The organism is uncultured Bacteroides sp. (assembly GCF_949298305.1).
Lineage (GTDB): Bacteria > Bacteroidota > Bacteroidia > Bacteroidales > Bacteroidaceae > Bacteroides.
Genome location: NZ_CASFWU010000015.1, coordinates 1 through 57,671, shown reverse-complemented (window position 1 = coordinate 57,671; position 57,671 = coordinate 1). Strand labels below are relative to the sequence as shown.

41 protein-coding genes are annotated in these 57,671 nt (G+C 56.6%); 16 read left to right on the top strand and 25 right to left on the bottom strand.

Features of this window, described 5'->3' with window-relative positions; all coding sequences use genetic code 11:
• Nucleotides 1-120: 120 nt before the first annotated feature.
• Complete coding sequence (locus tag Q1Y74_RS03505) at nt 121-1,272, bottom strand: alpha/beta hydrolase family protein (RefSeq protein ID WP_300812350.1); 1,152 nt, start codon at nt 1,270-1,272, stop codon at nt 121-123.
• Nucleotides 1,273-1,446: 174 nt separating this feature from the next.
• Here Q1Y74_RS03505 and Q1Y74_RS03500 point away from each other — a divergent pair, with 174 nt between their 5' ends.
• The gene (locus Q1Y74_RS03500; protein ID WP_300812349.1) at nt 1,447-5,907 is read left to right on the top strand and encodes a two-component regulator propeller domain-containing protein; all 4,461 of its coding nucleotides are present in this window, start codon (nt 1,447-1,449) and stop codon (nt 5,905-5,907) included.
• Between the two features lie 61 nt (nt 5,908-5,968).
• Here the strand turns inward: Q1Y74_RS03500 and Q1Y74_RS03495 are convergent, their stop codons facing one another.
• From Q1Y74_RS03495 to Q1Y74_RS03475, 5 genes are all read right to left on the bottom strand, one after another.
• Nucleotides 5,969-7,300, bottom strand: coding sequence for a TolC family protein (locus tag Q1Y74_RS03495; RefSeq protein ID WP_300812348.1), 1,332 nt, complete (start codon nt 7,298-7,300; stop codon nt 5,969-5,971).
• 16 nt (nt 7,301-7,316) lie between these two features.
• A complete protein-coding gene (locus tag Q1Y74_RS03490) occupies nt 7,317-8,423 on the bottom strand; it encodes an efflux RND transporter periplasmic adaptor subunit (RefSeq protein ID WP_300812347.1) in 1,107 nt (368 codons plus the stop codon).
• A gap of 144 nt (nt 8,424-8,567) precedes the next feature.
• Nucleotides 8,568-9,809, bottom strand: coding sequence for an ABC transporter permease (locus tag Q1Y74_RS03485; RefSeq protein WP_300812346.1), 1,242 nt, complete (start codon nt 9,807-9,809; stop codon nt 8,568-8,570).
• A 170-nt stretch (nt 9,810-9,979) separates the two neighbouring features.
• Nucleotides 9,980-11,239, bottom strand: coding sequence for an ABC transporter permease (locus tag Q1Y74_RS03480; RefSeq protein WP_300812345.1), 1,260 nt, complete (start codon nt 11,237-11,239; stop codon nt 9,980-9,982).
• 205 nt (nt 11,240-11,444) lie between these two features.
• Nucleotides 11,445-12,161 (bottom strand): ABC transporter ATP-binding protein, encoded by a 717-nt coding sequence (locus Q1Y74_RS03475; RefSeq protein WP_300812344.1) that lies wholly within the window; start codon nt 12,159-12,161, stop codon nt 11,445-11,447.
• A 174-nt stretch (nt 12,162-12,335) separates the two neighbouring features.
• On the opposite strand from Q1Y74_RS03475, the gene Q1Y74_RS03470 reads away from it, so the two are divergent.
• The gene (locus tag Q1Y74_RS03470) at nt 12,336-13,316 is read left to right on the top strand and encodes an ROK family protein (protein ID WP_300812343.1); all 981 of its coding nucleotides are present in this window, start codon (nt 12,336-12,338) and stop codon (nt 13,314-13,316) included.
• An 86-nt stretch (nt 13,317-13,402) separates the two neighbouring features.
• On the opposite strand, the gene Q1Y74_RS03465 is transcribed toward Q1Y74_RS03470, so the two are convergent.
• The 7 genes from Q1Y74_RS03465 to aroB form a co-directional block, all read right to left on the bottom strand.
• Nucleotides 13,403-14,842, bottom strand: coding sequence for an efflux transporter outer membrane subunit (locus Q1Y74_RS03465; RefSeq protein ID WP_300812342.1), 1,440 nt, complete (start codon nt 14,840-14,842; stop codon nt 13,403-13,405).
• Complete coding sequence (locus Q1Y74_RS03460; protein WP_300812341.1) at nt 14,832-17,972, bottom strand: efflux RND transporter permease subunit; 3,141 nt, start codon at nt 17,970-17,972, stop codon at nt 14,832-14,834. The genes Q1Y74_RS03465 and Q1Y74_RS03460 overlap by 11 nt, the downstream gene beginning before the upstream one ends.
• Before the next feature lie 18 nt (nt 17,973-17,990).
• A complete protein-coding gene (locus Q1Y74_RS03455) occupies nt 17,991-19,139 on the bottom strand; it encodes an efflux RND transporter periplasmic adaptor subunit (protein ID WP_300812340.1) in 1,149 nt (382 codons plus the stop codon).
• A gap of 233 nt (nt 19,140-19,372) precedes the next feature.
• Nucleotides 19,373-19,720: a hypothetical protein gene (locus Q1Y74_RS03450; RefSeq protein ID WP_300812339.1), complete on the bottom strand. Its 348-nt coding sequence runs from the start codon at nt 19,718-19,720 to the stop codon at nt 19,373-19,375.
• Nucleotides 19,721-19,919: 199 nt separating this feature from the next.
• The gene (gene rplS, locus Q1Y74_RS03445) at nt 19,920-20,273 is read right to left on the bottom strand and encodes a 50S ribosomal protein L19 (protein WP_300812338.1); all 354 of its coding nucleotides are present in this window, start codon (nt 20,271-20,273) and stop codon (nt 19,920-19,922) included.
• Between the two features lie 985 nt (nt 20,274-21,258).
• Nucleotides 21,259-21,657, bottom strand: a complete 399-nt coding sequence (locus tag Q1Y74_RS03440; RefSeq protein WP_300812337.1) for an FKBP-type peptidyl-prolyl cis-trans isomerase — start codon at nt 21,655-21,657, stop codon at nt 21,259-21,261.
• A gap of 286 nt (nt 21,658-21,943) precedes the next feature.
• Nucleotides 21,944-23,005 carry a 3-dehydroquinate synthase gene (gene aroB, locus Q1Y74_RS03435; RefSeq protein ID WP_300812336.1) on the bottom strand — a complete coding sequence of 354 codons (1,062 nt, stop codon included), beginning with the start codon at nt 23,003-23,005 and terminating at the stop codon, nt 21,944-21,946.
• Nucleotides 23,006-23,183: 178 nt separating this feature from the next.
• Between aroB and Q1Y74_RS03430 the strand changes: the two genes are divergently transcribed.
• From Q1Y74_RS03430 to cls, 3 genes are all read left to right on the top strand, one after another.
• Nucleotides 23,184-23,597, top strand: a complete 414-nt coding sequence (locus tag Q1Y74_RS03430) for a hypothetical protein (RefSeq protein WP_300812335.1) — start codon at nt 23,184-23,186, stop codon at nt 23,595-23,597.
• A 102-nt stretch (nt 23,598-23,699) separates the two neighbouring features.
• Nucleotides 23,700-26,642, top strand: a complete 2,943-nt coding sequence (locus tag Q1Y74_RS03425) for a TonB-dependent receptor (protein ID WP_300812334.1) — start codon at nt 23,700-23,702, stop codon at nt 26,640-26,642.
• A gap of 304 nt (nt 26,643-26,946) precedes the next feature.
• Nucleotides 26,947-28,386, top strand: a complete 1,440-nt coding sequence (gene cls / locus Q1Y74_RS03420; RefSeq protein ID WP_300812333.1) for a cardiolipin synthase — start codon at nt 26,947-26,949, stop codon at nt 28,384-28,386.
• On the opposite strand, the gene Q1Y74_RS03415 is transcribed toward cls, so the two are convergent.
• From Q1Y74_RS03415 to Q1Y74_RS03405, 3 genes are all read right to left on the bottom strand, one after another.
• Nucleotides 28,358-28,918 carry an RsmD family RNA methyltransferase gene (locus tag Q1Y74_RS03415; protein ID WP_300812332.1) on the bottom strand — a complete coding sequence of 187 codons (561 nt, stop codon included), beginning with the start codon at nt 28,916-28,918 and terminating at the stop codon, nt 28,358-28,360. The genes cls and Q1Y74_RS03415 overlap by 29 nt on opposite strands.
• Nucleotides 28,909-29,688 carry a DUF3822 family protein gene (locus Q1Y74_RS03410; RefSeq protein WP_300812330.1) on the bottom strand — a complete coding sequence of 260 codons (780 nt, stop codon included), beginning with the start codon at nt 29,686-29,688 and terminating at the stop codon, nt 28,909-28,911. The genes Q1Y74_RS03415 and Q1Y74_RS03410 overlap by 10 nt, the downstream gene beginning before the upstream one ends.
• Before the next feature lie 107 nt (nt 29,689-29,795).
• Nucleotides 29,796-30,482 carry a hypothetical protein gene (locus Q1Y74_RS03405; protein WP_300812329.1) on the bottom strand — a complete coding sequence of 229 codons (687 nt, stop codon included), beginning with the start codon at nt 30,480-30,482 and terminating at the stop codon, nt 29,796-29,798.
• 95 nt (nt 30,483-30,577) lie between these two features.
• Here Q1Y74_RS03405 and Q1Y74_RS03400 point away from each other — a divergent pair, with 95 nt between their 5' ends.
• Nucleotides 30,578-32,002 carry an AAA family ATPase gene (locus Q1Y74_RS03400; protein ID WP_300812328.1) on the top strand — a complete coding sequence of 475 codons (1,425 nt, stop codon included), beginning with the start codon at nt 30,578-30,580 and terminating at the stop codon, nt 32,000-32,002.
• Between the two features lie 295 nt (nt 32,003-32,297).
• Here the strand turns inward: Q1Y74_RS03400 and Q1Y74_RS03395 are convergent, their stop codons facing one another.
• From Q1Y74_RS03395 to thrA, 4 genes are all read right to left on the bottom strand, one after another.
• A complete protein-coding gene (locus tag Q1Y74_RS03395; RefSeq protein WP_300812327.1) occupies nt 32,298-33,167 on the bottom strand; it encodes a mechanosensitive ion channel domain-containing protein in 870 nt (289 codons plus the stop codon).
• A 247-nt stretch (nt 33,168-33,414) separates the two neighbouring features.
• Nucleotides 33,415-34,716, bottom strand: coding sequence for a threonine synthase (gene thrC / locus Q1Y74_RS03390; protein WP_300812326.1), 1,302 nt, complete (start codon nt 34,714-34,716; stop codon nt 33,415-33,417).
• Between the two features lie 22 nt (nt 34,717-34,738).
• Nucleotides 34,739-35,992 carry a cofactor-independent phosphoglycerate mutase gene (locus Q1Y74_RS03385; protein WP_300812325.1) on the bottom strand — a complete coding sequence of 418 codons (1,254 nt, stop codon included), beginning with the start codon at nt 35,990-35,992 and terminating at the stop codon, nt 34,739-34,741.
• A gap of 84 nt (nt 35,993-36,076) precedes the next feature.
• Nucleotides 36,077-38,509 (bottom strand): bifunctional aspartate kinase/homoserine dehydrogenase I, encoded by a 2,433-nt coding sequence (thrA, locus tag Q1Y74_RS03380; RefSeq protein ID WP_300812324.1) that lies wholly within the window; start codon nt 38,507-38,509, stop codon nt 36,077-36,079.
• Between the two features lie 501 nt (nt 38,510-39,010).
• Here thrA and Q1Y74_RS03375 point away from each other — a divergent pair.
• Nucleotides 39,011-40,048, top strand: a complete 1,038-nt coding sequence (locus Q1Y74_RS03375; protein ID WP_300812323.1) for an asparaginase — start codon at nt 39,011-39,013, stop codon at nt 40,046-40,048.
• A gap of 147 nt (nt 40,049-40,195) precedes the next feature.
• Here Q1Y74_RS03375 and Q1Y74_RS03370 read toward each other — a convergent pair whose 3' ends face one another.
• Nucleotides 40,196-40,738, bottom strand: coding sequence for a carbonic anhydrase (locus Q1Y74_RS03370; protein WP_300812322.1), 543 nt, complete (start codon nt 40,736-40,738; stop codon nt 40,196-40,198).
• Between the two features lie 160 nt (nt 40,739-40,898).
• Here Q1Y74_RS03370 and radA point away from each other — a divergent pair, with 160 nt between their 5' ends.
• From radA to Q1Y74_RS03355, 3 genes are read left to right on the top strand one after another with little or no spacing between them, the layout of a single operon-like run.
• Nucleotides 40,899-42,266 (top strand): DNA repair protein RadA, encoded by a 1,368-nt coding sequence (gene radA / locus Q1Y74_RS03365; RefSeq protein WP_300812321.1) that lies wholly within the window; start codon nt 40,899-40,901, stop codon nt 42,264-42,266.
• Between the two features lie 48 nt (nt 42,267-42,314).
• Nucleotides 42,315-42,689, top strand: a complete 375-nt coding sequence (locus Q1Y74_RS03360; protein WP_300812320.1) for a GxxExxY protein — start codon at nt 42,315-42,317, stop codon at nt 42,687-42,689.
• Between the two features lie 44 nt (nt 42,690-42,733).
• Nucleotides 42,734-44,332, top strand: coding sequence for an FAD-dependent protein (locus Q1Y74_RS03355; protein WP_300812319.1), 1,599 nt, complete (start codon nt 42,734-42,736; stop codon nt 44,330-44,332).
• A gap of 815 nt (nt 44,333-45,147) precedes the next feature.
• Here Q1Y74_RS03355 and Q1Y74_RS03350 read toward each other — a convergent pair.
• Nucleotides 45,148-45,636, bottom strand: coding sequence for a DUF805 domain-containing protein (locus Q1Y74_RS03350; protein ID WP_300812318.1), 489 nt, complete (start codon nt 45,634-45,636; stop codon nt 45,148-45,150).
• Between the two features lie 252 nt (nt 45,637-45,888).
• On the opposite strand from Q1Y74_RS03350, the gene Q1Y74_RS03345 reads away from it, so the two are divergent.
• The 4 genes from Q1Y74_RS03345 (at nt 45,889) to Q1Y74_RS03330 (ending at nt 49,596) form a co-directional block, all read left to right on the top strand.
• The gene (locus tag Q1Y74_RS03345; RefSeq protein WP_300812316.1) at nt 45,889-46,464 is read left to right on the top strand and encodes a helix-turn-helix transcriptional regulator; all 576 of its coding nucleotides are present in this window, start codon (nt 45,889-45,891) and stop codon (nt 46,462-46,464) included.
• A 98-nt stretch (nt 46,465-46,562) separates the two neighbouring features.
• Nucleotides 46,563-46,805: a hypothetical protein gene (locus Q1Y74_RS03340; protein ID WP_300812315.1), complete on the top strand. Its 243-nt coding sequence runs from the start codon at nt 46,563-46,565 to the stop codon at nt 46,803-46,805.
• On the top strand, nt 46,799-47,107 hold the full coding sequence (locus tag Q1Y74_RS03335; RefSeq protein ID WP_300812314.1) for a type II toxin-antitoxin system RelE/ParE family toxin: 309 nt from the start codon (nt 46,799-46,801) through the stop codon (nt 47,105-47,107). Before Q1Y74_RS03340 ends, Q1Y74_RS03335 begins: the two co-directional genes overlap by 7 nt.
• A gap of 119 nt (nt 47,108-47,226) precedes the next feature.
• Entirely contained in the window at nt 47,227-49,596 is a 2,370-nt protein-coding gene (locus Q1Y74_RS03330) for a TonB-dependent receptor (protein ID WP_300812313.1), read from the top strand.
• Between the two features lie 418 nt (nt 49,597-50,014).
• Here the strand turns inward: Q1Y74_RS03330 and Q1Y74_RS03325 are convergent, their stop codons facing one another.
• From Q1Y74_RS03325 to metA, 3 genes are all read right to left on the bottom strand, one after another.
• Entirely contained in the window at nt 50,015-51,079 is a 1,065-nt protein-coding gene (locus Q1Y74_RS03325; RefSeq protein WP_300812312.1) for a hypothetical protein, read from the bottom strand.
• A gap of 3 nt (nt 51,080-51,082) precedes the next feature.
• Nucleotides 51,083-52,930 carry a U32 family peptidase gene (locus Q1Y74_RS03320; protein WP_300812311.1) on the bottom strand — a complete coding sequence of 616 codons (1,848 nt, stop codon included), beginning with the start codon at nt 52,928-52,930 and terminating at the stop codon, nt 51,083-51,085.
• Between the two features lie 153 nt (nt 52,931-53,083).
• Nucleotides 53,084-54,001, bottom strand: a complete 918-nt coding sequence (metA, locus tag Q1Y74_RS03315; RefSeq protein WP_300812310.1) for a homoserine O-succinyltransferase — start codon at nt 53,999-54,001, stop codon at nt 53,084-53,086.
• 157 nt (nt 54,002-54,158) lie between these two features.
• Between metA and hflX the strand changes: the two genes are divergently transcribed.
• The gene (gene hflX / locus Q1Y74_RS03310; RefSeq protein WP_300812309.1) at nt 54,159-55,406 is read left to right on the top strand and encodes a GTPase HflX; all 1,248 of its coding nucleotides are present in this window, start codon (nt 54,159-54,161) and stop codon (nt 55,404-55,406) included.
• A 78-nt stretch (nt 55,407-55,484) separates the two neighbouring features.
• The gene (locus Q1Y74_RS03305; protein WP_300812308.1) at nt 55,485-57,476 is read left to right on the top strand and encodes a DUF4954 family protein; all 1,992 of its coding nucleotides are present in this window, start codon (nt 55,485-55,487) and stop codon (nt 57,474-57,476) included.
• Nucleotides 57,477-57,671 lie beyond the last annotated feature (195 nt).

The following is a 57,671-nucleotide window of genomic DNA, read 5'->3' as shown; positions in this document are numbered from 1 at the left end:
CTAAGGCGGGAATGCTCTGTGCCGGGGGCATGAAGATGCGGCACCCCCGTGCGGTTTTCCGTAGCACTCCTGTCTTGTCCGTTATCTTCGGCGGCTTGGAATTTCAGAATGTCCGGCAGGCTATTCCAACCATTTCCCGAAGAACTCCAGCACCTGCTGCTGCATCTGGCGGTTGAAGAAGTGCTTCTCGTCCCAGAGGCGGGTCACCAGCCTCTCGCCGGCTCCCTGGCTTTGCCAGACGTCCCTCATCTCGCGGTAGGCATCCTCCACACCCTCTACGGGGAAGAGTTTGTCGTGCGTGCCGTTGAAGAACAGTGTCGGCTTGGGGCAGGCGATGGAGGCCGTGTGCGGATAGTCCAGGTAGCGGCGCAGGCCGGGGACTATCATGGAGAAGGCCGAGCCGCCCTTGTTCTGGTTGTTGGTCAGCGTCATCAGCTGTTCGGTGGTGTTCATCCAGCAGACCGAGGCCGAGGCCCGGACGGCATCGCTCAGCGCGGCCAGCATCCACGAGCGGTAGGCGCCCATCGAGAAGCCCAGGCACCCCACGCGCCCCTTGTCCACAAAGGGCAGCGAGGCCAGAAACTCGGCGCTGCGCAGGTCGTCGGCATGGATGAACGAGGCCCACGAACTGCCCATTTGCAGGAAGTTGGACGCCAGTGCCTGCTGCCCGTCGTAGTCCACGCCCTCCTTGCGTCCCCGTTCGCCCCAGTAGAGGGCGTCGATGGCCAGCACCACATAGCCGTTGCGGGCCAGCAGGTCGCCCACAAACTGCCCGTCGTAGCACTGGGCTGCCCAGCGTTCGGCATCCGCCCTCACCGAGTCTGCCACGTGGAAGGGGCGTACCATCTTCTCCTTGCCGATGCTGAAGTGCGCGCCGTGGTCGTGCAGCAGGACGATGGCAGGGAAGGGACCCTTGCCGTCGGGCACCAGCAGATAGGCGGGGATGCGGCACCAGGCCGAGACATTGAAGTGTATTTTGCGTGCCTCGTAGCCCTCGCGCCGTTCGCAGTCGGTGGTCTCGGGGGCATAGTCCTGCGGTGCGGGCGGCAGGTTCTGCAGGCATTCCGTCAGCACCCCTCGGGCCTCCGTCCGCCATGTATCAAAGTCCCTGTAGGAAGAGCGGCCCCAGGCCAGCGGGTAGTTGAGCTGTTGTTTCAGCTGTTCGTAGAAGGTGGGCATGTTTTTGACCACGCCGTAGGCGGTGTCTGTCTGTGCGGTGGCTTCCGGCAGGAGCAGCGCGAGCAGAAGCAGGAAGAGGACGATGTGTTTCATGACTGTACGTTTGGTCAGACAAAAGTAGCCCTATTTTGCCGGAAGTCAAAGCCGGGAGCGGCTATTTTGTCAGGACTTTGGCAGAGGTGTCTTTCTTTCCCTGCTAATTTTCCCTTTCGGAAGGGGTGTTATTTCAACGAAATCAGTATCTTTACCGCATTGAATAGACTGGTTATGAAAAGAATCTTATACCTGATAGGCACATTATGGGTGGCTGTGTCGGCCTTGGGACAACCTTGCTGCCGCTTCACTCACTACTCGTCCGAGGACGGACTTTCCCAGAATACCATTATGAGCATGTTGCAGGACCGGAAGGGGAACCTGTGGTTCTCCACCTGGGACGGCATCAACAAGTTTGACGGCTATACGTTCAAGACCTATAAGGCACGGCCTGACAACCGCATTGCATTGACAAACAACCGGGTGGACAACCTGTGCGAAGATTGCTACGGCTTCATCTGGCTGCAGACTTACGATAACCGTGCTTTCCGGTTCAATCCGCGTACCGAGGTGTTTGAACGTGTTCCCGTGGAGGCTGACAACGGAGGCACAGCATCGGTATCCGCCGTCAGGGTGCTGCAAGGGGGAGGCGTGTGGCTGCTGACGGAGCACGACGGCGTGATAGCCGTGTCCACCGACCCGGAGACGTTAGAGCTGTCCACGCGCTGGTATTCCGAAAAATCGGGCACCTTTACTTCCGGCCGCATCTTCGATGTGTTCGAGGACCGTTCGGGCAGTGTCTGGCTGCTGTCGGATAACGGCCTGGGCCGCGTGGCGCCGGGCGAGGTGGAGCCGGTCACCTATTTCACGGAGTCCGAGCGTGGAAAATCTTCGCACGGGCAGCTTTTCTTCTGCGGCGAAGAACTGGACGAGGAAATCTTCTGGGGCTCCAACCAGGGCCGAGTGTGGCGTTACCGCAAGGCCGACGGAACTTTTCGTCTGCTTCAGCTGCCCGTAGTGGCGGACGTAGTTTCCATACACAGGCTGGAGGGGCAGGAGGTGCTGCTGGCCACGGATACTGCCGGCTTCTTCGTCTACAACCTGCTGACCGGAGAATCGGAGCATTACGGAGCATCAAACCTGCCTGCCGCCCCCGTCGTCTCCACTTATGTGGACAGCGGAAAGGAAGTCTGGTTCGAGCAAGAGGTGGAGGGAACCGTGGCCCACTTCAATCCTTATACCCGTCGGCTCAAGATAGAGGTGGTCAGCGTGGAGCCAACGACTACCGATCGCTCGCGCCCTGCCTTCCACATCCACGAGGACATTCACGGCACGGTGTGGGTACATCCCTACGGCGGTGGCTTTTCGCGCTTCGACCGCGAGGCTAATTGCCTGCGCCCCTTTTACAACAGCCTGACGGACGGCCGGTGGCGCTTCTCCAACAAGATACATTCCGCCTTCTCCGACCGTCAGGGCAACCTCTGGCTCTGTACCCACTCCAAAGGGCTGGAGAAGGTGGCCTTCAGGCAGATGCAGTTTGCCATGATGACACCCGAACCCCATCCTTACGAGTCGTTGAGCAACGAGGTGCGTGCCCTTTGTGAGGACAAAGACCGTAACTTATGGGTTGGCTTGAAGGACGGCAAAGTGAGGGTGTACGGCCCTGATTACAAGGAACGTGGCTACTTGACGGAAGACGGTGTGGTGGCCCGCACGGGGATACCTCTGCGCGGAAGTGCCTATTTTATCTTGCAGGACAGCCGGGACAATCTCTGGATTGCCACCAAGGGCGATGGTCTGGTGAGGGCAGAGCCCCAGGGCGCCCGCTACAGGCTGACCCGTTTCCGCCATGACCCGAACGACATCTTCAGCCTGAGCGACGACAATGTCTACTGCGTCTACGAAGACAGCCGCGGACGCATTTGGGTAGCCACCTTCGGCGGTGGGATAAACTGTCTGACCCGTGACGAAGAAGGCAGGGAAATCTTTGTGAGCCATCGGAACAACCTGAAGCAATACCCCATAGACCATTGTTCGAAGGTACGTTTCATCACGGGCGATTCTAAGGGGCATCTCTGGATAGGCACTACGGCGGGTGCCCTGGTGGTGGATGACGACTTCACCACTCCCGAGGATGCGGTGTTTCACCACTTTCTGAGGATACCGCAGGATGCGCACAGCCTGAGCAACAACGACGTGCACTGGATTATTTCCACTCGTGCTGGCGAACTCTATCTGGCCACTTTTGGAGGCGGGTTGAACAAGTTGCTGTCGCTGGACCGTGAGGGGGACGCCAAGTTTAAGTCGTACAGTGTGGAGAACGGCCTTTCGTCCGATGTGCTGCTCTCCATTCGTGAGGATGCGGCAGGCAATCTCTGGATGAGCACGGAGAACGGCATCTGCAAGTTTGTTCCCTCGGAAGAGAAGTTTGAGAACTACAGCGACAATTCCATCTCTTTCCGGGTACGCTTCAGCGAGGCCGCCTCGGCCTATACCAGTCAGGGGCGGATGCTGTTCGGCGCCAGCAACGGCGTGCTGCATTTCAACCCCGACTCCATCCGCAAGGACGGCTTTGTCCCGCCCATTGTTCTCTCCAGCCTTCTGGTGGCCAACGAGAGTGTGCAGCCCGGTGAGAAACCGTACATGCACGAAAACCTGGACGACATGCGGCAACTGACCTTGTCCCACCGGGAGAATATCTTCACCATCCAATATGCCGCGCTGGACTATTCGGAACCTTACAGTACGCAGTACGCCTACATCCTGGAGGGCTTCGAGCGGGCTTGGAACTATGTGGGTACGCAGCGCACGGCCACCTATACCAACCTGCCCCAAGGGCACTACGTCTTCAAGGTGCGCTCCACCAATGCCGACGGCGTATGGACGGAGAACACCCGTTCACTGGACATCGAGGTGCTTCCCTCTTTCTGGGAAACTCCGTTTGCCTACTTCCTCTATGTTTTCTTCTTCCTGCTGATTACCGTGACGGCGGTCTATATTCTCTTCATGATTTACCGTTTGAAGCACAAGGTCTACATGGAGCAGCAGATGACGGACATGAAGCTGCGCTTCTTCACCGACATCTCCCACGAGCTGCGCACTCCGCTTACGCTGATTGCAGGCCCCGTGGAGCATGTGCTGGAGAATACCGCCCTGCCCGACGAGGCCCGCGAACAACTGAAGGTGGTGGAGCGTAACACCAACCGCATGCTGCGCCTCATCAACCAGATACTGGATTTCCGCAAGATACAGAACAGGAAGATGAAGATGCAGGTGCAGCGGACGGACGTGGTGGCCTTTACCCGCAAAATCATGGAAAACTTCCGTTCGGTGGCCGAAGAGCACCAGATAGACTTCCTGCTGGATACGGAGAAGGAGGAACTCTACCTGTGGGTGGATGCGGACAAGTTCGAGAAGATTGTGTACAATCTGCTGTCCAACGCTTTCAAGTACACCCCGAACGGCAAGATGATTTCGGTCTTTATCCGCGAGGACGAGAAGAGCGTCTCCGTGGGTGTGCGCGATCAGGGCATCGGCATTGCCGAGAACAAGAAAAAGTCCATCTTCCTGCGCTTCGAGAACCTGGTGGACCACACTCTCTTCAACCAGTCCAGTACGGGCATCGGCCTGTCGCTGGTGAAGGAACTGGTGGAGATGCACAAGGCCGTGATTACCGTGGACAGCAAACTGGGTGAGGGGAGCTGCTTCACGGTGGCTTTCCGAAAAGGACGCGACCATTACGACGGGACCGTTGAGTTCTTGCAGGACGACACCACTGCAGGCATGGTCGTGGAGCGTATGGAAGCCGAGAAGGAAACCGACGCTTCGGATGAGGCGACCCAAGAAACGGCCGAAGAGGGTGAAGTCAATGCTGCGGACAAGGACGTGATGCTGCTGGTGGAGGACAACTCCGAGCTACGTATGTTTCTGCGCAGCATCTTCTCGGCCGACTATCGCATCGTGGAGGCCGCCGACGGCGTGCAGGGACTGGAGAAAGCCTTGCAGTCGTTGCCGGACATCATCATTAGCGACGTCATGATGCCCGAGAAGGACGGCATTGCCCTGACGCGCGACCTCCGGGCCGACCTCACCACCAGCCACATCCCCATTGTGCTGCTCACGGCCAAGACCTCCATTGAGAGTAAGCTGGAGGGGCTGGAGTACGGGGCGGACGACTACATCACCAAGCCCTTCAGTGCCACTTACCTGAAGGCTCGTGTGAAGAATCTGCTGACCCAGCGCTACAAGTTGCAGAAACTCTACCGTGAGGGACTGATGGCTGCCGGCGCGCAGCCTGTGCCCCCAGAAAACACGCAACCCGAGGATGCCGCCGAAAGCAAGGGACCCGAAATGTCGTCGCACGACCGCAAGTTCATGGACAAACTGGTGGAACTGATGGAGAAGAACATGGACAATGGCGACCTGATGGTGGACGACCTGGTGCAGGAACTGGCTGTCAGCCGCTCGGTCTTCTTCAAGAAGCTGAAGTCGCTGACAGGCCTGGCTCCCGTGGAATTCATTAAGGAAATGCGCATCAAGCGGGCCGTGCAGCTGATAGAGACGGGCGAATACTCCATGACACAAATCTCCTATATGGTAGGCATCAACGACCCCCGCTACTTCAGCAAGTGCTTCAAGCAGAAGATGCAGATGACGCCCACTGAGTACAGGGACAAGGTGATGGCGGGCAAATGACAGAACAGAAGAACTGCCTTTTTGCCCGAGGAAAAACTTGCCTGCTTGCTGCTCTGTCGTTCTATTCGATGGGAATCCCTTTGTAGAAGTCCAGAATCTTGGTGCGGAACAGGTAGTCGTACTTGGCTTGCAACTCGTCGCTTTGGGCTTTCATCAGGTTTTGCTTGGCCTCGTTGTACTCCACGGCGTTGGCCTTTCCGTTCTCATATTTCTGGGCCGTCAGTCGGAAGGACTCTTCGTTGGCCAGGGTGGCGGCGTGGCTGCTGGCAAACTTGCTCTCGGCCGCGGTGGCGTTGTACCATGCCTGCTGGATTTCCTTGTAGAGCGTCTTTTTGACGTTTTCCAGCTGGAGGGCGTAGTTGTCGCGCTGGAGGCGTGCGGTGCGTACCCGGTTGCGGGTGGAGAGGCGGTTGAAGAGGGGCACGCTGAGGCTGACACCCAGGTATTTGCTGAAGTTGTCGCCCATCTGCTGGCGGAAAGTGCGGTTGATGGTGGAATAGTAGCTGGTGCCCAGGCTTCCGTTCAGGCTGAGCTGGGGATAGAAGCCGCTCTGCGCGATGCGGATGCTGCGCTTGCTGCCTTCCAGACGGTACTGGGCGGCCTGTACGGAGGCTTTTTCCGTGAGGGCTGTCTGGTAGATGTCGTCCGGCGGAGTGATGGGCGAGGGCTTGAGGGCAATGTCGGGCGCCTCCAGTACAAGGCCTTCGGGCGTTTCCAGTTCAATCAGCTGGCTCAGGGTGAGCAGGGCGAGGCGGTAGTCGTTCTCGGCCTGCACGGCTGTCATTTCGTCCTGTGCCACACGGGCTTTGGCTTCGGCCACTTCGGCTGCCGAGGCTTTGCCCACGGCGGCCAGTCCGCCGATGCGTTCACTCTGCTGGCGGCTCAGCGCCACCTGTCCCAGCGCCACCTGATGAAGTTCCTGGTTGAAGAGCACCTGGAGGTAGGCCGAAGCGATGTTGATGGCAATGTCGTCCTTGGCCTTCTGGAGGTCGGCGGTGGCGGCTTTCAGGTTCAGTTTGGCCAGGGCATATTGGTTGGGCAGCTCGAAGCCCGTGAAGAGGGGAATGCTGGTGGAGAGCTGCATGTTGGTGCCGTGGCTGGCGGTGTTGACGTAGACGGTAGAGTAGTCGCCCGTGGTCTCGTCGGGGACGGCGGTCTGCGTGCGTCCCCAGTTCCAGCTTTGTCCGGCGTTGCCGTTCAGATTGGGCAGGCGGGCCCACTTGGCTGTGCTGACCTCGACGGCGCTCTGCTCGGCGGCGTTCCGGCTCTGTTTGATGTCTATGTTATGTTCGATGGCGTAGTCGATGCAGCGGCGCAGCGACCAGGTTTCCTGCGCCTGTACGCTTCCGGCAAGGCCGAGGGCGAGGCAGGCTGCGGTGAGTATCTTTTTCATATCGGTCGGTTTGTTGTTATTCTTGGCTCTTTTCGTTGCTTCTTATCCGGTCGTTGGCGGTGATGCCTTTCTTCACGGCTATCTGGATGCCGTCGCTCATGCCCACTTCGATGGGTTGGCGGCGGAAGGTCTGCTGGGGTACGCTGTCCGTCAGGACGTAGACAAAGGTGCTGTCGTTCTTGAACTCCACGCATCCTTCGGGGATGGCGAGTGCCTGTTGGGCGCGTTCGAGCACGATTTCACCGTTGGCCGAGTAGCCCGAGCGGATGACCACCGTGTCGGGCACGCTGACGGCAGCCTTAATCTCGAACTGGTTGGCGCCGTTGGATTCGGTCGACTTCGGGGCGATGTATTCCAGTTCGGCCTGGAAGGAAAGGTTCTGCAAGGCGCCGATGGTGATTTTTACAGGCATTCCTTCGCTGACGCGGCCCACTTCGGTCTCGTCAATGTTGCCGCGGAAGATGAGGTCGTTCATGTCGGCCACGGTGGCAATGGTGGTTCCGTCGTTGAAGGTGTTGCTCATGATGACGGAATTACCCACCTTGACGGGCACGTCCAGAATCAGGCCATCGATGGTCGAACGAATCAGGGTGCTGGAGAAGGAAGCGCTGCTCTGCGTGATGCCCTCCTTTACAATCTGCAGGTTGTCCTTGGCGGCCTGCAGTTCTTCGCGGGCCTGGCGGACGGTCACCTCGCCCTTCTCGTATTCTTCGGCGCTGATGAGCTTGTCCTTGTAGAGTTTCTCCAGGCGGGCAAAGTCGGTTTCGGCCTGCCGTCCGTTGATTTCGGCCAGGCGGACGCGGCTCTCGGCGGAGTTCAGCGTGCCCAGTTCGGGGATGACCTTTACCTTGGCTATCACTTCGCCCTTCTTTACCTTCTGTCCGGCTTCCTTGTAGACCTCCTCGATGATGCCAGAAATCTGGGGCTTGATGAGTACTTCGTCCCGCGGCTCTATCTTGCCGGTGACGACGGTGGTCTTTTCCAGGTCGGCCAGGGCAGGAGTTACAATGTCATAGACGGTGACTTGTGGTTGCGACTTCAGGTAGAGGAACACGAAAGTCCAGATGAAGATGGCGGCCACAATGACCAGCAACGCAATTTTCAGAATCTTTTTTGTTTTCATATTGAATGCTTGTTGATAGTTTATATTTCTTCTACGTTCAGTGATGGAAGCTTCATTCCATTGGCTTTCGAATAGTCATTCGATAGGCTTTCGAATAGCCATTCCAAAGGCATTGGAATAGGCATTCCAAAGGCGTTGGAATGTTCATTCGTCACGTATCGCCTCGATGGGCTTGATGGCCATGGCGCGATAGGCTGGCGCGAGGCCTGCCAGCACACCGAGGGCGATGAGCAGCACGCAGGTTCCCACGGCCATGCCGAAGCTGACCTGATAGTGTGTCTCGACGACGCCCTGCGGATTGGCGGCGGCTTCGAGCACCTGGAGCACCAGCACGGCCAGCGAGATGCCCGCCATGCCCGCCACGGTAGTCAGCACCATGCTCTCCGAAAGTATCTGCTGGAGAATGTCGCGTGGACGGGCTCCGATGGCGCGGCGGATGCCGATCTCGGTGGTACGCTCGCGTACGGTCACCATCATGATGTTCGATACGCCGATGGCTCCGGCAAAGAGCGTACCCAGTCCCACCATCCAGATGAGGATGTGCACGCCCGTCATCAGGGCGTCCATCATGGAGAACATGGCTTCCACGTTGAGCATCATCACTGCCTGTTTGTCATCGGGCGATATGTAGTGGGCAGCCTTGACGGTCTGTTGCAGTTCGTCCTCCACGTCGGCCACCTTGACGCCGGGCTTCATGGTGAAGCACACCAGTTCGACGGTATTGCCCAGGTTGTACATCTTCTGCATGGTGGTGTAGGGCAGGGTGACGGCTTCGGAAGCCTGTCCCTGTATGTTGACGTTGCCTTCGGACGAGCACATGCCCACCACGCGGTAGTAGATGCTGTCCACCTGCACGTACTTGCCGCAGGGATCACCTCCCTTGGGGAAGAGACTTTCGTAGACGCGCTTGCCGATGACGCACACCTTGCGCGCTTCTCGGATATCCACGTCGTTGATGAAGCGTCCGTAGGCCATCTCCTGATGTTCTATCTGTTCGTAGTCGGGGTAGAGTCCCTTGACGCTGCAATCGTATTTGTTGCCTTCGTAGATGGCAGTCTTGCCCCATTTGGCCACGGAGGGAGTGGCAATGTCTATCTTCTCCAGCTTGCCTATCCGCTCCACGTCGGCCATTTCCAGGTCCCAGCTGCGCCCTTTGCGGAAGCCTTTGTAAGCCTCGCCCGTCGGCTGGGCGAAGATGAACCCCGAATTGGTGGCAAACCCCTCGAACTGTTTCCGCAGTTCCTGTTCCATGCCTTGTCCGCCTCCCATGAGGGCAACGAGCATGAAGATGCCCCAGAATACGCCGAAGGCCGTGAGCAGGCTCCGCGTCTTGTTGCGGGTGATGGTGACGAGGATTTCCTCGCAGGTGTCTTTGTCTATTCTCATAATGAATGAAAAGCCTCACCCCCGGCCCCTCTCCCGGGGAGAGGGGAGCAGGGGATGATACTTTATGATGATTGAATGTATTATACCATATTATCTATTAATCTCTATTCTTAAATTCCATATCCTTTCTCCCCTCTCCTCGGGAGAGGGGCCGGGGGGTGAGGCTTTATTTAGTCCGCCCTCAGCGCCTCAATCGGCTTTATCTTCGTAGCCTTGCGGGCGGGGAAGAATCCGGCCAGCGTGCCCGCCACGACCAGGGTGAGCGTGGCTTGTATGGCGATGCGCAGGTCGACCGTCGGGTCGCTGAACATCTTGGCCTGAAACATGCCCGCATCCATCGTCTGGCTTCCGAAAGTGCTGTCCATCCACTCCGTCACGCCGATGCCCGCCACCATGCCGATATAACCGAACAGGGTGGTGATGGTGACGCTCTCCACAATGATGAGCCAGAGGATGGAGGCCGGTTTGGCTCCCAGTGCCTTGCGGATACCGAATTCGTGGGTCCGCTCACGCACGGTGATGAGCATGATGTTGGACACGCCCACGATGCCGCTCAGCAGCGTAAAGATGCCGATGACCCAGATGGCTGTACGCAGGATGCCCATGGCGTTCATGGAGCGCAGATAGTCGGTGAAGCGGTTCCATATCCAAATGGCGCTGGTGTCGTCCGGCGAGAAGCGGTGGTTGGCGCCGAGGACGCGGCGGTAGTCTTTCTCGAAAGCCTCGTTGCTCTCTATCGAGGTCAGCCCTTCGGTGGTGAAGAGGATGTTGTTCAGCTTGTCGCCTTTGTTGTAGATGGTTTGCAGGGTACTGAAAGGGATGTAGGCCTCGCTCGGCTCGCTGTTGCCCTGGTCGTTGTAGAGGCCCACTACCTGATAGGCCACTCCGCCGGCGTTGACAAACTGCCCGATGGGCTGTGTATGGGTTTTGCCGAAGAGAATGTCCGCCGACTTCTTATGGAGGACGATGACCTTGCGCCGCTCCTTCAGGTCTATGTCGTTGATGAAGCGTCCTTCGGCTGTCTTCACCGGCTCAATTTCAGTATAATTGGGATGTACGCCCAGCAGGGAGAGGTTGACGTACTCCTTACCGAAACTGATGTTGAGCCCGCTTTGGCGGACAGTGGCGCCAACGCTGGTCACGTTCTCGGGGAACTGTTTTTCGGTGTCCGCCAGGTCGCGGTTGTCCAGTTCGATGCGCCGTCCTTCCTTCAGACCGTCGTACGAAAGGGTTGTCCAGCCGGGGAAAATGCGGATGGAGTTGAGCGCCCGTTCGGACGAGTTCTGCTCAAAAGCGTGGATGAGGCCGTTGCCCGCCCCAAGGAGCACAATGAGCATGAAGATGCCCCATGCCACGGCAAACCCCGTCAGGAAGGTGCGCAGCTTGTTGCGCTTCAGGGTGCCGTATATTTCTTGCCAAAGGTCAATCATAATTGTCTTTATTTAGAAGTTAGAGGAAGTTAGAGGGAGTTATCGCCCGCTTTGGCGGGCTATGGAGTTAAAGGCCGATACTTGATTTCTGATACTTGGTGCCAATAGGCCGTTTCATCAAGAGTAATGCTATGGGCTTTCAACTTCCCAAACAGAGCGAAGTGGTAACTTCCACCAAACTCCCTTTAACTCCTTCTGATAAAAATCATTTCATGAACCCGTCCCTGCCGAAGGGTGAAGCGTCGTGGTTCAGGTTCTCTTCGATGGTGCCTATCACGCCGTCCTTGATGTGGATAATCTTGTCCGTCTGGTTGGCCACGCCGCTTTCGTGGGTCACGACGACGATGGTCATGCCCGTCTGGTGGAGGTCCTTCAGAATCTGCATCACTTCGACCGAGGTCTTGCTGTCCAGCGCGCCCGTGGGCTCGTCGGCCAGGATGATTTGCGGACGGGTGATGAGGGCGCGGGCGATGGCCACGCGCTGCTTCTGTCCGCCGGACATCTCGTTGGGCATGTGGTGCGCCCAGTCCTTCAGGCCCAGGCGGTCCAGATACTCCAGCGCCAGGGAGTTGCGTTTCTTGCGGCTCACACCCTGGTAGAAGAGAGGCAGGGCCACGTTCTCCACCGCGTCCTTGAACGAGATGAGGTTGAACGACTGGAAGATGAAACCAATCATGCGGTTGCGGTACTCGGCGGCGCGCGTCTCGCTCAGGTTCTTGATGAGGGTGCCGTTCAGATAGTATTCGCCCGTGTCGTAGTTGTCCAATATACCTAATATATTAAGTAAGGTGGATTTGCCCGAGCCCGAGGCCCCCATGATGGAGACGAATTCCCCCTTGGCAATGTCCAGATTGATGCCCTTGAGCACATGGAGCGGCGCGCCGTTGTTGTATGTCTTGTTGATGTCTTTTAGCTGTATCACGACTGTCTCAGTTTTTTCAGTATATTACGATTTGTTTTGTCATTAGACGTGCAAAGGTTACGAAAAGTTGCAAACTGTGCGAACTTTTTCAAGAAAAGATTTTGCATTGTCATTTTTCTTTGTGATTTTTGTAAGCAGAATCATTGAGTCACTAACCCTATAAACGAAAATATTATGAATTCAAACATGGAGCGCCCCTATGTAGTGGGCATTGACATTGGTGGTACCAATACCGTATTCGGTATCGTGGACGCACGAGGAACTATTATTGCAAGCGGTGCAATCAAGACGGGAGCCTATGAAAAGGCCGATGAATACGTGGACGAAGTTTGCAAGAATCTGCTTCCTCTGATTATTGCCAACGGCGGTGTGGAGAAGATTAAGGGCATCGGCATCGGCGCGCCTAACGGAAACTATTACAGCGGCACCATCGAGTTCGCCCCCAACCTGCCCTGGCGTGGAGTCATTCCTTTGGCTGCCATGTTTGAAGAAAGACTGGGCATCCCCACAGCCCTGACCAACGACGCCAACGCGGCCGCCATCGGCGAAATGACCTACGGAGCCGCCCGAGGCATGAAGGATTTCATTATGATTACCCTGGGCACAGGCGTGGGCAGCGGTATCGTGGTGAACGGACAAATGGTGTATGGACATGACGGCTTCGCAGGCGAATTGGGACATACCATCATCCGCCGCGAGAACGGACGCCTCTGCGGATGCGGACGCCACGGCTGTCTGGAGACTTACTGCTCGGCTACGGGTGTGGCACGCACGGCACGCGAATTCCTGGCCGCACGCACTGAGCCCAGCTTGCTGCGTTCCATCCCGGCGGAGAACATCACTTCCAAGGACGTATATGACGCAGCCGTGAAGGGCGACCAGCTGGCCAAGGACATCTTCGACTTCACTGGAACCCTGCTGGGCGAGGCACTGGCCGACTTCGTCGCCTTCTCCAGCCCCGAAGCCATCGTGCTCTTCGGCGGTCTGGCCAAGTCGGGCGACTACATCATCAAGCCCATCCAGAAAGCTCTTGACGAGAATGTGCTGAACATTTACAAAGGAAAGACCAAACTGCTGATTTCCGAACTGAAGGACTCCGACGCCGCCGTGCTTGGCGCAAGTGCCTTGGGCTGGGAATTGAAAGACATCAAATAACAGGTTTCTCCGGTTTCACACGAAGGGGACTTGCCTGGAGGCAAGTCCCCTTCTCTGTATCCGCAAGTCTGCACAGAAGTGGGGAGCTATAAACTTCCCCCTCCTAAAGCACGATATAACAACGCTTTGGTGATACAGCACTGGGCACTGAGAGCGGCGTACTCCAGTTCGCAGTCCAGGTAGCGCTCGTCTGCCGAGAGCACTTCCAGATAGCCCACAAAACTCAGCTTGAACAGTTCGTTGGCGTGGTCTATCGAGCGGTGGTGTACCTCGCTTTCCTCCCGTTTCAGTTCTTTCCGCTTGTGAATCCGCTCGCTGGACACAATCAGGTTGGTCACCTCTTCGTAGGCCTTCAGCACCGTCTCGTGATAACCCTCCAGGGCGATGCGCTGGCCGGCACGGGCGTTCTCCCATAAGCCCCTGATTTCGTATTGCTTGAAAAGGGGAGCCGTAAGCCCTGCCCCCAGGCTGTAGACCAGCGAGGCGGGCGAGGTGAACCACCGGCTGATGTCGAAAGCGTTGAAGCCCGCGCTTCCCCCAATCTGCAAGGAGGGGAAGAAGGCCCTGCGCGCCGCCGAGAGGTCGGCTTTGGAGGCAATCAGTTCCAGCTCGGCAGCCCGCACGTCGGGCCTGAGTTGCAGCAGTTGCGAGGGTACGCCCGCCTCAATGGGGAAGTTCAGGCAGTTCATCTCTTCAAACGTAATCCGGTCGACGGCAAAGGGGAACACCCCCATCAGCGTAGCCAGGCTTCGCTCCTTCTCTCCTATCCGCTGTTCGGTTTCCACCAACATCCCTTCCAGCCTGAGCAGGCGGCTCTTGAACTGGTCGACGGCCAGTTGGGTGATTTCTCCTTCCTGCTTCAGCTGGTAGGTCAGTTCGTAGGAGGCCTGTGTGTCCGTTATCGCCCTTTTCAGGGTGGCCAGCTGCTTGTCCAGCCCCACCAGTTCAAAGTATTGCGCGGCCACTTCGGAGATGAGGGTGGTCTGTGCCAGCCGTGCCGCCTCCTTCGAGGCCATCCACCGGGCCGCGGCTCCCCGCCGCTTCTGGTTCAGCTTCCCCCAGATGTCGGCCTCCCATTGGAAGCCGATGCCCAGGTTGAAGTCCCTGTACGGGTCGGGGATGTGTTTCTCCTTTGCCAGGTCGGGCGTATTGGTGGTGCTGTTGCCCACCCCGTCCATGGTGTATTCGCCGAACTTCTGCACGCCCGCCTGTGCACCGATGGTCAGTTCGGGAAACAGGGCGCCTTTCTTCATTCGTACCTGTGTGCGGGCCATGGCCACCCGCTCCATGCTCTGGCGGAAGGAGTGGTTGTTTTCCAGGGCAGTCTGTATGTAGCCCTGCAGGATGGGGTCGGGGAAGAACTGCTTCCAGGGCAGTCCGCCGATGTGTGCGGAGTCCGCCCCGCCGTGCAGATAGGCCTGGGGCAGGATGATTTGTTCGTCGGGAGCCAGTGCGGGAGCCTTGCAGCCGCCTGCGCCGACGGCAAGGACTCCGGCCAATATCAGGATATAGAGTTTAGTCTTCATATTCAAGATTGCTTTTATTACGTTTGAGGCGGGTAGCCAAAGTTTCAAAAACGACATAGAGGCCCGGTACGAGGAAGATGCCCACCAGCGTCCCGATGAGCATTCCGCCCGTGGCGGCCGTGCCGATGGAGCGGTTGCCCAGGGCTCCGGCTCCGGTGGCTATCATCAGCGGGATGAGGCCGCAGACAAAGGCGAAACTGGTCATCAGGATGGGGCGCAGGCGGCTGCCGGCTCCCTTCAGGGCAGCTTCCTGTATGCTCATGCCCTGCTTGCGGTACTGGTTGGCCATCTCGATAATGAGGATGGCGTTCTTGCCCAGCAGGCCGATGAGCATCACCAGCGCCACCTGCGCGTAGATGTTGTTCTCCATCCCCGTGAGCCAGAGCAGCAGGTAGGAACCGAATACGCCCGCGGGCAGCGAGAGGATGACGGGGAACGGCAGCAGCAGGCTCTCGTATTGCGCGGCCAGCAGCAGATAGACAAACAGCAGGCTGACGGCGAAGATGGCCAGGGTCTGTCCGCCCGACTCCTTCTCCTCGCGCGAGACGCCCGACCACTCGATGTCATAGCCGCGCGGCAGCACCTCGCGGGCTATCTCTTCCACCGTGCGGATGACTTCGCCCGAGCTGACGCCCGCGGCCGCCTCGCCGCTGATGAGGGCCGAGGTGAACATGTTGTAGCGCGTTATCTGGTTGGGACCGAAGATGCGCTCCATGGTCAGGAAGTTGGAGTATGGCACCATGTTGCCCTCCTTGTTCTTGGCAAAGAGCGCGTAGACGGCTTCGGGATTGGTGCGGTACTCGGGCGACGACTGGAGCATCACCTTGTACATTTGTCCGAAGCGGATGAAGTTGGACGAGTAGAAGCTGCCGATGTAGGACTGCAGCGTCTCCATCGACTCGTTGACGTCCACGCCCAGCTTGGCCGCCTTGTCCAGGTCCACCTTCAGCAGGTACTGCGGGAAGTTGGGATTGAAACCCGACGAGACTCCGCGAAGGCGCTTGTCGGCGTTCAGCCGCTGCACCAGGTCGTCGGCCACGGCAGCCAGTTCCTCAAAACTGCCCGCCGTCTTGTCCTGCAGGCGGAGTTCAAATCCGCTGGCGTTTCCGAAACCGGGGACGGTGGGAGGCAGGAAGAACTGGATTTCGGCGTCCTTGATGTGCGACGTGCGGTCCTTGTAGATGTCCAGCAGCTCGGCGGCGCTCTCCTGCCGCTCGTCCCACGGCACCAGGTTCAGCATACCCATGCCGAAGCTGGCTCCTTCCGTTTCGGTCATCAGGCTGTAGCCTGCCAGGGTGGACACGCTCTCTATCTCCTCAAAGGGCAGCAGGGCGGCCTGCACCTTGTTCAGGGCGGCTTCGCTCCGCTCCAGCGTGGCGCCCGGAGGCGTGTTCACGTTGACGTAAATCATGCCCTGGTCTTCGTTGGGGATGAAGCCCGAAGGCAATATCCGGTTGATGCCCAACGTGCCCAGCAGGAAGAGAATCAGGGTGAGGTAGGTGAACGAGCGCCGGCCCAGGTACTTGAGCAGGCCCAGCTTGTAGCGGTTGCGGAAGCGCTCGTAACCCTTGTTGTAGACAATGAAGAAGCGGCGCAGCAGCGTGGGCTTCTCCGACTTGCCGTGGGCGGGCCTGAGCAGCATGGCGCAGAGGGCCGGAGAAAGGGTGAGGGCGTTGATGCCCGAAATGACGATGGCCACGGCCAGGGTCAGCGAGAACTGCTGGTAGAAGATGCCCACCGTGCCCGACATGAAGCCGGCGGGGATGAACACGGCCGACATGACCAGCGTGATGGCCACAATGGCGCCGCCAATCTCGTTCATGGCCGCCACGGAAGCCTTGTAGGGCGAGAGCTTCTCGCGGTGCATCTTCACGTGGACAGCCTCCACGACCACAATGGCGTTGTCCACCACGATGCCGATGGCCAGCACCAGGGCGAAGAGCGTCAGCATGTTGATGGAGAACCCCATGAGCTCCATGAAGAAGAACGTACCGACGAGCGATACGGGAACGGCAATGGCCGGAATCAGCGTGGAGCGGAAGTCCTGCAGGAAGAGGTAGACCACGATGAACACCAGCAGGAAGGCCTCCACAAGCGTGCGCAGCACCGACGAGATGGACGCCTCGAGAAAGCGGGAGACGTCGTAGGAGATGTTGTACTCCATGCCGGGCAGGAAGCTGCTCTCCTTGATTTCCTCCATTTTCTCCTTGATGTTCTTGATGACCTCGCGGGCATTGGAGCCGGGCCGTTGCTTAATCATGATGGAGGCCGACGGCTTGCCGTCCGTCATGGACACCATGTTGTAGTCTTCCGAGTCGAACTCGACGGTGGCCACGTCCTTCAGGCGGAGCACGGAGCCGTCGGGCAGGGCCTTGAGCACGATGTTGCCGTACTCTTCGGGCGTGCTGAACTTGCCCGTGTATTGCAGCGTGTATTGCAGCTGCTGGGGCAGCTTGTCGGAGCTGATGCCCGTCTTGCCCGGTGCGGCCTCGATGTTCTGGCTGCGGATGGCGGCGGTGACGTCCTGCGGCGACATGTTGTAGGCGGCCAGGCGGTTGGGGTTGAGCCACACGCGCATGGCGTAGTCGCGGCTGCCCATGATTTCCACAAAGCCCACACCGTCAATGCGCTTCAGTTCGCGCAGGATGTTGATGTCGGCAAAGTTGTAGACAAACTTCTCGGTGTGGGCACTGTCCGTGCTCATGATGTTGAGGTACATCAACATGCTGTTCACCTCCTTCTCCGTAATCACACCCGCGCGGATGACTTCTTCGGGCAGCTCGTCGAGCACGGTGGTGACACGGTTCTGCACGTTCACGGCAGCCACGTCGGGGTCGGTGCCCACCTTGAAGTAGACGGTGGTGAGCGACATGCCGTCGTTGGTGCAGACGGTGGTCATGTAGGTCATGCCGGGCACGCCGTTGATGGCCCGCTCGAGGGGAGTGGCCACGGTCTTGGACATCACGTCGGCGCTGGCGCCCGTGTAGCGCGCGGTGACGGTCACCGAGGGCGGCACAATGTCAGGAAACTGCGTGATGGGCAGGGTGCTGATGGACAGCAGGCCCAGGCAGATGAAGATAACGGAGATGACACCCGAAAGGATGGGGCGTCGAATAAATAGTTTGAACATACGCTGTCTCCTTTCCCGTTAAAGTTCGTCCGATTTCTTCAGTTCCTCCAGTATCCGGGCGTAGTCGGTTGGCTTGGGCTTGATGCTCATGCCGTCCTTCACCATCTGCACGCCTTCGTAGACGATGGTCTCGTGGGGTGCAAAGTCCTGCGACACGTAGAAGCCCTTGTAGCGCTCGAGCGGAGCGAAGCTGCGCACCTTCACGATGCCGGCCGAGTCCACCAGATAGATGTAGGTGAAGTCCTGAATCTCGAAGGTGGACTTCTGCGGTATCAGGCAGACGTTGTCCATGCGGGTCATCATGCGTATCTTGCCCGTCACGCCGTGCTTCAGCAGGTTGTCGGGGTTGGGGAAGCGCACACGGAAGGCAATGGAACCCGTTCCCCGCTCGAAGTCGCCCTCCACGGTCTCCATCTTCCCCCGGTAGGGATAGACCGACTCGTCGGAGAGGATGAGTTCGATGTTGTCCATCTCGGGCTGGGTCTCGCCCTGCAGCTGGGCGCGCTTGTATTGCAGGTATTCGCTTTCGTTCACCTTATAATATACGAACACCTCCGAAACGTCGCTCACCGTCGTCATCAGGCTTTGCGGGGTGACCAGACTGCCCACCTTGTAGGGAATGCGGTCTATGTATCCGCTGAAGGGCGAGGTGATGGTGGTGTAGGAATAGTTGGTCTCCGAGCGTTGCAGCTGCGCCCTGGCCTGCTGCACCTTCATGCGGGCCACTTCCTTGGCGGTATTCACCTGGTCGAGGCGGATTTTGGCAATGATGTCCTTCTCCACCATGCGCTGGATGCGCTCCGCCTCGTACTTGGCCATCTGGTACTCGGCCTCGGCCTGTTTCAGGTTGGCCTCGGCCTCCCTTACGTTCTGGCTGTATTCGGCGGAGTTGAGGCGGAAAAGGGGCTGGCCCTTCTTGACCAGTTCGCCTTCGTCCACGTAGATTTCTTCGACGAAGCCTTCCACTTTCGACTTCACTTCGACGAACTGCACGGCCTGCACGTCGGCCACGTAGGTGCGGGGCACTTCGATGGTGGTGGGCTCCAGCGTGATGGTCGGGATGGAGTCCTTCAACTGTGTGCTTGCATGGTGCGACTTGCTGCACGAACAGACGGCGCAAGGTAGCAGCGCAAGCACGGCTAACTTGTAATAATAAGCATTTTTCATAAGCTGTTTATGTTTGTAGTGATGAATAACCTGTATGTGGGGCGGGGACGGACGAGGGGCGGAAGGGGGATGGGAGAGGCGGACGGCACGGCGCTATGGTCCGGGCCTTTCCGGCCGTGTCTTTCTGCGGAAAGACATGCGGGTACCGCACCTGCACACGACGGCCGCTTACGGGGCTTGTGTACAGGGATTTTCTCCACGCTTCCGGCTCTGGGGCGTCGGCGCGGAGGTTCCTAAATCAGGAATATGCAGAGCAGGGAGTGTACCTGCCTGCCCGTAGGGGGGGTAAGTGTGGGACGGGCGGAAAGGGGCTGTCTTGTCTCTTCGGTCTGTGAGGCGAGAGACGGGAGCAGGAATATGTGCCGGGGCTCCAGTCCGACGTGGCCCGATGTGTAGCGGTAGTAGGACTCGGCCTGGGTTCGGGCGGAGGATGCGGAGCCGTCCGTCTGTTCGGTGGAGGGTTGTAAAGCGGGTTCTTGAACAAGCGCGGCATGTCCTACCACATCCAGCTGTACGGACAACAGCATGAGCGTGAAGACGAGGCGGGCGAGGTAGGTCTGTATGCTTCTGGGTTGCTTCATCAAACTGTTCAAGTGTGCTTAGATTGAAAATGCGCTACGAAGATAGTAAATTTGTCGCTTCTTTTCTGTGGATTGCAAGTATATTGGGCAGTTTTATAATATTTTAAAAACTTTACCCTTCTGTACAGATGCTAAAAAAGGGAAATCTTCCTGAGAAGACCTCCCTTTTTTATTCTGAAACCAAAGCTTCCGGACGAGCTTATCCGTTGGCTCTTTTTTCTCTGATTCTTGCTTTCTTGCCGGTGAGTGCACGCAGATAGTACAATTTGGCGCGGCGAACCTTACCTACCTTGTTCACCTCGATGCTGTCGATAGCCGGTGACTCCAGCGGGAAAATACGTTCTACACCGATAGTACCCGACATCTTGCGAACAGTGAAGCGCTTCTTTTCACCGTGGCCGGAAATCTTGATAACAACGCCGCGATACAGCTGAATGCGTTCCTTGTTACCTTCTACGATACGATATGCTACGGTTACAGTGTCGCCTGCCTTGAAGCTGGGATGTTGTTTGCCGGTAGCAAATGCTTCTTCTGCAATTTTAATTAAATCCATTGTTTTTATTATTAAATTGTTTGATCGTTACAACGCAACATACCAGGCTTCTCTCCATGTCCTGACAGCGATTGCGCGAAAGCGGTGCAAAGGAACAAATTATTTGTCAGATACACAAATGTTTCTGCTGATTTTTGGGCCGGCACCCCCTTTTATGCTGCCCGGAGGCGGTTGGAACGTGAGCGGGCCGTTGCGTCTTCCGTCTGTCCGTGCGGCCTCTCCCCGTTCTGGATGGGAGCGCTTGCCGTGTCAGTTCAGGACGGAAAATGATTGCAAAAAGTCGGCGGAAGGGGCTTTCCGCTGACACGGGCTTTTGGAAAAATGCACGAAACAGAGGCCGGGAAGCGCCTCCCGGCGTGTTTCTGGGGGGGCACTGTGCTTGCTTCGTCCGTCTGCCGTGCTTGCTTCGTCCGTGCAGATTGCCTGCTTTGTTTGTGCAGCATGCTTGTGCCGGGCGCGCAGCATGCTTGCTTCGGGCGCCGGAAAGCCTTGTCCCGCCCTCCCGGAAGGGTAGTAGGCTCCTCCAAAGTGGCATTGGGAAGCTGCAAAGAGAACATTTTCGGCCCTCGGAAGCCGTTGTTTTTTCTCTTTCAAATGTAAGGATTTCGCTATCCGGCTGCCATGCAGCGGCTTACGGAATTTTGCTTGCGTTTTTTCGCGCAAGCCGGACGGAAGGCCGGAAAAACGGATTCTCGCGCATCGGAAAAGTCAAAGTGTCAAAATGTAAAATTGAAAAGAGGAGAATGTGCCGGCGGGCTGACGTCGGTTGTGCCCAAGTTCCGGTGAAACCGGATTGTCAACAAAAGGTGCCGGGCTTGGGCTGCGCCTGAAAACTGCGTCCGCATGCTTTCGGGCTGTTTCATTGTAGACGGCCCGGCGGGTGTGTCCGTCGGGCAGGCTTGGATGACGGAGGGGGCTGTCCGCGGCTTCTTGGAAGTCCGGAAGGCGGTGTGCCAGGTTGGCAGGCCGTTTTTTGTCCGCCCGCTCAGGCGATGCCCAGCAGCTCAATTTCAAAGACCAGGGTCGAGCCGCCCGGTATGCCGGGTTGCGCAAACTTGCCGTACCCCATTTCGGCGGGGATGTAGATTTCCCATTTGTCTCCCACGCTCATGTGCTGTATGGCTACAATCCATCCTTCTATCAGGTCGCTCAGGCGGAAGGCGGCGGGGGTGCCTCCGCGGCTGGTGTCGAATTGCCTGCCGTCGATGGTACGGCCGGTGTAGTGGACTGTGACGATGCTCCGGGGATTGGGGTGCTTGCCGTTTTCGGGTCCCGCTGCCAGCACTTTGTAGCATATCCCTTTGGCCAGAGGCTTCACGCCTTCCTCTGCTGCTTTTGCTGCGAGCCAATCTTTGTTGGCCTGTATGTATTCTTTCTTTGTCATATCTGTAGGGTTTATGAATTCCTCGGAAAATGTTGCCAAGCTGAAATTGTGGGGCCTAAGTGCCTCATGCACAAAATAAAAAGGAGTTAAGTTCATCACTTAACTCGGATTCGAACCAGCGACCACACGCCCCCCAGACGCGTACTCTAACCGGGCTGAGCTACACCCCGAATTGCGGATGCAAAGGTACGGCTTTATTTTGAATGTGCAAGCCTTTTGCGCTTTTTTTTGCGCAAAAGGCCTAATTTTATTGAATCGGGCTGTTGCCAGAACGGGCCGGAGCCGCTCAAACCCCCATACATTCCCGGTAGAAGTCGAACATTTCGAAGAGGGTTTCCTTGTCCGCCGTCTGGTTCAGACAGATTTCGCCGGTGTCTTTCAGCAGGGTGAAGTTGATGATGCCCGCTGTGTTTTTTTTATCGTGCTTCATCAGTCCGTAGAGGGTTTCGTACTGGTTGCAGGTGAAGTTGAAGATGCCGTAATAGGTTTTGATGAATTGAACGACCTGCCGCATCTTTTCTTTGGGGAAGCCGGCCTTGATGTGCGAGAGGTAGAGCTCGCAGACCATGCCCCAGGCTACGGCATATCCGTGGAGAACCGGACAGCCTTCTGCCAGTGCGAGGCTCTCGAAGGCGTGGCCTGCGGTATGTCCCAGGTTCAGGGCTTTGCGGATGCCGTGTTCTTGGGGGTCTTGTTCCACAATGTCTTCTTTCACTTGTACGGAACGGCCTACCATGGACTTGAGCCGGGCGTAGTCGGCCTTTTCCAGGTCGAAGGCCAGCAGCTCGTTCAGGTGCCGCTGGTCGCTGATGAGGCCGTGCTTCAGCATTTCGGCATAGCCGGAGAGCAGGTTGCAGTCGTCGAGAGTACGCAGAAATTCGGTTTCGAGCAGTACGGCGGTGGCAGGTGCAAAGGCGCCAATCTCGTTTTTCAGTCCGTTGAAGTTGATGCCGGTTTTCCCGCCCACCGAGGCGTCTACCATGGCAAGCAGGGTGGTGGGGATATTGATGTAGGTGATGCCTCGCTTGAAAGTGGCGGCTGCGAATCCGCCCAGGTCGGTCACCATGCCGCCTCCCAGATTGACGAGCAGGGAGTGGCGGCTGGCTCCCCGGGCGCTGAGCGCCTGCCATACAGAGGCCAGGGTGTCCAATGTCTTGTTCACGTCTTCAGGGCCGATGATGATTTCCTCGGCGCCCTCCAGGGCCTGGATGCCTTTCAGACGTGGCAGGCAGAGGGAGTGTGTATGCTGGTCGGTGAGGATGAAAAGCTTGTCGTGCGGATGTTGTTCAACGACTCGGTTCAGGTCGTTTTCCAACTGTTCGCAGATGATGACTTCTTGATTGTTCATACGCTGATGGATGGTTAATGATTGGTTTGGGTGGCAAAGATACGCCTTTGTGCCGACAAATGTATCTTTTTGTCGGTGGAAAAGGGCTTTTCTTGGTTGGATTTTAAGTGAAATAGAAAGAAAATCCGTAAGTTTGTCGCGAGAAACAATGAATCTATTCACAAATTCTGTTATTGATATGAAAGCCATGTTGCCTGTATATTGCCGCTTGTTGGGCTATTTCGTGATTGCGGTCGCGCTGTTCCTTCCTTTCCTGATGATGATGATGGGGCGTGTGACGGATGCCAACCTGTTGTTCTACAAAGAGTGTTCCAAACTGCTGATGATGGTGGGTGCGCTGATGATTCTGTTTGCCCTGACCAAGAACGAGAGCAAGGAGACCGAGCAGATACGTAACAAGGCAACGCGCAACGCCATGTTCCTTACCGTATTGTTCATTTTCCTCGGCATGGTCTATCGGGTGGCCAAGGGCGACTTGCTTTCGGTAGATACTTCTTCCTTCCTTATCTTCTTACTTTTGAATGTCCTTTGCCTGGAATTTGGTATCAAAAAAGCGGCCGTTGACAGATTGTTTAAGCGGAATGGTCGATAAAATAGGCAAATCGTAATACGGGGCATTAAACCTTTTGCATGCTTTCTCGTCAAATGTAACAGTGTAAAAAGATACTTGGTTTACATTTAGACGAATAGACGCATGAGAAAGATTATCATTGGAGCGGTGTTGCTGGTGGCAACGGCGTTGTCCGCATTTTCACAAACAAAAAACATTACGGTGTCGGGCCGTGTGATGGAGGAAGAGACGAATGAGCCTGCCATACAGGCTACGGTCCTGCTGCTCTCTTTGCCCGACAGTGCGCAGGTGGCCGGTGTGGCCTGTTCCGCGCAGGGTTATTTCAAACTTCCCAAAGTAAAGGCCGGCAAATATCTGCTGAAGGTCTCTTACATCGGTTTCAAGAACAAATTCTTGCCGTTGACGCTTACTGATTCACAGCCTAACAAGAATGTAGGGACGCTGAACCTGCAAACGGATGCCGTGATGCTGGCCGAAGCCGTGATTGTGGCCGAGGCTCCGCAGGTGCAGGTCGTGGAAGATACGGTGGCGTTCAACTCGTCGGCCTACCGCACGCCCGAAGGTGCCATGCTGGAGGAACTGGTGAAGAAATTGCCGGGAGCCGAGGTGGACGATGACGGCAACGTGAAAATCAATGGTAAGGATATCTCCAAAATCATGGTGGACGGAAAGGAATTCTTCGGCGGTGACGTACAGACCGGCTTGAAGAATCTGCCCGTGGACATGATTGAGAAATTGAAGACGTACGACAAGAAATCGGATTTGGCACGCATCACGGGCATTGATGACGGCGAAGAGGAAACCGTGCTCGACCTGACTATCAAGAAAGGCATGAACAAGGGCTTCTTCGGCAACTTCGACCTGTCCGGCGGTACGGAAGACCGTTACATGGGCCGTGCCATGATGAATTACTTCTACGACAAGACGCAGGTTTCGCTGATTGCAGGTGCCAACAACGTGAACGACCAGGGCTTCTCGGGCGGTGGCGGCGGTCCGCGCTGGCGTCGGAACAACGGTCTGAAGGCCACCAAGGAGTTGGGCTTGAACTTTGCCACGGAGAACGAAAAGCTGGATTTGGGCGGTAGTGTACGCTTCAATTATCGCGGCAATGACTCCCAAAGCGACGGATATACCGAGAACTTCCTTACGGGCGGCGAGACTTCTTCGTTCAACAACTCCATTTCCAACAGCAAATCCAGCAACAAGAACGTGCGGGCCGACTTCCGCATGGAGTGGAAGCCGGATACGCTGACCAACATTATTTTCCGCCCGAACTTCAGTTACGGCGATTCGTACAGCCTTTCCGGTTCCAAGTCCGGAACGTTCAACAGCGACCCCTATGCGATTGTTCCCAATCCCAATGACTATCTGGATATAACGGCTCTCGCAAAGATGGACTTGTCCGATGACGCCTTCGGTGGTGAGGACTCGAACGACCCGCTGGCTTCTATTCGTGTAAACACGGCCAACAACCAGTCGAGCAGTGACGGCAATACGCTTTCGGCCGATGCGACCTTGCAGGTTAACCGTAAGCTGAACGACATGGGGCGCAACATCACTTTCCGTGGCAGGGCAGGCTACGATGATACGGAGAATGAACAGTTCAGCGCTTCCAATACCAGATATTTCCAGCCCAATGAAGACGGAACCGTAACTCCGGAAGATGTCATCCGCCGTTATATGGTGACACCGACCCGCGGCTATGACTACCTGTTGCAGCTCACTTATAGCGAACCCCTCTGGAAGGCTGCCTTCTTGCAGTTCAGCTATCAATTCAAGTACAGTTACAGTAAGAGTGACAAGAATACGTACAACCTGGGTGATGCCTGGAATTTTGGCGAGACGCTGCCTGCAGGCTACGAGGACGGATACGACGCCGACCAAAGTAAGTTCGCGGAGTATAAGACCTATACTCATCAGGCAAGAATTGGCTTACGGTTCATTCGCGAGAAATATCAGCTGAACATTGGAGCCGACTTTGAACCCCAGCGTACTTCGCTCGCTTACGAGAAGGGCGACTACATGACCGATACGGTTCGCAATGTGTTCAACTTTGCGCCCAATCTGGATTTCCGTTACCGTTTTTCCAAAGTAAGCCAGTTGCGTATCACTTACCGTGGACGCAGTTCGCAGCCCAGTATGGAGAACTTGTTGGACATCACCGACGACTCCAATCCGCTGAACATCACGATGGGTAATCCCGGCTTGAAGCCTTCGTTCAACCACTCCCTTCGCATGTTCTACAATACCTACGACGTTGACCACCAACGTTCCATCTTCTCGCACGTCAATTTCCAGATGACTCAGAACAGCATCAGCAGTGCGCGTACTTACAACTCCTCCACCGGTGGATGGGTGACAAAGCCCGAGAACATCAACGGTAACTGGAGTGCATTCGGTATGTTCGGCATTAACTCGGCCTTGAAGAACAAGAAGTTCAACATCGGTTCGTTCAGCAATCTTTCCTATAATAATAATGTAGGCTATCTGACGACCGGTAACGGCGCGGATGCCATCCAGCAGAAGAACACCACTACGAACCTGAGCTTGAACGAGCGTCTGAACGGTACGTTCCGTAACGACTGGTTTGAATTCGGACTGAACGGCACTTTCTCCTATTCGATAGAAAAGGACAAGCTCACTCCCAGCAACAACCAGCAGCCCTACACCTTCTCCTACGGTGCTACCACGACGCTGACCGCTCCCTGGAGCATGTCGCTTTCTACCAACATTGCCAACCAGAGCCGTCGCGGCTATTCGGACGCCAGCATGAACCGCAACGAGCTGATTTGGAATGCCCAGCTTTCGCAGACGTTCCTGAAGGGCGCGGCTACAGTCAGCTTCGAGATGTACGACATCCTGAGACAACAGAGCAACATCAGCCGTTCGCTGACGGCAAGCGGCCGTTCGGTGTACACCTACAACGGTGTCAACAGCTACTGCATGCTTCACTTCATCTATCGCCTGAACCTGTTCGGCGGTAAGGGCGCACGTGAGAGCATGCGCCGCCCCGGCCCTCCGGGCGGTCCTCGTGGCGGCTTCGGCGGCGGACGTCGTCCTTTCTAATCTCTTCTTTCCTTTTGGGGGTGAAGAGAAACAGATATTATCCTTTATCTCCCCTTTCCGGTTTCCTCTTCGTCGGAAGTGTAAATCCCGGAAAGGGGAGATTTTTTATGGCGTTCGGGGCTTCTGCGGATGCCGATAATCTTCTATTTGCTCTCTATTCATGTTAATCTGTAGAGAAACTGGTGTAATTTGAGAGGTTTTTTCCTATATTTGTTTCACCTTTTCTTCCGGAATCCCGGCTTGGAGCTTTGATAAGGGCATGAGGAAGAGAATGCTTTTTCCGTCCGAATCAAGTGAATGAACGATGATTGATTGGAATGTACTGCTCGGGCAGATAGCCTCGATAGCCTTCGACCTGGTCTATTTTGGCTTTGTTATCGGTACGATTGTTGTCATTATACTGGACAACCGTAATCCGGTGAAGACTTTGGCGTGGATACTGGTGCTGATGTTTTTGCCCGTTGTCGGTCTGGTGTTTTACTTCTTTTTCGGGCGCAGCCAGCGGCGCGAGCGCCTCATCAGCCGCAAGGGCTACGGCCGCCTGCTGAAGAAGCCGATGAACGAGTACCTGGCGCAGGACTCCTGTCAGATTCCCCTCCATTACAACCGGCTGATTTCTTTGTTCCGCAATACCAGTCAGGCCTTTCCCTTCGACGGGAATCGGGTGGAAACCTATACGGCGGGCTTGTCCATGCTTCAGTCTTTGCTGAGGCAACTGATGCGCGCCAAAAATCATATCCATCTGGAATTCTATATTTTCGAGGACGATGCCGTGGGACGTCTGGTGCGTGATGTCCTGATGGACAAGGCGCGTGCGGGTGTCGAGGTTCGTGTCATTTATGACGATGTGGGGTGCTGGAAGGTTCCGAAACGTTTTTATGAAGAGATGCGCGAGGCGGGAGTGGACGTCAGGAGCTTCCTGAAGGTGCGTTTCCCCTTGTTCACCAGCAAGGTGAACTATCGCAACCACCGTAAGATTGTGGTGATTGACGGACAGGTGGGCTTTGTGGGAGGCATGAATCTGGCCGAACGCTATATGCGCGGTCTTTCCTGGGGACTCTGGCGGGACACGCATCTGATGATTGAAGGGCGGGCTGTCCACGGCCTGCAGACTGCTTTCCTGCTTGACTGGTACTTTGTGGACCGAACGATTATCTCTTCAGCCCGTTATTTTCCCAAGGTGGACAATCGCGGAACGGCTCTGGCGCAGATTGTGACCAGTGAACCTGTCGGCCAGTGGCGTGAAATCATGCAGGGCTTGTGCATGGCCATAGTCAGCGCGCGGAAGTACTTCTACATGCAGACACCTTATTTCCTGCCTACCGAGTCGGTGTTGGTTGCCATGCAGACGGCCGCTTTGGCGGGTGTGGATGTGAGGCTGATGCTGCCCATGCGGGCCGACAACCGTGTGACCCATCTGGGTTCGTGCTCTTATCTGGCCGATGTGCTCCGTGCGGGCGTGAAGGTTTATTTTTACAAGCCGGGATTCCTGCACTCGAAGCTGATGGTGTCCGATGACGAATTTTCTACGGTAGGTTCAACCAATGTGGATTTCCGTAGTTTTGAGCACAATTTTGAAGTAAACGCATTCATCTATGATACGGAGACGGCCTTGCAGATGCGTGAGGTTTTCTTGCAAGACCAGCGTGCGTCCGTACAGTTGTCGCTGAAACGCTGGTTGAAGCGCCCGTGGTATCAGAAGGCTGCCGAAAGCGTCATTCGCCTGATGGCTCCTCTGCTTTGAGGCGGAAGAAAGAGAAGTTCACACTGCCGTACACGCGCCGTTCCACAAAGTACGGGTGGTTCTCAAAACTGTTCTTCTTGCCGTGTTCCAGTACGAAAAGGCCGCCTTCCTTCAGCAGGTGATTGTCAAATACCAAGTCGGGCAGGGTTTCAAGTCCTTTGAGTTCGTAGGGCGGGTCGGCGAAGATGAAATCGAACTGCTCTCTGCCTCCTTTCAGGTATTTGAACACATCGCCGCGGACAGGCAGGCACTTGTCTGTACCTACTTCCTGCATGATTTTGCAGATGAAGGCATGGTGGTCGCGGTCTTTTTCCACACTGATTACCTGGTCGCAGCCCCGCGACACGAGCTCGATGCTGATGCTGCCTGTTCCTGCAAAGAGGTCGAGAGCACGGACACCGTCGTCGAAGTCCATGTAATTGGACAGCACATTGAACAGGTTTTCCTTGGCAAAGTCTGTGGTGGGGCGTGCCTTGAAAGTGTGTGGCACGTCGAAACGTCTTCTTTTGTATATTCCGCTGATTACTCGCATAAGTTGATGGCTTGTAAGTCCAGATTGTCGGAGGGATTCATGACGAATACCTGCCGGATATATCTTTTCAGTTCGGGCAGCAAGTCCTCCCTGATGTCTCTGCATCCTGTCAGGTGCAGTTCGTCACGCTCCTGGTCGAGGCCGAGCTGCTTCCAGATGTACAGCAGGTAATAGATGCGGTCGGCGGATGTCTTGCAGGCAAACGTGTTGGCCAGCAACAGCCGGCTGCGCTCGTAGGCATATACGTCCAGTGCTTCTTTCCGTAAATAGACATACATCTTGCGGTTGTTGCCCAAGCGGCTCTTGGCCGTGCAATACTCTATCAGTGGACTGGCCTGTGCATAGAATCTGGCGTCTGGATGTTGTTCGCGCAGAAAGTTGCAGACGCTTCTGTCCATACCGAACAGTACCACGACGTTGTTGTTGTGCAGGATGTTGTACTGCACCACTTCGTTTTCGCGCTTGGGGTGGTTGTGGTGGAAGAAGCTTTCCGCCAGTTCGTCTTCAAAGAATTCGAGGGGAACGAACGTGAAGCGTCCGCCGGACGCAAGAATATTGACGTGCCGGAAGGGGTTGGACAGCCACTCCGTCTCGCGGAAGGCCTGCTTCAGGTTGGCCGTGAGCGAAAGGGTCTCGTCGACGTCGTAGTGGTGTATGTCGGGGGTGTCGGCTGATAAAGGGTTGAAGATGGAAAAAGAAAATCCATCCGTGCTGAGACGGATGGATAACGTATATTGTTCCGATTTGCTGAAATCAGTGTTTCCTGTCATTCTAACTATGGATTTCGAGTTCGGGGAATCCTTGACATGACGGGGTGCAGGCTTCGGTGAGCGCTGCACCTCCTTCAGGCATTTCTCCGTTAGCCGGTGGGGGAGGATTACTCCCAGTTGCCGGCGTTGTTGTTGGCTGTTTCCAGGCTACCAATCATCAGACCGCAGTATTTGCCCAATTTGGTCTGCACGTCTTTCAGGTTGGCAATCTCCTGCTGGCTCAGTCCGTTCAGATAGACTTCATACGGAGTCTTCACTTCGAGCAGGCAGAAGGGAGCGCCGGACTTGGCTGTATCGTTCTTGATGGCCATCTCGAACTGTGCGCCGTTGCCGTAGGGTACATATCTCATGGAGTCGGCGTTGAAGCCTTTGGGGAAGATGGTGTCCAGTACGGCTACCCACATGGTGTCGCGCTTGAAGTTTTCCAGACCCCACTTCTTTACTTCGGAGTAGTTGTTGGTCTTCTTGGCCTTGTTGATGATGCTGATGGCCTTCTTCTCGGTCAGACCGTCTTCCAGCTGCTTGTCGGTCAGTTCGCCCTGCTTGTAGATGAAGGGCAATTTCTGGTTCTTTACGAAGTCAATCAGCGTATCGAAACTGGCCGTATACTGCTGGTTGTTCAGGTTACGATACTCCTGCTGGGCCTTGCGGATGTCCATCAGACGGGCAATGACTGCTGCGTCTCTTTGCTTCTTGGCGTTCTCAAAATCGATAGGTCCCATGATGCTGGCATAGCAGATGTAGACTAACACCAGAATACATGCGACTAAAACGATATTAAATACTGTTTTCATGATAAATATGTTTTTTAGTTGTTATATTCGCACCGCAAAAATAAAAGAAATAAATTTAAAAATGACCGTTCTTCCTACTTTTTTCAGTTACAAAAATGATAAATAACTATTTAGAAAGGCAAATTAAGGAAAATTTTCCTTATCAACCAACTTTAGAACAAGAAAAAGCTGTTAAATATTTGTCAGACTTCCTGGTTGCGCCTTGTGGAGAGACGATTTTCCTGTTAAGGGGGTATGCGGGAACGGGAAAGACCTCGCTGGTGGCCGCGCTGGTGCGCACGCTGGACAAACTGCAGCAGAAGTCTGTGCTGCTGGCCCCCACGGGGCGGGCGGCCAAGGTGTTTGCCCAGTATGCGGGCCATTCTGCTTTTACCATCCATAAGAAGATTTACCGCCAGCAGGCCTATACAGGCGAGGGGGGCAACTTCTCGCTGAACGATAATCTGACGACCCATACCTTGTATATTGTGGACGAGGCCTCGATGATTGCCAACGACGGCCTTTCGGGTTCCATGTTCGGTACCGGCCGCCTGCTGGACGACCTGGTGCAGTTCGTCTACTCGGGCGAAGGATGCCGTCTGCTCCTGATGGGCGACACGGCCCAGCTGCCGCCCGTGGGCGAGGAGCAAAGTCCCGCTCTCTATGCCGACGCCCTGCGTGGCTACGGGCTGGACGTGGTGGAGGTGGACCTGACGCAGGTGGTGCGCCAGGAGCAGGAGTCGGGCATCTTGTGGAACGCCACCCGCCTGCGGCAGTTGATTGCCGATGAAGACTGCGGAAGCCTGCCCCGCATCAGGCTGACGGGTTTTGCCGACATCAGGCGAGTGTCCGGCAACGAACTGGTTGACGTGCTGGAACGGTGCTATGACAACGACGGTCTGGACGAAACCATCGTCATCTGCCGGAGCAACAAGCGGGCCAATATCTATAATAAAGGTATCCGTGCTCAAATCCTCTGGCGTGAGGACGAGCTGAACACGGGCGACCTGCTGATGGTGGCCAAGAATAATTATTACTGGACGGAGCAGGAGAAGCAGCAGGGGATGGACTTCATTGCCAATGGCGAGACCGCGGTGGTGCGCCGTGTGCGCCGCACGCGCGAGCTTTACGGCTTCCGCTTTGCCGACGTCACCCTCGCTTTCCCCGACTACGGCGACCTGGAGATGGAAGTGAACCTCCTGTTGGACACCCTGCAAAGCGATGCGCCCGCCCTGTCGAGGGAGGAGAGTGAGAGGCTCTTCTGCACCATACTGGAAGACTATGCCGACGTGGGCACCAAGCGTGAGAAGGTGAAGAAGATGAAAGCCGACCCGCACTACAATGCCCTGCAGGTAAAGTATGCCTACGCCGTCACTTGCCACAAGGCGCAGGGCGGGCAGTGGAAGAACGTTTTCCTGGACCAGGGCTATCTGACGGACGAGTACCTGACGCCCGATTACTTCCGATGGCTTTACACGGCCTTCACGCGGGCCACGGGGACGCTCTATCTGGTGAATTATCCGGAGGAGCAGCTTGTTTGAACGGCCCGTGTCTGCCGTTGTCCGGCAGGAATGCCTCTGTGTTGTCGGGCCTTTCCGCCCGATTTTTTGTATCTTTCTGATAAACAGTAGTCTGTGCGAATGCCGATACGGTGTACGGACCATGCTTGCATGGTCCGTACACCGTGCTTGCATGGCTTGCAGACCGTGCTTGCGTCGTCCGCGGACCATGCAAGCATGGTCTGCGGCAGGTTCCTGCCTTTCACCGGGCGGCAGCTCAGGCGGCCGGGGACGGCTGCCTTGCGCCGGCTGCCCGGTGAAGGGGATAGGCCGGGGCTCAGTCCTTGGCCTGGTGTACCGTAAGTTGCGGGAAGGGGAATCCGATGCCTTCCTGGTTGAAGACGTTGTAGATGGTCTTGTTCATGTCGAAGTAGAGGCCCCAATAGTCGCTGCTCTTCACCCATACCCTGATGACCACGTTCACGCTGCTGGCATCCAGTGCATGGAGGGCGATGAAGGGTTCGGGCGTGGACAGCACGCGGCTGTCGGCCGCCAATATCCTGCGGACGGTGCGTTCCACCTTCTCGTAGTCTTCGCCATATTCCACACCCACAATCCACTCCACGCGGCGGGTTTCCTCGCGGCTGTAGTTGGTCACAGTGCCGCTGCTCAGCGAGCCGTTGGGGATGTAGATGACTTTGTTGTCCGCCGTCACCAGGATGGTGTGGAAAATCTGGATTTCGCGCACGGTTCCCGTTATGCCCTGGCTCTCAATCAGGTCGCCTACTTTGTAGGGGCGGAGCAGCAGTACGATGAGGCCGCCGGCAAAGTTCTGCAGGTTGCCGGAGAGGGCCATACCGATGGCCACACCTGCCGAGGCCAGCAGGGCTGCAAACGAGGTGGTCTCTACGCCCAGCTTGCTGATGACGGCAACGATGAGCAGGATGGTGAGCAGGATGTTCACCAGACTTTTGACGAAGCTTTGGATGCTGGCGTCTATGTGTCTGCGGGCCAGCAATCTGGCAACGAATTTGTTGAGGAAGGATATGAGAACCCGTCCGACGATGAAGATGATGACGGCTCCCAGGATGCGCCCGCCTGCGTTTACGCTCCAGTCTATCAGTTGTTGGAGAAAAATTTGCAGCTTGCTGAAGCCGTCTTCAGCGTTTTGGGCGGCAAGGGCCGCCATGAAAAGTGATGATAACATGTGATGTATAAAGATTGGTTTGAAAAATAAATGGTCGCAAAGGTAACAAATAAAACGTTTTTTCGTTCATTTCCGCCGCGGCCTTTTTAAAATGGGGGCTGTCCCGCAAAGCGGACATGACACGCCGATGACACAGAAAGGACAGATTTTGCGTAGATTTGTTGCCCCCGTCGGGCTGTTTTTTTTATCTGCGGTCGTCTGTTCAATCTGTGTCATCGGTGTGCCATGTCTGCTTTCGGCACATTTTTTATACGTTCATCAGGTAGTTCTTGAAGTCGGCAAATGTCTTGGACATGGGCACGCTCTGCTTCCGGCCCTGCATGAAGGCTTGCAGCTTGGCGGGGATGCTGACGGGTTCGCCGATGATTCTTTCCACCGTGTCCTTGAACTTGGCAGGATGGGCCGTCTCCAGGAAGATGCCCGTCTCGCCTTCCTTCAGGCCCTCTTGCAGGGCGCGGAAGCCGCAGGCGCCGTGCGGGTCGAGCAGGTAGCGGTGTGTCTGCCATATCTGCTTCACGGTTTCGGCTATCTGTTCGTCCGTATAGGTGGCTCCGCTGATGTCGGCGCAGATGGCTTCGTGGCTGTTTGCATAGAGGTCGAGCACGCGGGCAAAGTTGCTGGGGTCACCCACGTCCATGGCGTTGGCAATGGTGGCAATGCTGGGCCGCGGCGCGTAGACGCCCGTCTGCAGGTATTGGTAGAAGATGTCGTTGCGGTTGTTGGCGGCAATGAAGCGCTTCACGGGCAGGCCCATTCGCTTGCCGAAGAGCCCTGCGGTGATGTTGCCGAAGTTGCCGCTTGGCACACAGATGACCGCGTTGTCGGCCTTGCCCGCTTTCTTCAGCTGGGCATAAGCATAGAAGTAGTAGAACGCCTGAGGCAGGAAGCGGGCCACGTTGATGGAGTTGGCGCTGGTCAGTTGCAGGCGCTCGTTCAGTTCGCGGTCCATGAAGGCCGCCTTCACCAGTGCCTGGCAGTCGTCGAAGGTGCCGTCCACCTCAAGGGCGGTGATGTTCTGTCCCAGCGTGGTGAACTGCTTCTCCTGTATCTCGCTTACTTTGCCTTTGGGGTAGAGTACATACACGTGGATGCCCTCTACGCCCAGGAAGCCGTTGGCCACGGCGCTGCCCGTATCGCCCGAAGTGGCTACCAGCACGTTGACCTGCCGTTTGCCTTCCTTGCGGATGAAATAGCCCAGCAGGCGGGCCATGAAGCGGGCGCCCACATCCTTGAAGGCAAGCGTCGGCCCGTGGAAGAGTTCGAGCGAGCAGATGTTGTCGGTAACTTTGACCAGCGGCACGTCGAAACTCAGCGTGTCATATACAATCTGCTTCAGCGTGTCGGCGGGTACGTCCTCGCCAAAGAAGGCGTCGGCCACCCGGTAGGCTATTTCCTGAAAGCCCAGCGTTTCTATCCGGTCGTAAAACTCTTGCGGCAAGGCTTTGATGACATCGGGCATGTAGAGTCCCTTGTCGCTGGCCAGTCCTTTTACCACTGCGTCTTCCAGACTGACGTTGCTTTCCTGTTTGTTGGTACTGTAGTATTTCATAGTTTCTTTTTCAGTGAGTTGCTTATGCTTGTTTCATAAATTCGTTGATAAACTCGTCTTCCTTCATCAGTCCGTAGATGCCGTTGCAGGCAGCCACTTCGTCGAAGGTCTGTACCTCGTCGGGCTCGATGCCCGGGTGCCAGATGAGGAAAGGCACCGGCTCGGCCGTATGCGTGCGCAGCTTGCAGGGGGTGGGGTGGTCGGGCAGCACGGCTATGGCCACCGGCTCGTCCCAGTCTTTCACGGCTTCGTAGATGGGGCCTACGGCACGCTTGTCCAGATTCTCGATGGTGCGTATCTTCAGCGCTACGTCACCTTCATGTCCGGCTTCGTCGCTGGCCTCTACGTGCAGGTAGACAAAGTCGTCCGTCTTCAGCGCTTCAAGGGCGGCGGACACTTTGTTCTCGTAGTTCGTATCGTACAGCCCGGTAGCTCCCTCCACGTTCAGACGACGGAGTCCGGCATAGTAGCCGATGCCGTTGATGAGGTCGACTGCCGAAATGACGGCTCCCCGCTTCACCTGCGGAAAGGTGTGCGACAACGGTTCCATCTGCGGACGATAGCCGGGACTCCAGGGCCAGATGCTGTTGGCGGGGTCCTTGCCTTCGGCCATGCGCTTCAGGTTGACGGGATGATTCTTCAGCAGCTCCTGCGAGCGGAGGATGAGGCTGTTCAGCAGGTCGGCCGTCTGTGCCGGAGTCAGGTCGGCATTGCCCTCGGGCACGCTGATGTTTTCGCTACCGGCCTGCGGTTTCACCATGAGCGGACGGAAAGGCTTCAGAGGCACGTCGTGAGGCGGCGTGCAGTCAATGCGCTTGTCGCCTCCCTTGACTACCAGCAGATGGCGGTATTGTACGCCCGTATAGAAGCGGATGCGCTCATCGCCCAATTGCTCTTGCAGGTAGCGGATGAGCACATCGGCCTCTTCGGTCGTGATGTGTCCGGCGGAATGGTTCTTGATGTGGTCGCCTTCGATGCAGATGATGTTGCAGCGCATGGCCATTTCTCCCGGCTTCAGGTCTACGCCGATACTGGCTGCCTCGAGCGGCCCGCGGCCTTCGTACACCCGTGGCAGATTGTAGCCCAGTACAGACATGTTGGCTACTTCGCTTCCCGGATGGAAGCCGTCGGCCACCGTCACCAGCCGTCCCGTGCGTCCCATGCGTGCCAGCCGGTCCATGTTGGGAGTGTCGGCTGCCTGTAGCAGTGTCTTGCCTCCCAGCGAGTCGACAGGCCAGTCGGCCATGCCGTCTCCTAATATAATAATGTGTTTCATTTCTTTTCTAACGGAGATTGGGGATGGACAATGGAAAATGGGCAGGGAAGGCCCATTGTCCATTGTCCTCCATTCCCAATAGGATTAAACGTTTGCAATGCTCATGATGTCGGCAAACACACCGGCGGCGGTCACGCTGGCTCCGGCTCCGTAGCCCTGAATCATCATCGGATATTCCTTGTAGCGTTCGGTGGTGAGCAGAATGATGTTGTTGCTGCCTTCCAGACCGTAGAAGGGATGCCCCATGCTTACTTCCTGCAAGCCGACTGAGGCTTTGCCGTCTTCCAGCTTGGCCACGAAACGCCAGTGCTTGTGCTCGGCTTCGAGTACCTTGCGGCGGGCTTCGAAGTCTGCGTCCAGGCTGGGTACTTTCTTCCAGAAGTCGTCCAGCGAACCTTCGAAGAAGTCGTCGGGCACGAAGAGGTGTTTCTCCACGTCGCTCTGCTCCAGTCGGTAACCGGCTTCGCGGGCCAAGATGACCAGCTTGCGGATTACGTCTTTTCCGCTTAGGTCGATGCGCGGATCGGGTTCGGAGTAACGCTCTTCCTGCGCCATGCGGATGGTTTGGCTGAAGGGAATGTCGGCACTGATTTTGTTGAAGATGTAGTTCAGCGTACCGCTCAGCACGGCTTCTATCTTCAGTATCTTGTCGCCGCTGTGGATGAGGTCGTTGATGGTGTTGATGATGGGCAGTCCGGCGCCCACGTTGGTCTCGAACAGATACTTCACACCGCGCTGACGGGCAATCTGCTTCAGTGTGCGGTAGTTTTCGTATTCGGACGAAGCGGCTATCTTGTTGGCTGCCACTACCGACACGTTGTGCTGCAGCAGGTCTTTGTAGAGCGAAGCCACTTCGGCGCTCGCCGTACAGTCGACGAAGACGGAGTTGAAGATGTTCATGCCGATAATCTCGTTGCGGAGAGTGCCCAACGTACTCTTCTTGCCTTTCTCCTGCAACTCTTCGCGGAAACGGCCCAGGTCAAAACCTTCGCGGCCGAACATGGCCTTTTCGGCATCTGCAATGCCTACCACGTTCAACTGGAGACCGTTTTCCTGCATCAGTTTCTGGCGTTGGCTGTGAATCTGTTCTATCAGACTTCCGCCTACGGTGCCGATGCCGCAGATAAAGAGGTTGAGCACCTGATACTCGGACAGGAAGAAAGAGTCATGGATGACGTTGAGCGACTTGCGCAGCGACTTGCTGTCCACCACGAACGAGATGTTTGTTTCCGAGGCGCCCTGTGCGCAGGCTATCACGTTGATACCGTTGCGTCCCAGTGTGCCGAACAGCTTGCCGGCGATGCCCGGCGTGTGTTTCATGTTTTCGCCCACAATGGCTACGGTGGCCAGATTCTTCTCGGCCTGTATGGGCGAAATCTCTCCCATTTCAATTTCTTTGGCAAATTCTTCGCTCAGCACTTCGCAGGCCAAGTCGGCATCGGCGTTGCGTACACCGATGGAGGTGGAGTTTTCCGACGATGCCTGTGATACCATGAAAACACTGATGCCGTTCTTGGCCAGTGCCTTGAATATGCGGTAGTTGACGCCGATAACGCCCACCATGCCGAGGCCCTGAACGGTAATGAGGCTCGTGTCGTTGATGGAAGAGATACCCTTGATGGCCTTGCTCTGCGGGTCGGAAACTTCCTGTTTGATGATGGTGCCTTCGCCTTCGGGATTGAAGGTGTTCTTTATCAGGATAGGGATGTTCTTGTGGCAGACGGGATAGATGGTAGGCGGATAGACTACCTTGGCACCGAAGTTGCAAAGCTCGGTGGCTTCCACATAACTCAGCTCCTTGATGGTGTAGGCGGTGGAGATGACGCGCGGGTCGGCGGTCATGAAGCCGTCTACGTCTGTCCAGATTTCCAGGCTCTCTGCATCCAGGGCGGCGGCAATGATGGCAGCCGTGTAGTCCGAGCCTCCGCGTCCCAGGTTGGTGACGTCTCCTGTGGTCTTGTCTGTCGAAATGAATCCGGGCACCAATACCCGCGGCGGCATGCCTGCAAAAGCTTCGCGGATGAGCAGGTTGGTCAGTTCGGCATCCAGCGTATGTTTGGAGTGTTTTTTCTCTGTTTTGATGAATTTGCGCGAATCCATCCACACGGCACCCGTCAATTCGGCGGCAATGATGGAGGACAGGCGTTCGCCGTAGCTCACGATGGTGTCTGAAGTCTTCAGCGAAAGGTCCTTGATGAGGTAGATGCCCTGAAAGATGTCTTTCAGTTCGTTCAGCAGGCCGTTCACCCGCTTCAGCAGTTCGTCCTGTCCTCTGCCCGGAGGAATTACTTCCTTCACCATCGCCACGTGGCGTTCCACAATTTCGCGGAAGTCCTGTTCGTAGGCTGCGTCGCCCGCTGCGGCCGTCTTGGAAGTGTTTATCAGTTTGTCGGTGATGCCGCCCAAGGCCGAAACCACCACAATCACAGGTTCGTTCACTGCTTCTACTATTCTCTTGACACTTAAAATGCTGCTGGAGGAGCCTACGGACGATCCTCCGAATTTCATTACTTTCATTATGCTGTTCTTTTTTTACGTTCTTTGAATAAAGTGGAGGGAAATGGGGAAGCCCCAAAATGAAAAAACGGATGCTGAAGCGACCGTGTGGCTTGCTTCTTCATCTCCCAATAAAACTTCCTGAAAAAAATGCTTGCTGAAAAACAGTGTAACACGTAGAAACACCAAATACTATCCCTAACCCCGAGGGGTCATGGTCCATGTGGATGTGACGGTATGTTGGTAGAACCCTTTCATAATTCCTTCGTTTCTGTATTTTGTTTTGATAAGTGTTGCAAATGTAACAATAAAAACATTCAAACTAACACTTTTTGCGATATTTTTGTGATAAAAAATGCCGATACTTAGCGGAATGTTGGATTTTTGCATGGAAAGCGTCTGCCATTTTTATAGGGAAAGTCCGGTTGCTTGCGGTATATCGTGCATGTTTTTCTGACATTTTGCAATTTTTTTGAAGGGATATCATTATCTTTGCACTCAAAATCCGAAAGAAAGACATTTATGGAATCATACCAGCCTTCCGTATTGCTGATTTACACCGGCGGCACTATCGGCATGATAGAAAACCCTGAAACCGGTGCTTTGGAGAACTTCAGTCTGGAGCAGTTGCAGAAGCAGATACCCGAACTTCAGAAGTTTTCTTTCCGCATCGATGCCCACCAGTTCGACCCTCCCATTGACTCGTCGGACATGAACCCGGAGGTGTGGCGCGAGTTGGTGCGCATCATCAGCGAACACTACGACGAATATACGGGCTTCGTCATCCTGCACGGCACGGACACGATGGCTTTCACTGCCTCGGCCTTGAGCTTCATGCTCGAAGGGTTGCGCAAGCCTGTCATCCTCACCGGCTCCCAGTTGCCCATCGGGGTGCTGCGCACTGACGGAAAGGAAAATCTGTTGACGAGCATTGAGATTGCCACCGCCTGTCATCCTAACGGACGGCCCATTGTTCCCGAAGTGTGTATCTTTTTCGAGAACCACCTGATGCGTGGTAACCGCACCACCAAGATGAACGCTGAAAACTTCAACGCTTTCCGTTCCTTCAATTATCCGGTGCTGGCTTCGGCGGGCATACACATCAAGTACAACCATGTGCAAATCCATATCCAGACCGAATATAAAATGTTGAAGCCCCACTATCTGTTGGATACCAACATTGCCATCCTGAAACTCTTTCCCGGCATACAGCCCAATGTTGTGGACGCCATTTTGGGAACCAAGGGGCTGAAGGCTGTCGTGTTGGAAACCTACGGGTCGGGGAACGCACCCCGTCAGGAATGGCTTTTGAAGCGCCTTCACGATGCTTGCGAACGGGGCATTGTCATTGTCAACGTCACTCAATGCAGTGCTGGCACGGTGGAGATGGAGCGCTACGAGACGGGCTACCGGCTGATGCAGGCGGGTGTGGTGAGCGGTTACGACAGTACCACCGAGTCCGCCGTCACCAAGCTGATGTTCCTGTTGGGACACGATTATTCGCCGGCAGAGGTGCGCAAGCGGATGGGGCGTCCGCTGGCCGGAGAAATTACGGTATAAAAATAGTTCCTGCTCCCCATCTGCAGCCGTAGCGAGTCACACTTGCAATACATTTATGGGACACTTGTACGGCTCGCAAACCGTACAAATGTTGTCCGTGAGCCGTACAAATATCCCACAAACCGGTCTTACAACCCGTTCAGAAGGTTATTCTACGGGGGTCAGTTCACCCGTTACGGAGTCGATGATGTAACCCGACACACGGATGTCGTGCGGGATGAGCGGATGGTTAAGAATAGCTGTGACCGTTTCGCGTACCGACTTCTCTGTGTCGCCGAAGCCGTAAAGCCACGACTCAAAGTCCACGCCGCAAAAGCGTATCATGTCGATGGTTTCCTGATGGATGCCTCGGGCTTTCATGTGCTCAATCATCTGCTCGCTGCTCATGTGGCATGCGCCGCAGTCCGAGTGGGCAATTACCATCACCTCTGTCACTCCCAGTTCGTAGATGGCAACCAGCAGGCTTCGGATTACACTGCCGAAGGGGTGCGAGATGATGCCTCCCGCATTCTTAATCATTTTCACATCACCGTTCTTGATGCCCAAAGCCGCAGGCAGCAACTCTGTCAGCCGGGTGTCCATGCACGACAGGATGGCTATCTTCTTGTCGGGATATTTCGTCGTGATATACTTCTCATATCCTTTTTCGGCCACAAATTGTTTGTTGAATTTCAGAATTTCGTCTATCATACTTTCAGTCGTTAAAGATTTTGTTCATATTCGTACCGCGTCCCACAGGCGTTTGCCTGTGTACTGCACGAACAAAAGTAAAAAAACTCCGTGAAACTCTGTGTACTCTGTGGTGAATAAAGTACCTTTGAACCCGCAATTCATAAATTCCCCTCCGATTATGGCCAAAGAGAAAACCGTTTACGTATGCAGTAATTGCGGACAAGAGTCGCCCAAATGGCAAGGCAAGTGTCCCTCGTGCGGACAGTGGAACACCTTCGTTGAAGAGGTGGTGCGTAAGGAACCTGTCAGTAAACGTCCCGTTTCGGGCATCGAGACCGTCAAGGCCAAACCTGTCACTTTAGACGAAATTGAGGCGGCGGACGAGCCCCGCATCGACCTGAAGGATGCCGAACTGAACCGTGTACTGGGCGGCGGACTGGTACAAGGCTCGCTGGTGCTGATAGGCGGAGAACCGGGTATCGGCAAGTCGACACTGGTGCTCCAGACCGTCCTGCGAATGCAGGAGAAACGCATCCTCTACGTCTCGGGCGAGGAAAGCGCGCGGCAACTGAAGCTGCGTGCCGAACGGCTGACGAAGCAGTCGTCGGACTGCCTCATCGTGTGCGAAACGTCGCTCGAACAGATATACGTCCACATCAAGAACACCCGCCCCGACCTGGTCATCATTGACTCCATACAAACCATTTCGACCGAAGCGCTGGAGTCCTCGCCGGGCAGCATCGCCCAGGTGCGCGAGTGCGCCGCCAGCATCCTGCGCTTCGCCAAGGAGACGCATACGGCAGTCATCCTCATCGGCCACATCAACAAGGAAGGCAGCATCGCGGGTCCCAAGGTGCTGGAACACATCGTCGATACTGTCCTTCAGTTCGAGGGCGACCAGCACTACATGTACCGCATTCTGCGCAGCATCAAGAACCGCTTCGGCAGCACTGCCGAGCTGGGCATCTACGAAATGCGTCAGGACGGTCTGCGCCAAGTGAGCAACCCCTCCGAACTGCTGCTGAGTCAGGATCACGAAGGCATGAGTGGCGTGGCCATCGCCTCGGCCATCGAAGGCGTACGTCCCTTTCTCATCGAGACGCAGGCATTGGTCAGCTCCGCCGTCTACGGCAATCCGCAACGCTCGGCCACGGGCTTCGACATCCGTCGCATGAACATGCTCCTGGCCGTGCTCGAGAAGCGTGTAGGCTTCAAGTTGGCGCAGAAAGACGTCTTCCTCAACATTGCGGGCGGCCTCAAGGTGAACGACCCGGCCATCGACCTGGCTGTCATCAGCGCCATCCTCTCCAGCAACATGGATGCGGAGATTGAGCCGGGCGTCTGCATGGCAGGCGAGATAGGCCTCTCGGGCGAAATCCGCCCCGTGAACCGCATTGAGCAACGCATCGGCGAGGCCGAAAAACTGGGTTTCAAACAGTTCCTCCTGCCTAAATACAACCTGCAGGGACTGAACACGAAGAAACTGAGCATCGAACTGGTGCCGGTGAGGAAGGTGGAAGAAGCATTCAGAACTTTATTTGGTTGAGTTCACCACAGAGTACACAGAGTTTCACAGAGTAAAAAGAGAATAACAATGAATACAGTTAACGAATTGACTGGTTTAATATTGAATAAAGCATACGAAGTACATTCGGCTTTAGGACCAGGCCTCTTGGAGAGTACTTATGAGGAATGTCTGTGTTTTGAGTTAATCCAATGCGGACTAAAAGTCGAAAGGCAAAAAGCATTACCTGTAATTTATAAAAGCATCCGAATGGATGCAGGATACAGATTAGACATTTTGGTGAATGATACGGTAATTATTGAACTGAAAGCAGTCGAGACTTTGTCTCCTATACATACAGCTCAGCTACTGACGTATATGAAATTGTCACATAAGCATTATGGTTTATTGATAAACTTCAATGTAAAAAGTCTGAAAGAAGGAATCAAACGATATATTTTATAAACTTTTAAAACTCTGTGGGACTCTGTGTCCTCTGTGGTGAAACAATGACATACGAATATAACATCAGAGTGCTACCCGAAGTAGCCGCTAACGAGCAACGCCTGATTGACTATCTGGTTAACGAAAAAGGCTTGAACAAGAAAGAAATAAACGCCACCCGCATCCTGAAGCGGAGCATCGACGCCCGCCAGCGGACGGTGCTGGTCAACCTCACCGTACGGGCCTACGTCAACGAAATGCCGAAAGACGACGAGTACCAACAAACCGTATATAATAATGTAGAAGGCCGCCCGCAGGTCGTCGTCGTAGGTGCCGGCCCCGGCGGACTCTTCGCTGCCCTGCGCCTCATTGAGCTGGGGTTGCGCCCCATTGTTGTAGAGCGCGGCAAGGACGTGCGCGAACGCAAGAAAGACCTTGTCCAGATCAGCCGCACGCAGGCCGTAGACCCCGAGTCGAACTACAGTTTCGGCGAGGGTGGGGCAGGGGCCTATTCCGACGGCAAGCTCTATACCCGCAGCAAGAAGCGCGGCAATGTGGACAAGATTCTCAACGTCTTCTGCCAGCACGGCGCATCCACCTCCATTCTGGTGGACGCACATCCGCACATCGGTACCGACAAGCTGCCACGCGTCATCGAGAACATGCGCAACACCATTCTTCGGTGCGGCGGCGAAGTTCACTTCCAGACCCGCATGGACGCCCTGCTCATTGAAGGCGACGAAGTGAAAGGCATCGGAACCAACACAGGTCAGACTTTTCTCGGCCCCGTCATTCTGGCTACCGGCCACTCTGCCCGCGACGTCTATCGCTGGTTGGCCGCCAACAACGTAGAGATAGAGGCCAAGGGCATCGCCGTAGGCGTGCGGCTGGAGCATCCCGCCCACCTCATCGACCAGATACAATATCACAACAAGAACGGACGCGGCAGGTACCTGCCCGCTGCCGAGTACAGCTTTGTCACGCAGGTCGATGGCCGCGGTGTCTACAGCTTCTGCATGTGTCCCGGCGGTTTCATCGTGCCCGCCGCCAGCGGTCCCGAACAGATTGTGGTGAACGGCATGAGCCCCAGCAACCGCGGCTCGCGCTGGAGCAACAGCGGCATGGTGGTGGAAGTCAGACCGGAAGACTTGGAGAATGAAGAATTAGGAATGAAGGATGAAGAATTGTTATCAAGTCGTGGAAATTCTTCATTAAACATGCTTTCCCTGCAGGAACACCTCGAGCGCCTCTGCTGGCAGCAGGGCAACCGGCAGCAGACGGCACCGGCCCAGCGCATGGCCGACTTCGTGAACCGCCGCCTCAGCGCCGACCTGCCCGAGTCGTCCTATGCGCCCGGGCTGATAGCCTCGCCCCTGCACTTCTGGCTGCCTCCGTTCATTGCCGGCCGTCTGGCCAAGGGCTTCCAGCAGTTCGGCCGCAACGCCCGCGGCTTCCTCACCAACGAGGCGGTGATGATAGCTGTCGAAACCCGTACGTCGTCTCCTGTCCGCATTGTGCGCGACCGCGATACTCTCCAGCACGTCCGCCTGCGCGGCCTCTTCCCCTGTGGCGAGGGGGCAGGCTATGCCGGCGGCATCGTTTCGGCCGGCGTGGACGGCGAGCGGTGTGCCGAGGCTGCGGCTGGGTATTGCAGGGGGATGTGATGCTGCCAACCGTATTCAAACACTCCGCTTCCCTCCCAAAGGGCCGGACTGAAATCCGTGCGGCAGGGTTGCACTGGCTCTGTCCGGCGTGCAGGCCCCCATGGTCCAAGCCCCCATCCGTCGGTTTTCAATCCGGCCCCGGTGTAGCTCGGGTGTCGTAGCCGTTGCCGTGGCAGCGGCTTGCATTGCCCTTCTTTACATTTTGACACTTTGATTTCTCTGATGCGTGAGAATCCGTTTTTCCGGCCTTCCGCCCGGCTTGCTCGGAAAAACGGAGACGAAATGCCGTAATTGTTTGTACGGCAGGTGGATAGCGAAATCCTTACATTTGAAAGAGAATGGAAAAGGACTTTCGGGAGAGGAAAATGCCCGCTTTGTGGCTTCCGGAAGCCGCATTGTGGGGGCCAGTTGCCCTTCCGCAAGGCCGGAACAGGGGTTGGGGCCATTCCGTACAGGCATTTTCGCCCTTCCAGGCAAGCAATCGGTACGCTCCATGCAAGCATGGTGGACGGACGATGCAGGCATGGACGACGGACGATGCAAGCATGGTGGACGGACCGGGCTTGCACGGTGCCTGCTCCGGATGTGCGGAGAGCTGCTTTCCCGCTTCTGCCCGACACTTTTGGTCAATGTCCGGTGTAGGCAAATGGCCTTTTATGCTGACTTTTTGCAACCGTTTTGCTTGTAGGCCGTACAAAATGTACGGCTCGTCCGGGGCGGAAAGAAGGCGCACCGGAAGCCGTAAAAAAACTATCCGCAACTTCCCGATGCTTTTCAGGAACTTGCGGATAGTCTTTCATTCTTCAGGGAAGGTGTCATTTGGCCTCTTCTCCTTCGGCGGGAGCAGAAGAAGGAGTCTGCGGCGCCTGGTCGGCAGGTTTCTCGTTGCCGACGTTCACCGTTACGTTGATGGAAGAAGGCTGCTGCTGGTAGGGCATGCGGTTCTTCGGGTCGGGTCCGTAAGAGTTAGGACCTACCGTACCATCGGCGAACAGCATGTACAGACCCAGAACGATGTTGACTAACGGAATAAGACCCAGCAGAATGAGCCATCCGGACTTGTCCACATCGTGCAGGCGTTTCACGCCCTGTGCCAGGCCGAACCAGATGTCTGCAATAAGTACGATGATGCCAATCAGTACGCCAAAACCGAAACCGCTGGCCGAATTGGAAGCCACACCTAAGAACATGGTTCCTACACCCAGTGCCATGGCGATACCACCAAAAATAGAACTGATGACGGCCGAAAGGAAATACTCGATTCTGCGAATACGTCCGTTGAAAGAGAAAGGAGCTTTAAACATAATGATATTAAATTTAAGTGAATAATTGGTTTTACGTCTTAATTGTCGTAAGCAATAAAGATTATACAAATGTAATAAAGATTGTGCTAAAAGCAAACAATAATGTTCTTTTTTCGACCGATTCCTTGGAAAACCGGTCGGCCTTGCAGGCGAATCCCTGGCAGTCTGTCATCCGTGTTCCTGTTTCGGGCACTTGGCGATTTCCTCAAAAATAGCGTTCTTTGCAGGCATATAAACCATTAACCTTGAAGTATGTCTTCCCCCGAAATCGCCATCATCGACCCCAATACCCTGAGCAGTCTGGGCCTGCGCGGGCTGCTGGAGGAACTCATCCCCGGAGCCGTTATCCGCACGTTTCCCTCGTTTGCTGCCTTCATGGACGACACGCCTGACATGTATGCCCACTACTTCGTCTCGGCGCAGGTCTACTTTGAGCATACGGCCTTCTTCCTGCCCCGCCGGCCCAGAACTATTGTGCTGGCTGCGGGCGAGGGCAATCCGCAACTGGCGGGCACGCTGACGCTGAACATCTGTCAGCCCGAGAAGGCACTGGTAAAGGCCATCGTGCAGCTGCACGGTCACGGACACCGCCACGGGCATCCCGGCAAGCTGCCCGACGGACACGAACTGTCGGCACGCGAGATTGAGGTGCTGGTACTGCTGGTCAAGGGGCTTATCAACAAGGAGATTGCCGACCGCCTGAACATCAGTCTGACCACCGTCATCAGCCACCGCAAGAACATCACCGAGAAGTTGGGCATCAAGTCCGTATCGGGCCTCACCATCTATGCCGTGATGCACGGCTATGTGGAGGCCGACCGGATATAAGGGGGCGGGGCGGTGTTAAATAGACAATGTGCGGATGAAGATGTCAAAGTTTTCCTTTATCTTTGTGAAGTGTCATCCCTAAAGAAAAAGCATCCATCATGGAACTGAACGCATATAAACTGGAACTGGTACGCGAAATCATCAATGGTTTCAACAGCGAGGCCGCATTGACCAAACTGGCTGCGGCATGTCATCTGATACGCAACGAAGAGGCCGGCGGACAACTGGCAGCCATGCCTTCAGGCCTGCTGGACAGGCTGATGGACAAGGCCGTGCAGCAAGACGAACTGGGAGAATGTATCAGCGACGACGAACTGGCTAAAGAAATGCAGTCATGGTGATACGATGGTCGAAGCAGGCTGTCGAAAGCCTGAAGGACGTTTACCGCTTCTATCTGCCTCAGGCGGGAGCCGAAACGGCCCGCAGAATCGTTGAGGACATCCGGACCGAGACCCGTTATCTGCTTGTCTTCCCCGAAATGGGAAGCCGCGAAGTCATTGACGGCAAGCCTACGGACTATCGTTACATCGTGAAGCGTCACTGCAAGATATTCTATCTGGTCCGTCCGGATTATGTCCTCATCGCCTTCGTGTGGGACACCCGTCGCAATCCCCAATATCTGGAGGCATTGTTGGGACGTTAGCCTGTCTCCCACGTCCTCTTCGGTTTCTTTCCCCCCCCGATTTCCTCATAAGTGAGGATTGCACGTCCCGCGGGTTTGTCGTTACTTTGCAGCCCGAACAAATCCAGATGAATTGAATTATGTATATCAAGAGACTGCTGAGTGCAATCCTGCTCCCCCTGTTGGCGGGGAGCCTGGCGGCCGAAGAGGCCGATACGTTGAGAACCATACAGACGGACGAACTGGTCGTGGTGGCCGCGCCGAAGGAGACCAAGGCCCTGCGAGAACTGCCCATTGCCGTCAGCCTGCTGACGCAACAGGACATGCGGGCCAGGCAGGTGACGGGCATCAAGAGCCTGACTGCCGTCGTGCCCAACCTCTTCATCCCCGACTACGGCGCGCGGCTGACCACGGCCGTCTACATACGTGGCATCGGCTCGCGCATCAACACTCCCGCCGTGGGCCTCTACGTGGACAACATCCCCTTCATAGACAAGTCCGCCTTCGACTTCAACTATGCGGACATCGAGCAGATTGAGGTGCTGCGCGGCCCCCAAAGCACCCTCTACGGGCGCAACACGATGGGCGGGCTCATCAAGGTACACACCAAGTCGCCTTTCTCCTATCAGGGCACCGACGTCCGCCTGGGTGCCGCCACCTACGGCGACTACGACCTCTCGCTGACCCACTACCACCGCATCTCGGAGCGCTTTGCCTTCTCGGCGGGCGGCTTCTTCGAGCACGACGGAGGCTTCTTCAAGAACAGCTTCAAGGACGGCGAACGCATTGACCGCGGCAACGCGGGCGGAGGCCGTCTCCATGCCCTCTACCTGCCCGCCGAGAATCTGAAGATGGACCTCAACCTCAGCTACGAGTACAGCGACCAGGGGGCCTATCCTTATTATTATGTGGGCAGGGTGAATGGCGAGGAGACTTATCCCGACCTCGTGGGGAAGATAGCCTACAACGACGAGAGCTGCTACCGCCGCGGAATGCTGAACGGAGGCATGAACATCGAGTACCAGGCGAGCAGCTTCATTGCCAGCTTCATCACGGGCTACCAGCATCTGAACGACCGCATGGACATGGACCAGGACTTCAGCCCCAGGGACATCTTCACGCTGATGCAGAAGCAGCGTTCCAACACCGTGAGCGAGGAGGTGGTGTTGAAGTCCAAGCCCGGCAAGCGCTGGCAGTGGACGACCGGAGCCTTCGGTTTCTATCAGTGGCTGGACACGGAGGGACCCGTCCTCTTCAAGCGGCAGGGCATCGAGGAACTGATTGAGGACGCCGCCAACAACGCCTTCCCCACCTCGGACCGCGCCCCGCAGATGCACCTGAGCATCTACAACCAGACGCTGCCCGTCGGCGGCACCTTCTCCACCCCCCAGATGAGCGCCGCCCTCTACCACCAGAGCACGTGGAACGACCTGCTGGTGAAGGGCCTCTCGGCCACCGTCGGGCTGCGGCTGGACTACGAGAAAATGTGGCTGGACTACAATTCAGCCGCCGCGCCCCTGGACTTCGGCTTCTCGCTGAAGATGGGTCCCATGCAGATGGAGGACACCGAGATGCAGGCACGCTCGGGCCTGGAGGGCACCCTGAAGCGCGACTACCTGCAGCTGCTGCCCAAATTCTCCCTCCAGTACGAGTGGCGGCAGGGCAACAACGTCTACCTGACCGCCGCCAAGGGCTACCGCTCCGGCGGGTACAACATACAGATGTTCAGCGAGCTGGTCGAGGCACAGCTGCGCAACTCCATGAAGGAGGCGCTGATGGGCAGCCCCGTCTTCGGCAGCATGGCGGACATGATTGGCACCATGATGCCCGACGCCGAGGTGGACGTGGCCGGAAACGCCGTCTACAAGCCCGAATACACCTGGAGCTACGAGGCCGGGACGCACCTGACCCTGGCCGACAGCCGTCTGACGGCCGACCTGGCCGCCTTCCTGATGGACACCCGCAACCAGCAGGTGTCGCAGTTCTCGGAGAGCGGCCTGGGACGCACCGTCCGCAACGCAGGACGCAGCCGCAGCCTCGGGGCAGAGGCCTCCGTGACGGCAAGGCTGACCGACGCGCTGACGCTGAACGCCTGCTACGGATACACCTACGCCACCTTCCGCGACTACCTCACCGTGGACGCCGCCGGACAGGAGGCCGACTACCGCGGCAAGGCCGTGCCCTTCATCCCCCGCCACACGCTGAACATCGGCGCGCAGTACGTCTTCTTCCTCCGGGCCGGCGCCCTGCTGGACCGCATCCGCCTCAATGCCGACTACAACGCCGCCGGGCGCATCTACTGGACGGAGGACAACGCCTTCAGCCAGCCCTTCTACGGCACGCTGAACGGTCGCCTCAGCCTGGAGAAAGGGCAGGGCGCCGTGGGGCTGTGGGTGCGCAACGCGCTGGACAAACGCTACGACGCCTTCGGCTTCGAGAGCATGGGCAACCGCTTCGTCCAGCGGGGACGCCCCTTGCAGGCGGGCATTGACCTCCGCTGCCGTTTCTGACGGCATCCGGCGGAAAGCATCCGCCAAGACCGACTGAAGCCCCCTCCCTGCCCGCGCAGGAAGGGGGCTTCGCCGTCTGGAGGCAGGCCGATGTCCCGGCAGGCAGAAAACCTCCCCGGTGACATGGGCAGGAAAACCTGAATACACGGGCAGAAAAACTTGACGGGATTCGAGAGAAAATGCTCAGACATGCCTATGAATCTTCCATCTCCAGCCTTGACACAATTGTGTCAAGGTTGGAGACAGCTGTGTCAAGGCTGGACACAATCGTGTCAAGGCTGGACACGAAGAAATGACACGCATGTCCGAAGGTTTTTCCTGCGGGGGAATGGATATTTCTCCCGCGGGAGTCCGACTTTTTTCCTGCGTGAGACAGAGGGCTTTCCTGCCCGTGGCGCCGGCGGCCTTCCGCGGCGGGTCACTCGTTGACGGCGCCGCAGTGCGGACACACGCCCTTGTGCATCAGCTTGCCGCCGCAACGCCCGCAGCGGTAGCGCGAGGCACGGAGTGAGAGGCGCAGGCGGCGGAGGAATATCCACACGAAGACGGCCAGGAAGAGGTAGCCCACATAGATGTGGGTGGTGAGGATGAAGAAGAAGTAGCAGAAGATGCACGACGAGGCGAGCCCCAGCAGGTAGAAGCAGGCCGCGGCGGGGGTGAGCTGGCGGAAGAGGTCGTCGAGCACGGCCAGCAGCACGATGATGAACAGCCAGATGGCGGTGAGGAACACCGACAGGATGAAGGGCACGCGGAAGGGGGAGAGCGTGGGGTTGTAGTAGTAGTGTTCCCACGTGTCGGCGGCAAAGACCTGCATCGTCTCGTAGACGGTGGCGCTGAAGGCCATGAGCAGACAGAGCAGGAGGGGGTAGATGCTGTCAATGTCGTTGAAGTAGACCAGCTTGAGCTGTTTCCGCCTGAAGGCGCGCAGCAGCCAGACGGCCACGAAGAGGGCAAAGACGGCCACGAAGTAGGAGGCGTGTGTGTCGCTGAAGAGGTGGATGAACTGCGAGATGCTGTCCGTGGGCACGAAGTCGCGCTTCAGGTCGCATTCCCTCACCCATCCCTGCACCTCCTGCGTGTGGGCCAGCTTCACCCAGACGGTGTCCACCGTGTCCTTGGGGTGGACGGCGAACTCGGCCACGACCACGCGGTCGCCGCGGCGGAGGGTGTGGTAGGTGTTCTTGATGGGCAGCAGCTCCAGCGGCACGGAGTCGGCCAGGACTTCGAGGTTGGTGTTCCAGGTGTAGTGGCGCTCGTAGAGGCAGGCCAGCGAGTCGCGCGTGCGGGGGCTCATGCCCTCGCGGTCGAGGTCGGGGCGGGGATAGTGGCAGGCGGCGAGGGAGAGGATGAGGAACGGCCAGCAGAGCAAGTGAAGCAGGAAAAGCGGAGAATGAAGAAGGAAGGCGCAGCCATGCACAGGCCTGTCCGGATGCCTCTGCGAGGCCCCGCCGTACACCTTATTAATATGCTCTTCATTCCTCATTCTTCATTCTTCATTTTTGTAGACCTTCATCTGGCAGCGGCGGCAGTCGAACTCCAGCCGGAAGCGCCGGCCGTCGCCGGCCGTCAGGTAGTAGGGCTCGCGGTAGGGCGAGCGTCCGCCCTGGTGCGTGGGGCACCACCCCATGCTGAAGCGCAGGCAGTGGCGGCAGAACATTAGCGCGGCTCCCGGCTCGGCCCGGCGCTCGTAGGCGGGGGCTATGTCCTTCACGCCGTGTTCGGGGTAGAAGGCCTGCGCCTCGGCGTTCATCACGTTGCCCAGGTAGGTGAGCGTCGTCTCGGGGTAGGGGTGGGCCGTGGGCCGCCACACGGCCGTCTCGCGGCGGTAGTTGGTGCGGCGCAGGGCCGTCAGCCGTTCCACGACCTGCCTGCGCCAGTCGGCCAGTACGGACGAGGGGATGAACCAGTTGCCCGAGAGGCGGATGACGATGGCGTCGTCCCGGCCTCCCGCTTCAAAGGGCGTGTTGCCCAGCTTGGAGAGCTGCGTGCGCAGGTTGTCGGCCTGCGGCGTGCGGGCAGGCTCCTTGGGGTGGGCAAAGGCCAGGGTGGCGCGGTTGCCGTCCTCGTCCGTGGCGGTCAGGGCGAAGCCCCAGGGCGTGTCCGTCAGCAGCCAGCTGAGGGCCAGCTTTCGCTCGGCGGACTTGCGTGCCAGCACCCGCTCGAAGTCCTGGTCGAAGTTGCGGAAGAGGGGCGTGCGGGGCCGTATGCGGGGCAGGTCGGCGGCGGGGTACAGCTTGTTGCCCTCCACGCGGTTGATGCGGAATCCGTGCAGCCGTCCCTGCTCGTCGAGGAAGCAGGCGCCGTCGCCGTTGTGGAAGGGCTTCACGCCCGCCACGCTGACCCATCCGCCGCGCTGCTCCTTCACGGTGCCCATCGCCTCGCCCATGGACTTGGGCGTGTCCGGCGAGGCGATGTCCTCGCCCCGCCCCTGCAGGAAGTAGTGGGTGAAGCCGCGGCTGAAGCTCTTGTCCAGCTGGGGCGTGAAGTCGAAGCGGCTTGTGCCCGACGAGGCGCGGGCATACTCCGGCCGACGGGCCAGGATGGCGTCCAGCCGGCGGCGGTAGGCCGCGGTGACGTTCTTCACGTAGGAGACATCCTTCAGCCTTCCCTCAATCTTCAGCGAGGTGGCGCCCGCGTCCAGCAGCTGCTCCAGGCGGTCGCTCTGGTTCAGGTCCTTCAGCGAGAGCAGGTGCTTGTCCCGCGCGATGACCCGCCCCTCGGCGTCCGTCATCGTGAAGGGCAGTCGGCAGAACTGGGCGCACTCTCCGCGGTTGGCGCTGCGCCCGAAGCAGGCCTGGCTGACGTAGCACTGGCCGCTGTAGCTGACGCAGAGGGCGCCGTGGACAAACACCTCCAGCGGCACGTCGGGGCAGGCGCGGTGGATGGCGGCAATCTCGTCCAGCGACAGCTCGCGGGCCAGCACCACCTGGCGGAAGCCCGCTTCGGCCAGGAAGCGCACTTTCTCCGGCGTGCGGTTGTCCATTTGCGTGCTGGCGTGCAGGGGGATGGGGGGCAGGTCGAGCCGCGTGATGCCCATGTCCTGCACGATGAGGGCATCCACTCCCCTGCGGTACAATTGCCATATCATGCGCTCCGTCTCCGCCAGCTCCTCATCCTTCAGGAGGGTGTTTACGGTGACGTAGACGCGCACGCCGTAGAGGTGGGCGTAGTCCGTCAGGGCGGCGATGTCGTCCAGCGAGTTGTTGGCGGCGGCCCGTGCTCCGAACTTGGGCGCGCCGATGTAGACCGCGTCGGCCCCGTGGTTCACGGCCTCGATGCCGCATTCCAGATTCTTGGCCGGAGCCAATAGCTCTATCTTTCGTTTCTCTTTCACGTTCAATGGTTTATGTGATGCCTCGCGGCCTGCCCGGAGGACGCTTGCACGGTCCGTGGAGAATGCTTGCATGGTCCGTGGAGAATGCTTGCATGGTCCGCGGAGGATGCTTGCATGGTCCGGATTGCCAGTAAAACCCCTCCGCAGGCAGGGTTATTCAATCTCGTTGATGTTGTAGGGTGTCTCCTGATAGACGAAGTAGTTCAGCCAGTTGGAGAACAGCAGGTTGGCGTGCGAGCGCCAGCGCACCAGTACGCCCTTGTCGGGGTCGTTGTCGATGTAGTAGTTGCGGGGCATCTCGATGGGCAGCCCCTTGGCCAGGTCGCGCCGGTACTCCGTGTCCAGCGTCAGGGGGGAGTACTCGGAGTGCCCTGTGACGAAGAATTCGCGCCCGCCGCGCGCCATCACCAGGTAGACGCCTGCCTCGGCCGATTCGGAGAGCAGTGTCAGTTCGGGCACTTTCAGAATGTCTTCTTTCCTGACTTCGGTATGCCGGCTGTGGGGCACGTAGAAGAGGTCGTCGAAACCACGGAAGATGGGGTGTAGGGGTTGCAGGGGACGGTGCTCGAAGATGCCGAACATCTTCTGCGCCAGCGGATACTTGGGCACTCCGTAGTGGTGGTACAGCCCGGCCTGCGCTGCCCAGCAGATGTAGAGGGTGGACGTGACGTGTGTCCGCGCCCAGTCGAATATCTCCGTAATCTCGTCCCAGTAGTTCACTTCCTCGAAGTCCATCTGCTCTACCGGTGCGCCGGTGATAATCATGCCGTCGTACTTCTCGCCGCGCATCTTCTCGAAGTCGGTGTAGAAGGCCTTCATGTGCTCGATGGGTGTGTTCTTGGACGTGTGGCTCTTGATTTTCATGAACTGTATCTCCACCTGCAGCGGCGTGTTGGAGAGCAGGCGAACGAGGTCTGTCTCCGTGGTTATCTTCAGGGGCATCAGGTTCAGGATGACGATGCGCAGGGGGCGGATGTCCTGCTGCGTGGCCCGTGACGTGTCGATGACAAATATGTTTTCCTGCTTCAGCAGCTCGATGGCCGGAAGCCTGTCGGGTAAATTGAGTGGCATAAGTCTTTGAATTTCTTTGGTTGGCAAAGGTAACGCTTTTCCATGAAAGGGTGCAAGAATTTTTTCGTATATTTGCCACCCGCAAGGCCCCTCGGCCGAAATGCGCCGTGACGGGCGCGCAGCGGCGGGGACCGACTAACAGAATAAAGAAAAGAACATGAAAGAATTTGTAATTTCAGAGGCGCAAGTGGAGACGGCGGTGCTGGTGGGACTCATCACCAAGACGCAGGACGAGCGCAAGACCAACGAATACCTGGACGAACTGGCTTTCCTGGCCGAGACGGCAGGGGCCGAGGTGGTGAAGCGGTTCACGCAGAAGCTGGACCAGGCCAACTCCGTCACCTACGTGGGCAAGGGCAAGCTGGACGAAATCAAGCAATACATCAAGGACGAGGAGGAGGCAGAGCGGGAGATTGGCATGGTCATCTTCGACGATGAGCTCTCCGCCAAACAGATACGCAACATCGAGGGCGAGCTGAAGGTGAAGATACTGGACCGCACGTCGCTCATCCTGGACATCTTCGCCATGCGTGCACAGACGGCCAACGCCAAGACGCAGGTGGAGCTGGCGCAGTACAAGTACATGCTGCCCCGTCTGCAACGGCTCTGGACGCACCTCGAGCGACAGGGAGGCGGCTCGGGCGCCGGTGGCGGAAAGGGTTCCGTGGGTCTGCGCGGACCGGGCGAGACGCAGTTGGAGATGGACCGTCGTATCATCCTGAACCGCATGGCCCTGCTGAAGGAACGCCTGGCCGAGATTGACAAGCAGAAGGCCACGCAGCGCAAGAACCGCGGCCGGCTGATCCGTGTGGCGTTGGTGGGCTATACCAACGTGGGCAAGTCCACGCTGATGAACCTCCTGGCCAAGAGCGAGGTGTTTGCCGAAAACAAGCTCTTCGCCACGCTGGACACCACCGTGCGCAAGGTCATCATCGAGAACCTGCCCTTCCTGCTGAGCGACACCGTGGGCTTCATCCGCAAGCTGCCCACCGACCTGGTGGACTCCTTCAAGTCAACGCTGGACGAGGTGCGCGAGGCCGACCTGCTGCTGCATGTGGTGGACATTTCGCATCCCGACTTCGAGGAACAGATAGAAGTGGTGAACAAGACATTGGCCGACATCGGTGCGGCAGGCAAGCCCATGATACTGGTGTTCAATAAGATTGACGCCTACACTTACGTCCGCAAGGACGAGGACGACCTGACGCCCCGTACCAAGGAGAACTGGACGCTGGAGGAGCTGATGCGCACGTGGATGGCCAAGATGGAGGATAACTGCCTTTTCGTCTCGGCCCGTGAGAAGACCAACATTGAGGAGATGAAGACAGTGGTCTACAAGAGGGTTAAGGAACTGCATGTGCAGAAGTACCCCTACAACGACTTCCTTTATGACACCTACGAATAATGTCTGTCGGGCTGCCCGTATGAAAGTCAGGGACTTCTGAAACCAATATACAAATAAGGAACTAAAATGATTAAGGCTATGAATTATAGAAAATTGACTGAAGATGAAGTGCTCCGGCTCAAAAGCCAGTCCTGTCTGGCCGACAATTGGGATAAGGTCAGCGTGTCCGAAGACTTCTCGACCGAATATGTTCACCACACCCGCTTTTCGGGCGAAGTCCGTTTAGGCGCCTTCCGCTCGGAGTTCGAGCTGCCCGGCGGCATCCGCAAGCACTCGGGCTTGCGCCATGTAACGCTTCACAACGTCACAGTGGGCGATAACTGCTGTATTGAGAACATCCAGAACTACATCGCCAATTATGAGATTGGCCACGACACGTTCATCGAGAACGTGGACATCATCCTCGTGGACGGTCTTTCGCGCTTCGGCAACAGTGTCGAGGTATCCGTCCTTAATGAAACCGGCGGGCGCGAAGTGCTTATCAACGACAAGCTCTCTGCACACTTGGCTTACTTTATGGCTCTTTACCGACATCGTCCGGAACTCATTGCGCGGCTGAAAGAAATTACGGATTATTACTCCAATAAGCATGCTTCCACCGTGGGTACCATTGGCAACCACGTGACTATTGTGAATACGGGGTCTATCAAGAATGTACGAATCGGTGACTGCTGCCACATTTGCGGCACCTGCCGTCTTTTCAACGGCAGTATCAACAGTAACGAGTCGGCACCTGTACACATCGGTCACGGAGTCATTTGCGACGACTTCATCATCTCCAGCGGCTCTCATGTGGACGACGGCGCCATGCTCTCGCGCTGCTTTGTGGGACAGGCCTGCAAGCTGGGTCACAATTATTCGGCTTCCGACTCCCTGTTCTTCAGCAACTGTCAGGGCGAGAACGGCGAGGCATGTGCCATCTTTGCCGGGCCGTTCACCGTGACGCACCACAAGTCGACGCTGCTCATTGCCGGAATGTTTTCGTTCATGAATGCCGGCTCTGGCTCCAACCAGAGCAATCACATGTACAAGCTCGGCCCCATCCACCAGGGTACGCTGGAGCGCGGTGCCAAGACAACGTCCGACTCTTACATCCTGTGGCCTGCCCGTGTGGGTGCCTTCTCGCTCGTCATGGGTCGCCACGTCAACCATTCGGATACGTCCAACCTGCCGTTCTCGTACCTCATCGAGCAGAACAACACCACGTATCTGGTACCGGGTGTCAACCTGCGCAGTGTCGGCACCATCCGCGATGCGCAGAAGTGGCCCAAGCGCGACGGCCGCAAAGACCCTAACAAGCTGGACTTCATCAATTACAACCTGCTCAGTCCCTACACCGTACAGAAGATGTTCAAGGGGCGCGAGACACTGCTCAACCTGCGTCATGCCAGCGGCGAACTTTCTGACATCTATTCCTTCCACAGCGCCAAGATACGCAACTCGTCGCTGGCCAAGGGTATCAAGTTCTACGAGATTGCCATCCACAAGTTCCTCGGCAATTCGGTCATCAAACGGCTCGAAGGCATCGATTTCCGCAACGACGACGAAATTCGCGCCCGCCTTCGTCCCGACACCTCCATTGGTACGGGCGAATGGGTTGACATCTCCGGACTGATAGTACCGAAGAGCGAGATTGATGCCCTGATGGACGGGATTGAAAACGGTACTGTCAACAAGCTGAAGGAAATCAATGCAGAATTTGAACGGATGCACCTTAACTACTATACGTACGAGTGGACGTGGGCTTACGAGAAGCTGGAAGAGTTTTACGGTGTGAAGCCCGAAGCCATGACGGCGGCCGACATCATCCGCATCGTCGAGAAGTGGAAAGAGTCTGTCATCGGCCTCGACCGCATGGTCTACGAAGACGCCAAGAAAGAGTTCTCCATGGCTTCCATGACCGGTTTCGGTGCCGACGGCTCTCGCCTGGAGAAGGAAATGGACTTTGAGCAGGTGCGTGGCGACTTCGAGAGCAATCCCTTCGTCACTGCCGTGCTGAAGCACATCGAGGTGAAGAGCGCGCTGGGAGACGAGTTGATTGGAAGAATGAAAAAGATAGGAAAGGCATAAAAACCTTTTTCGAGCCTGAAGAAAAGACTTTCGATTAAAAAAATATTTCGATAATACTTCTTACCTTTGCAAGCAACAAGATTATAACAACTTTAAAGCAAGTAGTAATTATGGCAACAACACCTCCGTTCAAGTATCAGCCCATGTTCGAGAAGGGCAAGGATACGACTGAGTATTATCTGCTTACGAAGGACT

Coding starts and splice junctions, on each gene's coding strand:
- Q1Y74_RS03305 (WP_300812308.1), top strand. CDS start 55,485: ATGAATTATAGAAAATTGACTGAAGATGAAGTGCTCCGGCTCAAAAGC.
- Q1Y74_RS03415 (WP_300812332.1), bottom strand. CDS start 28,918: ATGCGAGTAATCAGCGGAATATACAAAAGAAGACGTTTCGACGTGCCA.
- Q1Y74_RS03410 (WP_300812330.1), bottom strand. CDS start 29,688: ATGACAGGAAACACTGATTTCAGCAAATCGGAACAATATACGTTATCC.
- hflX (WP_300812309.1), top strand. CDS start 54,159: ATGAAAGAATTTGTAATTTCAGAGGCGCAAGTGGAGACGGCGGTGCTG.
- Q1Y74_RS03450 (WP_300812339.1), bottom strand. CDS start 19,720: ATGAAGCAACCCAGAAGCATACAGACCTACCTCGCCCGCCTCGTCTTC.
- Q1Y74_RS03370 (WP_300812322.1), bottom strand. CDS start 40,738: ATGATAGACGAAATTCTGAAATTCAACAAACAATTTGTGGCCGAAAAA.
- Q1Y74_RS03345 (WP_300812316.1), top strand. CDS start 45,889: ATGTCTTCCCCCGAAATCGCCATCATCGACCCCAATACCCTGAGCAGT.
- Q1Y74_RS03395 (WP_300812327.1), bottom strand. CDS start 33,167: ATGTTATCATCACTTTTCATGGCGGCCCTTGCCGCCCAAAACGCTGAA.
- Q1Y74_RS03355 (WP_300812319.1), top strand. CDS start 42,734: ATGACATACGAATATAACATCAGAGTGCTACCCGAAGTAGCCGCTAAC.
- Q1Y74_RS03430 (WP_300812335.1), top strand. CDS start 23,184: ATGAAAGCCATGTTGCCTGTATATTGCCGCTTGTTGGGCTATTTCGTG.
- Q1Y74_RS03385 (WP_300812325.1), bottom strand. CDS start 35,992: ATGAAACACATTATTATATTAGGAGACGGCATGGCCGACTGGCCTGTC.
- Q1Y74_RS03485 (WP_300812346.1), bottom strand. CDS start 9,809: ATGAGAATAGACAAAGACACCTGCGAGGAAATCCTCGTCACCATCACC.
- Q1Y74_RS03480 (WP_300812345.1), bottom strand. CDS start 11,239: ATGATTGACCTTTGGCAAGAAATATACGGCACCCTGAAGCGCAACAAG.
- Q1Y74_RS03325 (WP_300812312.1), bottom strand. CDS start 51,079: ATGAGGAATGAAGAGCATATTAATAAGGTGTACGGCGGGGCCTCGCAG.
- Q1Y74_RS03425 (WP_300812334.1), top strand. CDS start 23,700: ATGAGAAAGATTATCATTGGAGCGGTGTTGCTGGTGGCAACGGCGTTG.
- Q1Y74_RS03400 (WP_300812328.1), top strand. CDS start 30,578: ATGATAAATAACTATTTAGAAAGGCAAATTAAGGAAAATTTTCCTTAT.
- Q1Y74_RS03460 (WP_300812341.1), bottom strand. CDS start 17,972: ATGTTCAAACTATTTATTCGACGCCCCATCCTTTCGGGTGTCATCTCC.
- metA (WP_300812310.1), bottom strand. CDS start 54,001: ATGCCACTCAATTTACCCGACAGGCTTCCGGCCATCGAGCTGCTGAAG.
- Q1Y74_RS03330 (WP_300812313.1), top strand. CDS start 47,227: ATGTATATCAAGAGACTGCTGAGTGCAATCCTGCTCCCCCTGTTGGCG.
- Q1Y74_RS03500 (WP_300812349.1), top strand. CDS start 1,447: ATGAAAAGAATCTTATACCTGATAGGCACATTATGGGTGGCTGTGTCG.
- Q1Y74_RS03335 (WP_300812314.1), top strand. CDS start 46,799: ATGGTGATACGATGGTCGAAGCAGGCTGTCGAAAGCCTGAAGGACGTT.
- Q1Y74_RS03375 (WP_300812323.1), top strand. CDS start 39,011: ATGGAATCATACCAGCCTTCCGTATTGCTGATTTACACCGGCGGCACT.
- Q1Y74_RS03340 (WP_300812315.1), top strand. CDS start 46,563: ATGGAACTGAACGCATATAAACTGGAACTGGTACGCGAAATCATCAAT.
- Q1Y74_RS03440 (WP_300812337.1), bottom strand. CDS start 21,657: ATGACAAAGAAAGAATACATACAGGCCAACAAAGATTGGCTCGCAGCA.
- cls (WP_300812333.1), top strand. CDS start 26,947: ATGATTGATTGGAATGTACTGCTCGGGCAGATAGCCTCGATAGCCTTC.
- Q1Y74_RS03360 (WP_300812320.1), top strand. CDS start 42,315: ATGAATACAGTTAACGAATTGACTGGTTTAATATTGAATAAAGCATAC.
- Q1Y74_RS03495 (WP_300812348.1), bottom strand. CDS start 7,300: ATGAAAAAGATACTCACCGCAGCCTGCCTCGCCCTCGGCCTTGCCGGA.
- Q1Y74_RS03490 (WP_300812347.1), bottom strand. CDS start 8,423: ATGAAAACAAAAAAGATTCTGAAAATTGCGTTGCTGGTCATTGTGGCC.
- Q1Y74_RS03350 (WP_300812318.1), bottom strand. CDS start 45,636: ATGTTTAAAGCTCCTTTCTCTTTCAACGGACGTATTCGCAGAATCGAG.
- Q1Y74_RS03455 (WP_300812340.1), bottom strand. CDS start 19,139: ATGAAAAATGCTTATTATTACAAGTTAGCCGTGCTTGCGCTGCTACCT.
- radA (WP_300812321.1), top strand. CDS start 40,899: ATGGCCAAAGAGAAAACCGTTTACGTATGCAGTAATTGCGGACAAGAG.
- thrA (WP_300812324.1), bottom strand. CDS start 38,509: ATGAAAGTAATGAAATTCGGAGGATCGTCCGTAGGCTCCTCCAGCAGC.
- Q1Y74_RS03505 (WP_300812350.1), bottom strand. CDS start 1,272: ATGAAACACATCGTCCTCTTCCTGCTTCTGCTCGCGCTGCTCCTGCCG.
- Q1Y74_RS03405 (WP_300812329.1), bottom strand. CDS start 30,482: ATGAAAACAGTATTTAATATCGTTTTAGTCGCATGTATTCTGGTGTTA.
- aroB (WP_300812336.1), bottom strand. CDS start 23,005: ATGAACAATCAAGAAGTCATCATCTGCGAACAGTTGGAAAACGACCTG.
- rplS (WP_300812338.1), bottom strand. CDS start 20,273: ATGGATTTAATTAAAATTGCAGAAGAAGCATTTGCTACCGGCAAACAA.
- Q1Y74_RS03470 (WP_300812343.1), top strand. CDS start 12,336: ATGAATTCAAACATGGAGCGCCCCTATGTAGTGGGCATTGACATTGGT.
- thrC (WP_300812326.1), bottom strand. CDS start 34,716: ATGAAATACTACAGTACCAACAAACAGGAAAGCAACGTCAGTCTGGAA.
- Q1Y74_RS03465 (WP_300812342.1), bottom strand. CDS start 14,842: ATGAAGACTAAACTCTATATCCTGATATTGGCCGGAGTCCTTGCCGTC.